26 protein-coding genes (1 of these 26 only partly in view) are annotated in these 57671 nt (G+C 67.6%); all 26 read right to left on the reverse strand.

The genetic code is table 11. The annotated features are described in order from the left end of the window. Nucleotides 1-663: the 5' portion of an AAA family ATPase gene (locus ACQR1L_RS09760; RefSeq protein ID WP_434857737.1), read on the reverse strand. 219 nt of this gene lie to the left of the window's left edge; 663 of the gene's 882 nt are visible here — the first part of the coding sequence; its start codon is at nt 661-663; the stop codon falls past the left edge of the window. 6 nt (nt 664-669) lie between these two features. Beyond that, on the reverse strand, nt 670-1692 hold the full coding sequence (locus ACQR1L_RS09765; protein WP_434857738.1) for a xanthine dehydrogenase family protein molybdopterin-binding subunit: 1023 nt from the start codon (nt 1690-1692) through the stop codon (nt 670-672). A 1-nt stretch (nt 1693) separates the two neighbouring features. Then, a complete protein-coding gene (locus tag ACQR1L_RS09770) occupies nt 1694-3265 on the reverse strand; it encodes a xanthine dehydrogenase family protein molybdopterin-binding subunit (RefSeq protein ID WP_434857739.1) in 1572 nt (523 codons plus the stop codon). A 12-nt stretch (nt 3266-3277) separates the two neighbouring features. Further along, a complete protein-coding gene (locus ACQR1L_RS09775; RefSeq protein ID WP_434857740.1) occupies nt 3278-3754 on the reverse strand; it encodes a (2Fe-2S)-binding protein in 477 nt (158 codons plus the stop codon). Between the two features lie 3 nt (nt 3755-3757). Next, nucleotides 3758-4579, reverse strand: a complete 822-nt coding sequence (locus tag ACQR1L_RS09780) for an FAD binding domain-containing protein (protein ID WP_434857741.1) — start codon at nt 4577-4579, stop codon at nt 3758-3760. Nucleotides 4580-4594: 15 nt separating this feature from the next. Further along, a complete protein-coding gene (locus tag ACQR1L_RS09785) occupies nt 4595-5038 on the reverse strand; it encodes an SRPBCC family protein (protein ID WP_434857742.1) in 444 nt (147 codons plus the stop codon). 3 nt (nt 5039-5041) lie between these two features. Continuing rightward, nucleotides 5042-5479, reverse strand: coding sequence for an SRPBCC family protein (locus tag ACQR1L_RS09790; protein ID WP_006609919.1), 438 nt, complete (start codon nt 5477-5479; stop codon nt 5042-5044). 6 nt (nt 5480-5485) lie between these two features. Beyond that, nucleotides 5486-8380, reverse strand: a complete 2895-nt coding sequence (locus ACQR1L_RS09795; RefSeq protein ID WP_434857743.1) for a flotillin domain-containing protein — start codon at nt 8378-8380, stop codon at nt 5486-5488. Nucleotides 8381-8455: 75 nt separating this feature from the next. After that, a complete protein-coding gene (locus ACQR1L_RS09800) occupies nt 8456-9301 on the reverse strand; it encodes a phosphoenolpyruvate hydrolase family protein (RefSeq protein WP_434857744.1) in 846 nt (281 codons plus the stop codon). 5 nt (nt 9302-9306) lie between these two features. Further along, complete coding sequence (locus ACQR1L_RS09805; protein ID WP_434857745.1) at nt 9307-11526, reverse strand: ABC transporter permease; 2220 nt, start codon at nt 11524-11526, stop codon at nt 9307-9309. Next, a complete protein-coding gene (locus ACQR1L_RS09810; RefSeq protein ID WP_434857746.1) occupies nt 11519-12301 on the reverse strand; it encodes an ABC transporter ATP-binding protein in 783 nt (260 codons plus the stop codon). Before ACQR1L_RS09810 ends, ACQR1L_RS09805 begins: the two co-directional genes overlap by 8 nt. Further along, nucleotides 12294-13376 carry a branched-chain amino acid ABC transporter permease gene (locus tag ACQR1L_RS09815; protein ID WP_434857747.1) on the reverse strand — a complete coding sequence of 361 codons (1083 nt, stop codon included), beginning with the start codon at nt 13374-13376 and terminating at the stop codon, nt 12294-12296. The genes ACQR1L_RS09810 and ACQR1L_RS09815 overlap by 8 nt, the downstream gene beginning before the upstream one ends. 1 nt (nt 13377) lies before the next feature. Then, nucleotides 13378-14388: a branched-chain amino acid ABC transporter permease gene (locus tag ACQR1L_RS09820; RefSeq protein WP_434857748.1), complete on the reverse strand. Its 1011-nt coding sequence runs from the start codon at nt 14386-14388 to the stop codon at nt 13378-13380. Nucleotides 14389-14587: 199 nt separating this feature from the next. Then, entirely contained in the window at nt 14588-15412 is an 825-nt protein-coding gene (locus ACQR1L_RS09825) for an AraC family transcriptional regulator (RefSeq protein ID WP_434857749.1), read from the reverse strand. A gap of 125 nt (nt 15413-15537) precedes the next feature. Further along, the gene (locus tag ACQR1L_RS09830) at nt 15538-16788 is read right to left on the reverse strand and encodes an ABC transporter substrate-binding protein (RefSeq protein WP_434857750.1); all 1251 of its coding nucleotides are present in this window, start codon (nt 16786-16788) and stop codon (nt 15538-15540) included. Between the two features lie 310 nt (nt 16789-17098). After that, on the reverse strand, nt 17099-17437 hold the full coding sequence (locus tag ACQR1L_RS09835; RefSeq protein WP_434857751.1) for a hypothetical protein: 339 nt from the start codon (nt 17435-17437) through the stop codon (nt 17099-17101). 178 nt (nt 17438-17615) lie between these two features. Then, entirely contained in the window at nt 17616-18947 is a 1332-nt protein-coding gene (locus tag ACQR1L_RS09840; RefSeq protein ID WP_434857752.1) for a lysine N(6)-hydroxylase/L-ornithine N(5)-oxygenase family protein, read from the reverse strand. Nucleotides 18948-18974: 27 nt separating this feature from the next. Then, nucleotides 18975-20018, reverse strand: a complete 1044-nt coding sequence (locus ACQR1L_RS09845) for a GNAT family N-acetyltransferase (RefSeq protein WP_434857753.1) — start codon at nt 20016-20018, stop codon at nt 18975-18977. Between the two features lie 117 nt (nt 20019-20135). Further along, nucleotides 20136-21881 (reverse strand): cyclic peptide export ABC transporter, encoded by a 1746-nt coding sequence (locus ACQR1L_RS09850; RefSeq protein ID WP_434857754.1) that lies wholly within the window; start codon nt 21879-21881, stop codon nt 20136-20138. Then, nucleotides 21878-22861, reverse strand: coding sequence for an alpha/beta hydrolase (locus ACQR1L_RS09855; RefSeq protein WP_434857755.1), 984 nt, complete (start codon nt 22859-22861; stop codon nt 21878-21880). Before ACQR1L_RS09855 ends, ACQR1L_RS09850 begins: the two co-directional genes overlap by 4 nt. Before the next feature lie 7 nt (nt 22862-22868). Then, nucleotides 22869-39263, reverse strand: coding sequence for a non-ribosomal peptide synthase/polyketide synthase (locus ACQR1L_RS09860; protein WP_434857756.1), 16395 nt, complete (start codon nt 39261-39263; stop codon nt 22869-22871). After that, entirely contained in the window at nt 39256-45834 is a 6579-nt protein-coding gene (locus ACQR1L_RS09865; protein ID WP_434857757.1) for an amino acid adenylation domain-containing protein, read from the reverse strand. Before ACQR1L_RS09865 ends, ACQR1L_RS09860 begins: the two co-directional genes overlap by 8 nt. Continuing rightward, nucleotides 45834-55526, reverse strand: a complete 9693-nt coding sequence (locus ACQR1L_RS09870) for an amino acid adenylation domain-containing protein (RefSeq protein ID WP_434857813.1) — start codon at nt 55524-55526, stop codon at nt 45834-45836. Before ACQR1L_RS09870 ends, ACQR1L_RS09865 begins: the two co-directional genes overlap by 1 nt. Before the next feature lie 39 nt (nt 55527-55565). Then, complete coding sequence (locus ACQR1L_RS09875; RefSeq protein WP_434857758.1) at nt 55566-56528, reverse strand: TauD/TfdA family dioxygenase; 963 nt, start codon at nt 56526-56528, stop codon at nt 55566-55568. 83 nt (nt 56529-56611) lie between these two features. Continuing rightward, a complete protein-coding gene (locus tag ACQR1L_RS09880; RefSeq protein ID WP_434857759.1) occupies nt 56612-57328 on the reverse strand; it encodes a thioesterase II family protein in 717 nt (238 codons plus the stop codon). Nucleotides 57329-57346: 18 nt separating this feature from the next. Next, nucleotides 57347-57577 carry an MbtH family protein gene (locus ACQR1L_RS09885; protein ID WP_434857760.1) on the reverse strand — a complete coding sequence of 77 codons (231 nt, stop codon included), beginning with the start codon at nt 57575-57577 and terminating at the stop codon, nt 57347-57349. Between the last annotated feature and the right edge of the window lie 94 nt (nt 57578-57671).

Below are 57671 nucleotides of genomic sequence, written 5' to 3' on the forward strand. Positions count from 1 at the left end.
CACGGCCCGCGCCGTCGCCTCTGCGACGCTGGACGCCCGCATCATCACGATCCGCGCTTCGCGCTCCGCATCGGGATAGTCGATCCAATGATACACACAGCGGCGACGCAACGCTTCATGCAGGTCACGTGTGCGGTTCGAGGTCAGCACCACGATCGGTCGTTCGGCCGCACGCACGGTGCCGCGCTCGGGAATCGAGATCTGGAAGTCGGACAGGAATTCGAGCAGGAAGGCTTCGAACTCCTGGTCGGCGCGATCAATTTCGTCGATCAGCAGCACCGTCGCGTCAGGCGCGCGCAGGCAGGCCAGCATCGGCCGTTCGATCAGGAAACTCTCGCCGTAGATGTCGATGCTCTCCTCGCCGGCCTGGCGGATCGCGAGCATCTGGCGCGGATAGTTCCACTCGTAGAGCGCAGCCGCCGCGTCGATGCCCTCGTAGCATTGCAGGCGGATCAGCTTGCGGCCGAGCACGGCGGCAATCGCCTTCGCGGCCTCGGTCTTGCCGACACCCGGCGCGCCCTCCAGCAGCAGCGGCTTGCCGAGCGCGAGCGCGAGATAGGCCGCGGTGGAGAGCCCGTCATCGGCGAGGTAATAGGCCGCGCGCAGCGCCTTCTCCAGCGCTTGCGGCGAGTCGATGCCGACGATGTTGCTGCGGACCACCATGCGCCGTCACCGCCGCGTCTGCGGCCGCGCGCCGCCCTGGGCCTTGATCGCGCGCAGCACCTTCTCCGGCGTGATCGGCAGCTCGTCGATGCGCACGCCGACGGCATTGAAGATCGCATTCGCAATCGCCGGCAGCACCGGATTGGCGCACATCTCGCCCGGTCCCTTGCCGCCGAACGGACCGTCAGGCGCGGGCCGCTCCAGCACCGCAATGTCGTGCGGACAGATGTCGCCCGGCCCCGGCATCAGATATTCGACGAAGTCGCGCGGACCTTGCTTCGGATCTGGATAGTACGGCTCCGTCGTCTCATACAGCGCGTGGCTCATGCCCATCCAGGCGCCGCCCACGAGCTGCTGTTCCACGAGCCGCGGATTGAGCGCACGGCCCAGCTCATAGGCCGAGTCCATCCTGATGACGCCGACCTCGCCGGTCTCGTCGTCGACGTCGACCTCGGCAACCAGACAGGCATGCGCGTAGCACGTCGCGGGCGACATCTCGCCGGTCTCCGGATCGACGTCCGACAGCGGCACCAGGAAGATGCCACGGCCGGAGATCGTCTTGCCCTGGCGGAACTGCGCGGCAATGGCGACGTCCTTGACCGAGATCGAGCGATGCGGCGCGCCCTTGACGTGAATGTTGCCGCGGCCGTCGGTCTCGAGGTCGCTGGCGTTCACTTCGAGCTCCTCGGCCGCCGCCTCCATCATGACACCGCGCGCCTCCTTCGCCGCCGCCATCACGGCATTGCCGACGCGGTGGGTGCCGCGCGAGGCGAACGAGCCCATGCAATGCGGCCCGGTGTCGGAGTCGGCGGTGTCGACATAGACGTCCTCAACGGGCACACCGAGCGTCTCGGCGCAGATCTGCCGCGTCACCGACTTCATGCCCTGCCCCAGATCGATCGACGACAGCGCCACCGTGAACTTGCCGCTGGGATTGGAGTGCACCAGCGCCTGGCTCGGATCGCCGCCGAGATTCATGCCGATGGGATAGTTGATCGCCGCCATGCCGCGGCCGCGGTGCCTCGCCATCTCAGCGCCTCCTCGTGCCGAACACGGATGAGAACCGCGTCGCGCCATGTCCCGGCGTTGGCGCGGAAGGCTGCGGAGGCGGTGGCGGTTCGGGCGGGGGCGAAATCGGGAGCCCGCGGTCGTAGCTGGTACGCTGCTGCGCCGCTGCAGCGCGCGGTGGCGCGGTCTCGCGTGGCGTGGACGGCACCGCGGCCCGTGCTCCGCCACCATCCTTGCGCGACGACATCCGGCGGAATTCCTCGCGGATCGGCCATTTGGCCTTCTCGGCCGCAACCTGCACGCATTCGATCAGCGCCGTGTTCTTGGCCTCGCGGCGATGCGCCTTCATGTCGCCGTCGCGATACGCATTCAGGATGCGGAACTCCATGGGGTCCATGCCGATGAGATGCGCGAGCTTGTCCATCTGGCATTCGAGCGCGAAATCCATGCCGGTGATGCCGAAGCCGCGCATCGCGGTCGCCGGCGTCCGGTTGGTGAAAACGCAGTAGATGTCGCCATGGACGTTCGGGATCGTGTAGGGCCCAGGCAGATGCGCAGCGCATTTCACCACCGCATAGCTCGACAGCCGGGTATAGGCTCCGGAGTCGAAATAGCCGCGGATCTGTCGCGCGACGATGCGGCCGTCGCGCATCACGCCGTCCTTGATGTAGATCCGCTCGGCGCCGCGCGGCGGCCCGAACTGCATCTCCTCCTCGCGCCCGAACACGTGGCGCACCGGCCGCCCGGTCAGCATCGCCGCGAGAATCGCGAGCGGCTCGGTCAAGGTGTCGACCTTACCGCCGAAGCCGCCCCCGACGGTGCCGCCGATGAAGTGCAACGTATTCGACGGAAGATCGAGGATCTTGGCGCAGGTGTCGAGCGAGAAGAACAAGGCCTGGGTCGAGGTATAGACGACATAGCGGCCATTGGTGTCGGGCGCCGCGATCGAGCCGTTGGTCTCCACTGGGGCGTGCTCGATCGGCGACATCTGGTAGCGCTGCTCAAGCACATGATCGGCGCCGGCAAAGCCGCGCTCGACGTCGCCGAAGCGCAGCTTCTGATGGTCGTAGCGGTCGTGATAGGTGAAGGTGTTCTTCGGATAGGTCTCATTGACCGTCGGCGCGCCGGGCTTCAGCGCCTCCTCGACATCGAACACCGCCGGCAAGATGTCGTAGTCCACGCGCACCTTGGCCGCCGCCTCGGCTGCGAGGCGCGGCGTCTCAGCGACGACAGCGACGATCGGCTCGCCGCGATAACGCACCTTGTCGACGGCCAATGTCGGCTCGTCGTCCTTGCCGAAATTGATCAGGCTAAGCAGCGTGTTCAGATTGCGCGGTACGTCGGCCCCGCGGATGACCCGGCGGACGCCCTCGCTTCGCTCGGCCTCGCTGGTGTCGACGCGGCGCAGCCTCGCATGCGGCTGCGTGGATCTCACGACACTCAGATGCAGCATGCCCTGCAGCTTGTGATCGTTGAAATAGGTCGAGGTACCCGTGACGTGGCCCAGCATGTCCTGGCGCTGCGTGCCCTTGCCGACCTCGTTGAGATTGTCGTCGCGCTCGTCGGCGAAGATGTCCTTGCGCAGTTCCAGCATGACGCTCTCCCCTCAGGCGCTCGCGCGCGATGCGGCCGCCGCCAGCACCGCATTGATGATCGGCTCGTAGCCGGTGCAGCGGCAGATGTTGCCGGAGATCGCTTCCACCACCTGCTCACGGCTCGGCTGCGGGTTGCGGTCGAGCAGCGCCTTGGCGGCCATCAGCATGCCCGGCGTGCAAAAGCCGCATTGCGCGGCAAACCCTTCGGCGAAGGCGCGCTGCAGCGGATGCAGGTTCGGACCCGCCTTGATGCCGTCGAGCGTCTCGATAGCGCGGCCCTCCACGGTTTCGGCAAGCGTCAGACAGGAGAGATGAGCTTCGCCGTCGATCAGCACGGTGCAGGCCCCGCAGCCGCCCTGCCCGCATCCGAACTTCGGCGTGACGTCGCCGAGCATCTCGCGCAGCACCACCAGCAAGCTGGTGCCGCCATCGACGAACAGCGCGACGTCGCGGCCGTTGTGGCGGAACTGAAGTGGAGTCTTGGCCATGCTCTAGCTCTCCTGTCCCGACAACAGCCGCCGCAGATGTACGCCGAGCACCTCGCGTCGGTACCACGCGCTCGCCAGCGAATTATCGGTCGGCGCCGTCCCCTCGCCTGCGGCGGCCGCCGCCGCACTGATCGCGCTGGCATCGAGCGGCCGGCCTTCGAGCGCGCGCTCGGCTCCCTTGGCGCGGATCGCGGTCGGCGCCATCGACCCCAGCGCGATGCGCGCGCCGGTGACGCGGCCACCGCTCTGCGGGAGATGTACGGCGAGCGTGATGACCGAGCCGCCCTTCGGCTTGATGCGCGCGATCTTGCGGTAGCGGAACGCATCGGCCGATGCCGGCCGGATACAGGAGACAGCGACCACCAGCGCGCCGGCCTGCCGGTCGCGCGATTGCAGAAATTCTTCGAGCGGCATGTCGCGCAGACCGAAGCCGCCCTGCAGCGAGATCATGCCGTCGAGCGCCAGCAGCGCCACCGTGAAGTCACCGAACGGCGCCGGTGCAAACAGATTGCCGCCGACGGTGCCCATGTTGCGCACGGCCGGGCCGCCGATCGAGCGTGCTGCCGGATGCAGGAAGGCGAGCTCGCGCTCGGCCAGCACGCGCGCGAAGGTGACGCCAGCTCCGATGCGCACACGGGCGCCGGCGGCCTCGATGCCCTGCAAGGCGCGGTCGGTGGCGCGCACGACGGTCGCGATCGAGACGCCGCCCTCGTTGAGCTCGCGCATCACCAAGGTGCCGCCACCGAGGTAGCGCGCGGCGCGGTCCGACGACAGCGCGGAGGCCGCCTCGCCCAGCGCCTGGAATGTCTTCACCGTCACCGGCATCGGTTCACCTCTCGCTCATGCCGCCTGCTTCAGATGCGAGCGGATCGCCTCGAAGCCGGCCTGGTAGATGTCTTCCGCCACCATGCGCGTCAGTTCCTCCGCCTGCTCCAGCCGCGTCGTGAACCGGCTCTCCCAATGCCAGAACGTGCGATCGCCATCGGTGACGGGGAGCAGCCGGACATGGGCGACGTAGTTGAACAAGGCGACCGGCGTATCGAGCAGGCAGTAGCTGAAGCTCTGTTCAAGGTCGGACAGCGCCAGCAATTGCTCGCGCAGCTCCGAGCCGTCCTGAAGCCGGAAGCGCCTGACGCAGCCGATCTTGTCGGAGGTCTGCGAGCGCTCGATCGCCGAGGTCGCCACCGCCGGATGCCAACGGTCATGGCCGTTGAAGTCGCGCAGCACCTCCCAAACCCGGTCGGTCGGCGCGTCGATGATGGTGCTCTTGACGATGTGCGGCACGGACTAGCCTCCGAACGCCCGCTTGAGCGCATCGAAGCCGCCCTGGAACACGCCGCCGCCGATCGAGCCGACCAGATCGGCCTCGCGCTCCGGCGCGCAGTCGAACTCGGCGGTCCATTCCAGGAAGGTCTTGTCGCCGTCCGTCACCGGCGTCAGGCGGAGCGTGGCGACGTAGTTCGACACGCCCATCGGCGATTCCAGGATCGAATAGGTGCAGAACATGTCGTAGTCGGACAGGCCGAGAAGCTTCTCGCGGATGCGGTCGCCGTTGCGCAGCCGGAAATCCCTGACGCAGCCGATCTTGTCCGCGGGTTCGCCGCCCTCGATGCGACTCTCGGCGATGGCGGGATGCCAGTTCGGCAAGCCGTTGAAGTCGCGGACGCGCGCCCACACCCGGTCGTTGCGGGCATTCACGACAGTGGAGACGTAGACCCTCGCCATCTCGCATCAACCCTTCTTGCGCGGGCCGCGATCGGCCGGCGGCTCGGATGGGCCGACATCACCGCCTCCACCTCCACCAGTATCCTTGCGCGCGGCGGTGTCCTTGCGAATGCCCTGCATGTCCCTGGCTTCGCGGATCAGGCCCGGCATCTTGGCCAAGCTGCCGCCCTCGACGCCGATGTCGGAGAGGATGGAGTCGATCAGCGGCGCCTGCACGCGATAGCGCAGCGCGGAATCGATCACCTCGTCGGTCGCGCTGCGGCCGCCATTGCCGTTGCCGCCATTGCCGTTCAGGCCGTCGACCTGGAGAATGCGGATGCCCTCGATCTTTTCCATCGGCTTGACGCTTTCGCGCACGATACCCTCGATGCGGTCGAGCAGCTTGCGGCGGAACAGCGAGTAGCGGGCCTGGTCGGTCAGCACGTTCTCGGCCTCGTTGAGCAGCCGCTGCGCTTCGGCTTCCACCGCCGCGCGCACGCGCTCGGCCTCGGCGGCGATGCGGGTCTCCTCCGCCTGCTTCTCGGCGAGCAGCACCTCGACCGTCTTGCGGCGGCGGGCGATCTCGCTCTCGCGTGCGGTGATCACCTTCTCCGCGGCTTCGGTCGCGCGCGTGCGCGCCTCCTCGGCCGACACCTTGGCGGCGGATTCCTCCAGCGACTTCTGGTACAGCGCGATCGCCTTTTCCATCAGCGCCGTCTCGACGTCCTTCTCGCGGTTGACTTCCAGCTTGCGCAACTCACGCTCGCGACCGATGCGCGCCTCGTCGAGGCCGCGATCGGAGGCAATGCGCGCGCGCTCGACCTCCTCGCGGGCGGCGATCTCGGCCTCCTGCAGCGACTGCACGCGGGCGACTTCGAGCTGCTCGATGGCCCGGCGACGCTCCAGCCGGACCGCCTCCAGCGCCTGCTCGCGCGACACATCGGCGGCCTCGACCTGTTTGCGCGCGACGATCTCGGCCTCCTTGACCTGGCGATCGGCATCGATGCGTTCGGCGCGCTTGGCGGCGAGCTCGATGACCCTGACCTCATCGGCCAGCTCGATCGCTTTCTTCTGGTCGATGTTGAGCACCTCCCGCGTCCGCGACGACGCAATGCGCTCAGCCTCCAGCGCGAGCTCGACCTCGATGCGGCGCCGCTCGACCGCCTCGCGCCGCTTGAGATCGGCCGCCTCGACGGCCTCGGTCCGCGAAATCTCCAGGCTGCGCGTTTCCTGCTCGGAGAGGATGCGCTTGGCGGCGACCGCCTGCTCCTGTGCAATGCGCGCCGCCTCGATCGCTTCACGCGATGCGATGTCGGCCTCCTCGATGGTCCTGACGCGGGCGATCTCGAGGGCGCGCACCCGCTCCTCCTGCGCGATGCGGCTGGCCTCCGTGGCCTCCCGCGCGACGATGCCGGCGATCTCGATGCCCTGATTGCGCTCGATCTCCAGCTTGCGCGTCGCATGCTCGGCAGCGATGCGCTCGGCCGACAGCGCCTGCTCGCGGGCGATGCGCGCGGCCTCGACCGCCTTCTGCGCCTCGATCTCCGCCTCCTGGATGGCGCGGACCTGCGCGATCTCGGTGGCGCGCGTACGCTCGTCGGAGCTGATGCGCTCCAGATTGACGATCATGGTCTGCGCGATCCGCGCCTTCTCTGTCGCCTCGCGTGCGGCGATCTCCGCCTGCTCGATGGCTCGGGTGCGCTCGATCTCGCGCCGCCGGGTCTCCTCGTCATTGGCGATCCGCGCATCGGAGACGACGCGATCCTGCTGGATGCGCGCCTTCTCCACCGCCTCGCGCGCAGCGATCTCGGCCTCCTCGATGGTTCGGGTCCGCTCGATGTCGCGCTGGCGCACCTCGCGCTCGGATTCGATGCGGGCGGCATCGATCGCGCGCTGGTTGGCAATCCGGGCCTTCTCAATGTCCTCGCGCGCCAGGAGCTCGCGCTCCTCGACCGCGCGGGTCCGCTCGATCTCGCGCTGCCGCGTGTCGCGCTCGGCCGCGATCCGCGCCTCGGCGATGGTGAGCTCGTTGGCGATGCGTGCCTTCTCGATCGCCTCACGCGCGGAAATCTGCGCCTGCTCGGCCTCGGTCTCGCGCAGCGCCCGCTCGCGTGCGACTTCCGTCCGCTGCAGGGCGCGGCGCATCTCGATGTCGCGCTCCTGTTCCAGCCGCGCCGTCTCGCTCTCGCGCTCGATCTCCAGCGCCTCACGCTCGGCTTCGAGGTTGCGGGTGCGGATCTTGATCATCGAGTCCTGCTCGATGTCGTTGCGCAGCTTGCGCTTGCTCTCGATGTCCTCCATCAGCCGGGTCAGGCCTTCGGCGTCGAACCGGTTCGACGGGTTGAAGAACTCCAGATCGGTCTGGTCGAGATCGGTGATCGCGACGGATTCGAGCTCGAGCCCGTTCTGTGCGAGTGCCTCGGAGGCGGCTGCCTTCACGCGGGAGACGTAGTCGCCGCGCTGCTCGTGCATCTGCTCCATCGTCATCTCCGCTGCCACCGAGCGCAGCGCGGAGATGAACTTGCCGGAGAGCAGCGCGTGCAGCTTTTCCGGTTCGAGCGTGCGCCGGCCGAGCGTCGCGGCGGCGATCGAGACCGCCTCGCGGGTCGGCTGCACCCGCACGTAGAAGTCGGCCTCGACGTCGACCCGCATGCGGTCGCGGGTGATCACCGCGTCCTGCTTCGCGCGCGTAATTCCCATCGGCAGCACGTTCATGTTGACCGGCGTATAGTCGTGGATGAACGGCATCACGAAGGCGCCGCCATTGATCACGACACGCTCGCCCATGAAGCCGGTGCGGACGAAGGAGACCTCCTTCGAGGAGCGGTGGTAGAGCCAGTTGACGATATAGACGGCGACCACGATGACGATGATCGCAACGATCAGCCACAGGATCAGCTCACCGATCAAAGCCCCGGACATCGCATTCCTCCCTCATTCTTCTGTCCGACGGGCGCGGCGCCAGGCGCCATCGCTGCCGGATCTCGTGTTGTCACCTCAGACGCGGCGCGGCCGCGAGCTGATCGCCTTGAAATGTCGCACCTGCTCGGTCAGCGCCCGCTCTACCGGCAGTCGCTCCATCGAGGAGGCGCCGTAGAAGCCGTGGCAGTTCTTGGTATGCTTCATGATGTAGTCGGCATCGGCGGGCTCGGCGATCGGACCGCCATGCGCCAGCACCAGGATCTCGGGATTGACGCTCAGCGCCGCCGACGCCCAGCTGTCGATCAGGCCGGGACAGTCCTCCAGCTTCGGCGCGGTCTGCGCGCCGATCGAGCCGCCGGTGGTCAGGCCGAGATGGCAGACGATGATGTCGGCCCCCGCAATCGCCATGCCCGTCGCCTGCGCCTCGTTGAACACGTAAGGCGTTGTCAGCAGGTCCTTGTCGTGGGCGCGCCCGATCATGTCGATCTCCAGCGCATAGGAAATGCCGGTCTCCTCCAGATTGGCACGGAAGGTGCCGTCGATTAGGCCAACGGTCGGAAAGTTCTGCACGCCGGAGAAACCGAGCGCCTTCAGTTCGTCGAGAAAGACATCCATGTCGCGGAACGGGTCGGTGCCGTTGACGCCCGCAAGCACCGGCGTGCTCTTGACGACAGGCAGCACCTCGGCGGCCATCTCGACCACGATCGCGTTGGCGTCGCCATAGGCCATCAGCCCGGCCAGCGAACCACGGCCGGCCATGCGATAGCGGCCGGAATTATAGATAACGATCAGATCGATGCCGCCGGCCTCCTCGCATTTCGCCGACAGGCCGGTGCCGGCGCCGCCGCCGATGATCGGGACGCCGCGACGGACCATGTCGCGAAACTTCTTCAGCAGCGGTGCACGCTCATATCTCGGCATGACCATCACCTCGCCTGTCTGCGCCGCGCCGGCAGCCGCCCGAGCATCGGCCTGATGGCGGCCACGATCGTGGCAACGAACTCGTTGTCGTTGATATGATGCGGCACGCGGATGATCCGCCGCGTCGAGGTTTGCCGCACGGTCTGTTCGAGGCTGCGGAACAGCGCCTCGTCCGCCTCGCGATCGAAGAACGGCTGGCCCTGCGCATCGAGCGCCGACACTCCCTTCTCGGGCAGGAAGAACCTGACCGGGCCATCCATGCGATTGAGCCGCTCGCCGATCCAGCGCCCCATCTCCGTGTTTTCGGCGGGTGTCGTGCGCATCAAGGTGACCTGCGGATTGTGGACATGAAACTTGCGGCCGCGATAGCGCTCCGGAATGGTCTCGGGCGCACCGAAATTGACCATGTCGAGCGCGCCGACCGAGCCGACATAGGGCACGCGCGAGCGAATGATGGCGCCGAAGCGGTCCTCGGTCGCCGGAAACACGCCACCCATCAGTAGATCGCAGACCTCGGTGGTGGTGAGGTCGATGATTCCGGCGAGCATCCCGGAGTCGACCAGCTTCTCCATCGAGCGGCCGCCGACGCCGGTGGCATGGAAGACGAGGCATTCGTAGTCGTCGCGCAGCTCGGCCGTGATCTTCTGCACCGCCGGCGTGGTCACGCCGAACATGGTGATGCCGAGCGCGGGACGCTGCGGCTTGGCGCCTCCAACGATGGTTTGTTGCTGCTGCCGCGCCGTCACCATGCCGGCCAGCGCATGCGCGCCGTTGCTGAGCACCGCGCGGGATATCGAATTCAGGCCTTGGACGTCGGTGACTGAATACATCATGGCGATGTCGGCAGGCCCGACATAGGCGCCGACGTCTCCCGAGGCGACAGTCGAGACGATCAGCTTGGGCACGCCGATCGGCAATTCGCGCATGCCAGGGGCCACGAGCGACGTGCCGCCCGAGCCGCCGGCCGAGATGATTCCGGCGACATTGTCCTGCCGCCGCAGCCAGCGCGCAAAGGCGTCGGCCATTGCGGTCACGGATTGCCCACGGTCGGAGCCGAACACGGCCGAGCCGCCACGCGGATGATTGAGCGCGATCTCCTGAGCCGAGACGTCGCAACTCGCATGCTTGCCACTGGTGGAGACATCGACAAGCCGTGTGCGCAGGCCATGGCCGGCAATGATGTCGCGGATGAAGCGCAGCTCCTCGCCCTTGGAGTCGAGCGTGCCGGCCACGATCACCGCCGGCGGACCGGACGAGACCGGTGCTGTGCGCTCGCGTCCGACGCGCGCCGCCTCGTCGAGACGGGTCACGCTGGTCGAGACCGTTCGCGCCTTGGCCTCGATCTGCGCGACCGGCACCGGCTGCGACCAGCGCGTCGGCAGCACTGGATTGGAGACGTAGACCCTGACCGGCGCGGCCTTCGGCGACGCCAACGTCGCTGCGCGGGCGACAGGCTCCTCCCTCGCCTGCTCCGTGCCGAGATCGGTCTCGTCTCCCGCATGCTGGCCGACGCCCAGCAGCCGCTGCTGCAGCTCGCGGTCGGCGGCCAGCCGCGCGGAGTCGATGATGCGGTTGATGCGGCCATTGACCATGATCGCGACGCGCGGCGAGATCGCGGTGGCGACGCCGATGTTCTGCTCGATCACCAGCACCGCGATGTCGCCATCCTGGCCGAGCCGGATCAGCATCTCCTCGACCTGGGCGACAATGACCGGCGCAAGCCCCTCGGTCGGCTCGTCCATGATCAGGAGCTGCGGATTGGTCAGCAGTGCGCGCGCGATCGCGAGCATCTGCTGCTCGCCGCCGGAGAGCTGCCCGCCGCCATTGTTGCGGCGCTCGGCAAGCCGCGGAAACGTCTCGTAGACGCGATCCACCGTCCAGGCTCCGCGGCGCAGCCCGGCCGCGAGCCGCAGATGCTCGTCGACACTCAGCGAGCGCCACAGACGCCGCCCCTGCGGGACATAGCCGACGCCGAGCCGCGCGATCCGCGCCGGATTGAGCCCGGTGATATCCTCGCCACGCAGCCGCACCGCGCCGCCGGACGGCCGCAGCAGGCCCATGATCGCCTTGCACAGCGTGGTCTTGCCCATGCCGTTGCGGCCGACCAGCGAGAACACGCCGGACTCGAGCCGGAGGTCGACGCCCTGCAGCGCATGCGAATGGCCATAATAGACGTCGAGGCCGCGGACATCGAGCGCGGGCACGGAGCGGCCGCGATCATTCATGGCCGCCTCCGAGATACAGCTCCTGCACCTCCGGATCGGATTCGATCTCGTGCGGCGCGCCCTCCTTGAAGATGCGGCCGTTGTGCATCATCGTCACGCTCTCGACGACGCGCAGCGCCACATCCATGTCGTGTTCGATGATGATGTAGCCGATATGCGGCGGCAGCGATGTCAGGATCTGGACCAACTCGCGCCGCTCCGTCGGCGACAGGCCCGCCGCCGGCTCGTCGAACAGGATGAAGCGCGGCGCGCCCGCCAGCGCCAGCGCGATCTCGAGCTGACGTTGCTGGCCATGGGCGAGCTCCGACACCAGCTGATCGCGCACCGATGTCAGATGCACCGCCTCGATCAGGCGTTCGGCCGCCTGCATCAGCGCGTCGTTGGCGCGCGGCCGCAGCATCGAGAAGCGCGCGCGCGAGACGCCTCGGCAGGCGAGATAGACGTTGTCGCGCACGGTCAGGCCGAGGAACAGCGCGGAGATCTGATAGGTCCGGCGCAGCCCGCGCCGGATGCGCTCGTAGGGCGGGAACGCGGTGACATCCTCGCCGAAGAACCGGATCGTGCCTGACGTCGGCAGGAAGTCACCGGTGACGCAGTTGAACAGCGTCGTCTTGCCAGCCCCGTTCGAGCCCAGCACCGCGCGTCGCTCGCCGGGGCGCACCGTGATGGTGATGTCCGTCAGCGCCGCCAGCGCGCCGAACATGCGCGTGACGCCACGCAACTCCAGCGCAGCCGTGGAGCCGAGAGCGGAGAGCCGGTCAGCCACCCTATCCATGGCCGTGCCCTCCCGGACGCGCCTCGGTGGTCTGCCTGCGCTTGCGCCAGCGCTCATACAGGCCGATGACGCCATCGGATGAGAAGAACACGATGGCGAGGAAGCCGAGCCCGATCAGCAGCCGGAAGCGGTTGCCGTCGAGGCCGACCTTGACCAGGAAATCCAGCGCAAAGGTGCGCAGGAGGACGAAGATGAAGGCGCCGATATAGGCGCCGACCGGCCGGGTGACGCCGCCGACCACAGCGACGATCAGAATGTCGATGCAGCGTTCGACCGCGACCGAGCCCGGCGAGATCTGGCGGTAGTTCCAGACCTGCAGCACGCCGCCAAGCCCGGCGATGAGCGCGGCAAAGGCATAGGCCGCGATGCGATGGGCATTGACGTTGAAACCGAGCGCGGCCATGCGCCTGGGATTGTCGCGAACGCCCTGCAACGCCAGCCCGAACGGCGCGCGCGACAAATAGACCACAGCGGAACAACACAGGGCGGCGACTGCGAGGATCAGGTAATAGAACGCAATGTCGCTACGCCAGTTGATGCCGAGGACATGCGGCGTCGCGACCGTGTTGATGCCGGTATGGCCGTTGAAGATCGCCCAGTTCTGGTTGGTGAAATAGTAGAACGCCGCGCCGATCGCGAGCGTGATCATGATCGTGTAGATACCTTCGGTGCGTACCGCCAGCGCGCCGCCGAGCGTGCCGAACGCCACCGCGAGCACCAGCGCCATCGGCGTCGCCAGCCACCACGGCCAGCCCAGGCTGATATTGGCGTTGCCGCTGACGCCGAACACCGCGACCATGTAGCCGGCAAAGCCCGCGATTGTCAGCTGCATCAGGCTGACCATGCCGCCATAGCCGGCGAGGAACATCAGGCTCAGCGCGATCGTGCCGAGGATCAGGGTCGTCCCGAAGATCTCGATCAGGAAGAAGCCGTTGGCGATAAGCGGCATGATCAGCAGCAGCGCCGCCAGCGCCCAGCCCCAGGGCTGCTCCGTGACGGACCAACTGGCCGGCTTTGCGGTCGTGCCCCGCGCCAGCATGCCGTCCCTTGTCCGCGCCTCCTGGAGCAGCGACATCTCAACGCCTCGCCAGCAGGCCCTGGGGCCGCAGCGCCAGCACCAGGACCATGATCAGGAAGGTCACGACGATCGCATAGGTCGGGATGTAGACCGAGCCGAGCTGCTCGGCGAGCCCGATAATGAGCGCGCCGAGCGCAGCTCCCGGGATCGATCCCATGCCGCCGACGATGACGACGACGAGCGAGGCCAGCAGGAACCTCGTATCCTCGCCGGGCGACAGCGATTGGAAGGTTCCGCCGACCACACCGGCAATGCCCGCAAGACCGGCGCCGAAGGCAAACACCAACACAAAGACGAGCTGGATCTGCACGCCGGTCGCGGCGAGGATCTCGCGGTCATCGACGCCGGCGCGCACGATCATCCCGACCCGGGTGCGGTTGAGCGCCAGCCACATCAGGATGCCGATCACGACCGAGCCGCAGAAGATCACCAGACGCACCAGCGGATATTGCAGGAACACCGCCTCGCCGGATGATTTCATCGCCGTCATCAGCGGCAGCTGCACGGGTCCGATCAGCCAGGCCGGCGTCTGGATCTGATAGAAATCGCCGCCGAACGCCCACAGCATGAGATCGGCGAACACGATCGACAGGCCGATCGTCACCATCGTCTGCCGCAGGTCCTGGCCCTCCATGCGACGAAACACGAAGAACTGCAGCAGGACGCCGACAATCGCGACGACAATGAACGCGGCAATGAAGGCCAGAATCCACGAGCCGGTCGCGGACGAAATGCCGTAGCCGACATAGCCGCCGAACAGATAGAGCGAGCCGTGCGCGAGGTTCACATTGCGCATCAGGCCGAAGATCAGGGTGAAGCCGCTTGCGACGAGGAAATAGAGCCCGCCGAGCGTGATGCCGTTGAAGACGGCGCTGAGGAACACCTTCTTGCGCCCGACCGCCTCTTCCAGAGCCGGTGGCCAGACGGCAACGATCAGCCAGACCAGCACTGCCACAGCCAGCAGGACAATGAGAGACCAGATCGGGTGGCGCTCGATGAAGCGACTCATCGATCCTCCCCCGCAATCAGGAGCATGGCTCCGTCATTGCGGCCGCAACGCACATCCAGCCAGAGATCGCCGGGTCTGCCGGCCATCGCGCTTTCTCCCTCGTCGGATCCGTTTTCGGATCACGTTGAGCGAAGTGTAGCGAGCGATGCGTGGATGGATTTGATCGACAGTCTCTTTTCGCGCGGTGCGCAGCAGCACGTCAGGCGCGCAGCACTTTTGCAGCGCGGCGATAGTCGGTCGGGGCCATCCCGACATTCGCAGCGAAGAAGCGCGTGAAGCCGCTCTGCGACGAGAAGCCGAGATCGAAGCCGATATCCGCGATCGGCGACTCCGTCGCCACCACCGCATCCAGGGCCCGCTCCATCAGCAGCGTGTTCAGATAGAGGTTCGGCGTCACGCCTGTCTGGCTGCGGAACAGGCGATAGAAATGCGGACGGGACAGGCCGGACTCGCGGGCGATGTCATCGAGTTCAATCTCGGCACACGGGCTGTCCGACATCAGCTTGATGCATTTGCGAACACGGAAATCGGTCACCTCGGCACACGGACGCTCGCGCATCCGCTCCGGGATGCACCAGCTCTGTTCGTAGCAGCTGTCGATGAGCTGTCGTAGTTCGCCGTCCAGGCAGCCGAGGGACGGAGCGCCGCAAACCAGTGCTGCGGTGCGGCGGATGCAGCGATCGAGCGCCGGTGTCCGACGAAACCAGGTCCGGCCGAACCGAAGACCCTGCTCGCGAGCAGCCGATGGGGCAAACCATTCCGCGTTGACGTATAGCACGAAGAAGATCGCGCCATTGTCGACGTCGTTGGGCAGGAAATTGTGCGGTTCCCAAGGATTGACTGCAACGATCCCCTCCTCACCGAGAATGTGACGCTGATCGCCGACGTCGATATGAGCTGGAGTTCCGCCGACATGAAAGATCAGATGCCCCTCACGATGGGCATGCACGTTGAATGGCCGATTGAGCTGATAAACCGTCGCGCGGCCGAAGCGAGCATGAAAGACGGCGAGCGCCCTACTCATCACTTCCTCACCGAAATGGCTTTTTGATTATGCATCAGCGTCGATGATTGCTGCACAGAAAGCAAGCGACGCGACGACGCGGCCGGAGCAGTCTCCGGCCGCGTTGAGTTGCAGAGCACAATTGGTCAGTATTTCTTACATTCAGGTACCGTCCGGCTCGGCAGCCCGATCTTGGCGAAGGTGGCGGCATCGTAGCCGAGCGTCTGGTTGACGTCCGGAATCACCTTCACGACCTTGCTGAACAGCGCACCCTTGCCGTCATCGACGACCTCGGTCACGAAGTTGGTGCCGATCGCCTGACGGTTGGAGTCGAGCTTGATCTTGCCGTTGGGCGCATCGATCTCGATCTTCGCCAGCGCCGCCTTCAGCTTTGACTGGTTGTCCGACAGATCGCCATTGACCTCGCGCAGCGCCAGGATCAGCGCCATGGTCGAGCCATAATAGTTGGTGGCGAGCAGCGACGGGCTGGGGAAGCGCTTCTCCGGCGGGAACGAGTCCTGATAGGCCTTCACGAACTTCTGCCAGCGCGGGTCTTCCCAGGTGTCCGCCTGGCCGGACGCGGCGATGGTTCCGATCAGCGCGTTCTTGGCATTGCCCTTGGACGACAGGATGGTCTGGTCGATCATGATCGAGCCGCCCATCAGGTGCGCCTTGCCGCCCGCCTGCTGATACTGATTGAGGAAGTTCACGGCGTCGGCGCCGCCGAGGCCGAGGTAGATCGCATCGACGTCGTCAGGCAGCGCCGCGATGACCGAGGCGAAGTCCTTGGTGCCGAGCGGTACCCATTGCCGGCTGGAAATCTTGCCGCCGAGGCCGCAGAATTCGAGCGCCAGACCGAATACCTGGGTGTAGATGAAGGAGTAATCCTCACCGACCGTCGCGATCTTGCGGTAGCCCTTGGTCTCATAGGCGTACTTGCCGAGGCCGACCTGCCACTGGGCGCCGTCCATGTTGAACCGGAAGAAATTCGGCGCCGGATCGACATAGGTCGTCTCCTGCGCACCGGACGCGGCGTTGACGAAGGTCAGCTCGGGGCGGGTCTTGGCGAAGTTCTTGACGGCGATCCCTTCGTCGCCCGACAGCGGCGACAACAGGATCTGCACCTTGTCCTGCTCGATCAGCTTGCGGACGGCGCGAACAGCCGAATCCGGCGTGGCGTCGGTCGAGGCGACGATGAATTCCAGTTCCTTGTCGCCGACCTTCTTGCCGAGCACGTTGAGCGCGGTGACATGCCCGCGCATGCCGTCCTCGCCGAGCACCGTATAAGTGCCTTCAAGGGTCGCCGTCACGCCGACCTTGATCTTCTCCTGCGCGTACGCCGTGCCTGACAGCAAAAGCGCCGTGACCACGGCGAACCCCACGCGTCGCATGTGCATCGAACTCCCTCCCTTGTCGCCCCTTGCTGGAGCACACGAATGTGCCGGCCAGTCGTTGCTGGCCCGGTGGCGGCGGGCGTCACGGGCATCCGTCGTCTTGTTGAGCCGTGAGCCGCCATCGGCGGGGAAGGCTAGCGGATGAGGTGCCGACGGGCGCACGTCATCCCGTCCGCACCTTGACGTCGAGTCTCATTTTGTATGATGCGATGCGAGAACGATTGCACTGCGGCCACCGGCATCGCAGGCGACAGGACGCGGCCGCGCCTTCTGAAACGTTTGGCATACCTGGGGCGCCTCGCGAAGCGCCGGGCTATTCGCCCGTCGGCGTCTTCGAGCTGGGAGCGCGGCGTCGTGCCACGACGCGCGACCGCCGTATCCGCCGCTTGCGAAATTCGAGGCTGCACATCGCACTGTCGATCGTCTCATTCGGACGCCGCAGACGCCGACCATGAAAACCGAGCCACTTTTCAACCTGTCGAGCGAGCACGCGGCCGAGATCCAGACGCCGCAGCAATTCGTCCCGCGTATGCAGCGAGGCGATATCGACGATGTAGTCGAGACGCTCGGACATCGTTCGGCCCACGAGCCGCGCATAGTCACTCGTTACCAACACGGTTACCACCCGCTCAGGCAAATGCGGCTCAGCCATTTCTCATTCCCAAAATCCGCCGTGCCCGCCGCTTGAAGGACGTCGTCCCTCAAACCGTGCCATCACGGCGACAACAGACGATCTGACGAGCGCGCCCAGTCCGGTCCGCTCGTCGAAATGCTTGCCGACCTCGGCTCCGCGTCGCACAGCGGTCGCCAGATCCGAGGTCGCGACGCTCCTAGGAATAGACGTCCTCGGCCAAATCCGGCTCGAGCCGCGTTGCCAGATCTCCTCCTGCGGCCGATACCAGCGCGCTGGTGATCTCCTGCGCACGCATCGGAAGAACCGACAGCAGGGTATCGCTCAGACCATGAGACATCTCGGAGCACCCCTGCAGATGCACTTGCGGCAGGAACGCGGGGCTCGTCCGAACGCGATAATCGCGGTCCAGGGATCCGGGCTCGATGAAGCGACGAATCGGCGCGAGAAACTCGGGAAGCAGCGGACGCTCGTATCCGGTCGCCAGCACGACGGCATCGTAGGTCTCCCGGCGTCGGACATCCTCATCCTTGTTCAGCAGCTCGAGCTCGATCCCTTCTGCGCGCGCCTCGACGGCAACGATCTCGCTGCACGGATGAAGGGCAAGCCGACGCTCGCCGTTGACGCGCTGCTGGTAGGTCGTCCGATAGAGCTGGTCGAGAAGTTCGGGATCAACGACGGCGTAATTGGTGTTGCGAAAATTCCGGACGATGGCGCTGCGACGACCATCGGGCTGCGCGTAGAAATAGTCCGTGAACTCCGGGTTGAAGATTTCATTGACGAACGGGCTGCTGTCGGACGGCTTGAGCGCATGTCCACGAAACACGAGGTCGATCCGGACATCCGGTCTGCGGTCGCACAGGTCCAGCGTCACTTCGGCCGCACTCTGGCCGCCGCCGATGATCGCGACCCGCGGCGCCTGCCCGCCGATTTCGTTGGCAAGAGCGGAGTCGAGATACGCGCTGGTGTGCACCACCCGCGGATCACCCGCACAAGGCCGAAAGATCGGCGGGATATGAGCATGCCCGCCCACCGCCACCACGAGGTTGCCGGCGCTTCTCGACCGTTCCTGCCCGTCCGGTGTCCGCGACACGACGCGGAGCGCGACCACTGATTGCCCGGCATGCACCGGCTCGACGGCGATGACGGTCTCGCCATAGGCGACTGAACGGTCGAACTGGCTGGCCGCCCAGCGCAGGTAGTCGTTGAACTCGACACGGCTCGGGTAGAACGTCTTGCAATTGGTGAAGTCCAGCAGCCGTCCCGACTTGTGCAGATAGTTGATGAAGGTGAACGGGCTGGTCGGATCACGCAGCGAGACAAGGTCCTTCAGAAATGAGATCTGCATGGTGCTGCCGGGCAGCAGCATTCCGCCGTGCCACTTGAACGCCGGCTGCCTTTCGATGAACAGCGAGCGGCACTTCAGGTGATGGCGCCGCGAGCAATCGTCGAGCGCGATCGCAAGCGCGATGTTCGACGGCCCGAAGCCGACGCCGACGACATCATAGTCTGGGGCGGGATGATATGACATGGGTGATGCTCCGTCCGCGTTGGGTCTTCAGCGTTGCACTTCGTCGGCCGCCGGCTGCCAGAGCCTGTCGCCGAAGAAGCGTTCACGAAGCAACATGACCAGGGTTGCTCGCTTGTGCGGGAAATCGAAGTTCTTGATCCGGGCAAATCCGGCTCGGTCGAGGTTGCGCAACTGCTGGACGTGCGCGGCCGCAGGCTCGCCGACGATGCGCTCGGTCCGGGCATCGTCCAGGAACATGTAGTGCATCAGCGAGGGGAGCCAGGCGGTGATGAAGCGGCGCCCACGGAAGGCGTCCTCGCCGACGATCACGTGCCAGCCGCGGTCGTAGTCGCCCGCATCGTAGAACGGAGCGATCCGGTTTTCCTTGGCCCAATAGAGCTCGAAATAGCCGAAAGGCCGGTCGCCAAAGCAGCCGACCAGCGGCAGCATGTGCGCATCAGCCAACAGACGCGCGAGATAGTGACGATGCTTGTCCAGATCGCCCGCTTCGCTCCAGAACGCGTCCACACGCGGATCGTTGAGCCATTTGTGTACCCAGGGCAGATCCTGCTCGATATCCACGACCCGGAAATTGATGGTCTCGGACAGCCAGGGGATGAAGCGAGAATAGACGCACCCTTGCGGCTTCGGCGGCCGCAGCGGATGACGTTTGCCGTCCGTCATCACATACGACAACGGAAATGCCGGCCGCGATGCATCCGTCAGCCATCCCGCACGTCGCTGCATCACCATGTCCGGCAGCAGTTCCAGCCTGCCATGTCGTGCAACCGCAAGCCCGTCCCGAAGAACGGCAGCGGCCGCCGCCGAGTCATCCAGCGCGACCGCGAGACAGTCGAGCGATGGACTCCAGGCGAACGCCGCCTCGGCCATCGCAGCAACCGCGCTCGACAGCCGGCCGTGATCGAGGCCGTCGCGGACAACCAGTTGCATGCTTTCGCCATGGGGCCGAAGCGACAGCAGTGCCGCCCCGTCCGCCATCACCCGCAGTCCGTCGTCGTCGCGTACGACCGTCATGCCGGCCGTTGCCGGAAACGTCTGAACTGTTCCCGCGAGGCTCGCCCTTGCATTCATCAGCACCCTCCCCTTGATCGAGCTGCGCGGGCGTTCACCACAGTTTACTCCCGCTCAGGATGTAGATTGTTCCGGACAGCCAAAACAAGAATGTCCGCAGCGCTGCGTTTAGATTAGTTACAAATCACCTGCGTTCGCCGGTGCGTGCGACATCGCCGCGCTGTGCAGAGACACCGCCCGCGGTCCTGTCCGCCTTGTTGCATCGTTGGGCTCTTCCATCGGTTCGACGTCGATCAGTCCGTTGCGCAGGCGCACGATCCGATCCGCGCAGTGGAAATAACGGTCATCATGCGAGATCACGACAATCGTCTTGCCGAGGCGCTTCAGATCGGCCAGCAACTCCGTGTAGAAGACATGACGAAATGCCGGATCCTGGTCGGCGGCCCATTCGTCGAAGACCAGCACCGGCCGTCCCTCGATCCAGGCATTGATCAGGGCGAGGCGCTTGCGTTGGCCGGTCGACAGATCCGTGGTCGAGAATGCACCGCCGTCGATCGAGACCTTGTGGGCGAGGTCCAGACGATCGAGATAGTGCTGCGCAAGGTCGGCGCGGGGATTGCCCTGCTGCTGGACAAGCGTATCGAACAGATAGTAGTCCGAGAACACCGTGGTGAAGAGCTGCCGGTAGTCATCGCGCGTGTCGCTGACCACGGGCTTGCCGTCGCGCAGCACCACGCCGCGATCGGGGACGTAAAGCCCGAGCAGAAGCTTGATCAGCGTCGTCTTGCCGCTGCCGTTCTCGCCGACGATGAAGACGATCTCGCCGCGCCGGATGCGCAGATCGAGCGGTCCGATCGTGAAGGGCTGTCCGGCCGAAGGCGTCTCGAACGCATAGGAGACGCCGCGCAGCTCGATGGACTCGATCTGCTCCGCAGGCCGTGGGGCGGGGTCCGCGAGCAGATCGGCCTCGGCCGTCGCGAACTTGTCAGACATGTCGGCGATGCGCCGCATCGCCACCTGCGCGCGGCCGAGCGAGGGCAGCATGCCGATCAGCTGGTCGATCGGCCCGCGCATGAACAGCAGCACCAGCACGAAGCCGCTGGAGACCGAGGCCGGACTGTCCGGCCACAGCAGCGGGCGCAGCACCAGCGCGGTCCCGATCACCAGGAACAGAAGCACGGTCCCGAGCGCACGCGCGGTGACGAGCAGATTGATGGCCTTGATCTGGACGTCGCTGATCCGGTCGACCGTCCGCTCGATCAGATCGACATGGACATGGCGGCGGCGCGGGCGGTGAAGACGCAACTCCTTGGCGCCTTCGGCAATGGCGCGGTAGTGTTTCTGCAGATCGTCCTCATATTGACGCGCGAGATTGAACCCCGTCATGCCCCGCCTGCGGGCGAGGAAATGCACGAACGATCCCAGCGCGATCAGGGCGGACGTGACGAGGAACAGCGGCCAGGACAGCACCGCCAGGTAGACGAGGCAGCCGGCGACGATCACGCCGGAGACGAAGAAGGCCGGAAAGAAGAAGGCGAAATCACTGATCGCGTCGACGTCCTTGGTCAGCACCGGAATCAGCCGATGCGACCGATAGGATTCGAGCTGATCGATCGGCGCCATCAGGATCTTGGCGGCGAGCGACTTGCGCAGCGAGGCGATGATCCGCTGCCCGACCAGATTGGCGCTGATGTCCGAACCGACCGAGCCGATCACGACGAGGACGCAGAGACCCGCAAAGGACGCGACCAGTCCGCCGACATCCCCTGCCCCGGCATAAAGACCGCGATTCACCACGGCGAGCAGGCCAGCGACGCTGGCGCCGCCGAGCAGCCCAAGAAGGATGGCCACGACGAGCAGCATCCAATACGGCCGCAACAGGACGCCGACATGAGTCACTCCGGGATTGGCTGAGGTCGTCATGGCTGGCCGGCTCCCGACTTCGTGGCGAATGCGGTCCTGAGGCTGGCGCCGATATTGGCGCGGGCCTGCAGCGCATCCGGCACGACATTACCCATGCGCAGGAACTCGTGGATCATGCCCGGATAGACCTTGAGATCGACGGCCACGCCGTCCGCGCGCAGCCGTCTGGCATAGTCGTGCCCCTCGTCCGCCAGTGGATCGAACTCGGGCAGCAGCAGCATCGCGGGCGCGACGCCCGCAAGATTGGTGGCGGCGAGCGGCGCGAAGCGCCAATCATGCCGGTCGGCATCACCGCGGAGATAGTGGTTGAAGAACCAGTCCACCGTCTCGCGCTCGAGCAGATAACCCGCACCGTACCTCTCATAGGACTCCGACACCTGCTGCGGGCTGAGCCCGGGATAGGCCAGCACCTGCAGCACCGGCTGCGGCAGACCGCGGTCGTCCCGCGCGGCGATCGCCAGCGCCGCCGCCAGCGTGCCGCCCGCGCTGTCGCCGCCGATGGCGACACGGCGCGGGTCGAGGCCTAGCGCGGGCCCTTCGCGTCCGATCCAGCCGAGTGCATCGACGCAATCCTCGAACGCCGTCGGAAACCGATGCTCGGGCGCGAGCCGATAGGCGATCGACAGCACGGCCGCTCCGCTGTCCTGCGCCAGGCCGCGGCACAGCGGTTGATGGGACTCGAGACTGCCGACGACGAAACCGCCGCCGTGCATGTAGAGCAGCACCGGCATCGGATCGGCCACGTCGGGGCGCCGGGGCGCATAAAGTCTTGCGTCGATCACCGCACCGTCGCGCGTCGGCAGCCGGAGCTCGCGCTCATGCGCGAGCGGCGGTGGATCGTCATCCAGCAGCGGCGACGAGGCATCGAAATCAGCTCGCGCCTGCGCCGGGGTCAGTTGCGGAAACGGGACGCGGACGCCGGACTCCGTCCCCAGCTGGATCATCTCGAGCAACGCCGCGATATCGGGATGAAGGCTCATGATCACCTCATTCGGCTGGTTCTGACTGCAGCGTGGGCAACGTCCGCGCCGGATCGCGCGTGTCGAGCCAGGAGCACATCGCGGACAGCAGGGCTTCGTGTCGAAGGATCGCGAAATGGTCGTCACCGGCCACGCCGAAATCCGCCGCGTGAGGGAAGCGCGCCGTCAGCCACTCGCGTTGCGCGGTCCGATGCGAGGTCCACCAGCAGCTTGGAACCGCGCCGAGGCGTTCTGGCCAGTCCGCGTCCTGCGCCAATCGTTTCAGGTGTCGTCCCGCACGGAATGCGCCGACGATGTCGTCCACGCCCGGAAGCCGCTCGCGAACCCATGACGACGCCCCGCCGATCGCGCCGCTGACCAGGCGCCTGATGGCCTCGTCGGTTTCGGGCGTGCCGACCAGGCGCATCTGCGCGGTCTCGCCCTCGATCATCGACGGCTGCAGGCTCGGCGCGGCAACGGACAGCAGTCCGAGCAGATCATCGGTCCAATGTGGCTCCGACGTCCGCTGCCGGCCTGGCCGCGCGACAAAGCTGTCGACGAGCCCGAGGCGGGCGACGGTTGCGCCCCGCCGCTCGAGCTCGGCCGCGACCAGGCAGGCGATCAAGCCGCCGAGCGACCAGCCGATCAGGTGATACGGCCCTGCCGCCTGCGTCCGCACGATCTCGTCGACATAGTCGACCGCCATGGCCTGGAGCGAGCGATCGGCGAAGTCCGGCGCGATCAGCGTCCGGCACTGCAGCCCGATCAATTGCCGCCGCCCCTCGAAACGGCGCGCCAGCGGCGCATAGTCGAACACGGTCCCGAAGCCGCCGTGCAGGCAGAACAGCGGCGGCACGCCGGCCACCGGCCCATTCAGCGGCAGCAGGGCCGACGGCGTCGCCGCGGCCACGGGCTGCTCGCCGAGCAGCGCGCGGATGGTCGGCTTCTGCAGCAGATCGCGCAGCTTGATCTCGCCACCAAGGACGGGGTCACGGCGCACCCGGGCGACGACCTTCAGGCTCAGCATCGAGTTGCCGCCGAGCTCGAAGAAATTGTCGGTGACGCCGACGCGCGCGACACCGAGGACTTCGGCCCAGAGCTTCGCCATCGCGATTTCCGCGGCAGTCTCCGGCGCGACGAAGGCGCTGGCCGCCGCGGCATCCGGCGCAGGCAGCGCGCGCCGGTCGACCTTGCCGCTCGACAGCGTCGGCAGGCGCTCGAGCACGATGATCCTGGCCGGCACCATGTAGGCCGGCAACGTCCGGCGCAGCGCGTCGACCAGCGCCGTGGCCAGCCGCTCGGGTGCCGCGGCATCGCGCATGTCGCGCGGCGACACATAGGCCACGAGCTGGCTTCCTGCAGCGCCGGGGACCGCAATCACCGCCGCCTGTGCGACGGTCGGCTCGCGCAGCAGCGCCGACTGGATTTCGCCGAGCTCGATCCTGAAGCCGCTGATCTTCACCTGGTCGTCGCTGCGTCCGAGATACTCGATCGTGCCGCTCTCATCCCAGCGCGCCAGATCGCCAGTGCGATACAGCCTTGCGCCGTCATCAGAAGAGAATGGATCGGGGACGAAACGCTCGGCCGTCATGCCGGGCTTGCCGTGGTAGCCACGCGCGAGTCCGAGGCCGCCGATATAGAGCTCGCCGGCGGCGCCAGCCGGAACGAGGTTGAGCGAGCCGTCGAGGATGTAGGCCGTGCGGCGGCCGACGGGAACGCCGATCGGCGCATAGGCTTTCGTGCACTCCGTGTCGCCGTCGACCTTCCAGACCAGCGGCGTCACGACGGTCTCGGTCGGCCCATAGCCATTGATCAGGATCTGCGGCTTCAGCGCGCGCTTCACCTTGTCGAAGCCAGCCTTCGGCATCGCCTCGCCGCCGAACGAATACAGCTTCACCGGCGGCGGATGGCCGCCCTGCTCCACCCATTCCGCGACCTGCTGCAGATAGGCCGGCGGCAGGCCGATATGGGTGACGCGCTCGGCGTGCAGCACGCCGACGGTCTGCTCGGGCGTCCAGAGCTCCGCATCGCGCATGACCAGCCGCGCGCCTTGCGACAGCACGGTGAGCCAGCGCTCATGCGCGCCATCGAACGCCAGCGACAGGAAATGCAGCTCGCTGCAGCTGTCATCGATCTCGTAGAGCGCGGCCGTCGCGCGGCAATGCATCGCGAGCGGGCCGTGCGTCACCGCGACACCCTTCGGACGTCCGGTCGAGCCCGACGTGTAGATCAGGTAAGCGAGATTGTCGGCATGCAGACGGATGCGAGGCGCATCGTCCGGCCCGGTGCCGACTACATCCGGGTCAATGCGGCGGACGCCATCGATTTCGGCAATCCCCGAGCCCGCCAGCAGCATCGTCATGCCGGAGTCCTGCATGACATAGGCAAGACGGTCCGGCGGAAGCTCCGGATCGAGCGGAACATAGGCTCCCCCCGCCTTCAGGACAGCCAGCAGCGCCACCATCGTCGAGGCTCTGCGCTCGACGAGCACGCCGACGCGCTGGTCGGGCGCAAGGCCCGCGGCCACCAGCTGGTGAGCCAGCCGGTTGGCGCGGCGATCGAGCTCGCCGAAACTGACGTCCGTGCCGCCGATCGTCAGCGCGATCCTTTCGGGGCTGCGCTGCGCCTGGGCGGCGATGGCCTCATGGACGAAGGGCGATGATGCGGCCGCCACGGCCTGATCGTTGCAGACACGCGCGCGCTCCACGTCCGCAGCCGACGCCATGCCGATCGCACCCAGCGGGCGCTCCGGCGTCTGAACCAGCACGGTCAGAAGATGCTCGAACTGCGCGCGGATCTGCTCCGCCTCGTCAGCCGCGAAGTGGCTCGGCATATAGGTGAACTCGACCTGCAGCGTGTCCTCGACCACCACCGACAGGTCCATCGGATAATTGGTGACGTCGACATTGCGCAGGCCGCCGAACTGCAGCCCGTGGTCGCCCTGCAGCAGGCCGCGCTCGACCGGATAGTTCTCGAACACGATGATGCTGTCGAACATCGTCTCGCCGGCCCGCCCGGCCCAGCTCTGGATGTCGTAGAGCGGCGTCTGCTCGAAGTCGCGGATCGCCACGTTGCGGCTCTGGATCGCCCGCAGCCAGTCGCCGGCCGCGGTGGCCGCAGGCGGCGTCTCGATCACGGGCAAGGTGTTGATGAACAGGCCGATCATCTGCTCGGCGCCGTCGAGTGCCGCGGGACGACCAGAGACCGTGACGCCGAAGGTCACCGTCTGCTGGCCGGTGTAGCGTTGCAGCAGCAGCGCCCAGACGCCCTGGATGACCGTGTTGACAGTAATGCGCTCGCGACGGGCGAACGCCTTCAATGCCGCGGTGGCGCGCTCGTCGAGCCGCGTGTAGCAGCGCTGGTGACCACCGGCATCGCGGTGGCGCGCGCCGAATGCGCCGGCCAATTGCGTCGGCTGATCGAACGCAGCCAATTGTCCGCGCCAGAAGCGCTCGGCGGCAGCGGCATCCTGCGCCACGAGCCAGCCGATATAATCGCGGTAGTGCGTCGCGCGCGATGCGAGCGGCTGTCCTGCGTAGCACTGCAAGATCTCGCCGATGAAGCGCGCCGAACTCCAGCCGTCCATCAGGATGTGATGGTAGGTCCAGATCAGGCGATGACGATCCCCGTCCAGTCGCAACAGGCGGACACGCTGCAGCGGCGGCACGGCCAGGTCGAATTCCGCGTCACGTTCCGCCGCCAATGCCGCGGACAGACGGGCCTCGTCGACGACCTCGCCCCGCCAGTCGTCGATGACGAACGGCACCGAGATCTCGCGATGGACGACCTGCAGCGGCGCGCCCGCCAGCTCGCGCCAGAGGAATCCGGTGCGCAGCATCGGATGGCGTGCGGAGACCACCTGCCATGCCTCGCGAAGCCGTTCGCCATCGAGCCCGCCAATCTCGACGCTGATCTGGTTGACATAAACGCCGCTGCCGGCGTCGCGCAGGCTATGGAACAGCATGCCCTGCTGCATCGGCGACAGCGGATAGACGTCCTCGATCCCGTCGCCGTCGAGGCCATGCCGCGCGAGCTGCTCGGGCGTCAACCCCGACAGCACTGCACGCGTCGGCGCGGCTGCCCTCTCCTCCTCGCTTTGGTCCTGGCAGACCGGTGCGAGCAGTTCGATCGTCTGCAGCCGGAACACGTCCCTGGGCTCCAGCGCGAGACCGGCACGGCGCGCGCGGCTGACCATCTGCAGCGAGATGATCGAGTCACCGCCGAGCTCGAAGAAATTGTCGGTGACGCCGATGTCGGGCTGTTGCAGCAGCTCGGACCAGATCGCCGCGAGCGCGGCCTCCGTGGGGTTACGCGGCGCGACGCGCTGCACATCGGCAGGCCGCGTATCCGGCTGCGGCAGCGCCTTGCGATCGATCTTGCCGTTCGGTGTCATCGGCAGCCGCGGCAGCACCATCACGCGCGCCGGCACCATGTAGTCGGGCAGCATCGCGGCCAGAGCCGCACGCAGGTCCGCACCATCGAGCGCGTCTTCGCTGCTGACATAGCCGATCAGCTGCCGGCCGCCCCCGAGCGCCTGGGCCACCACCACGCTGTCGCGCACGCCCGGCAGCGTCCGCAGCCGCGTTTCGATCTCGCCAAGCTCGATGCGGTGGCCACGGATCTTCACCTGATGATCGGCGCGGCCGACATAGTCGAGCACGCCGTCGGCACGCCAGCGGGCGAGGTCGCCGGTCCGGTACAGCCGTGCACCGGGAGCACCGAACGGATCGGCAATGAAGCGCTCCGCGCTCAGCGCCGCGCGATTCCAATAGCCGCGCGCCAGACCTTGGCCGCCGATGAAGAGCTCGCCGGCCACGCCGACCGGAGCGTGGTTGAGATCGCCATCGAGCACATGCAGCGTCGTGTTGCCGATCGGGCCACCGAGCACAGGCAGGGGATCGACGGCATCGAGCCGATGGCGCGCCGACCACACCGTGGTCTCGGTCGGTCCAAACAGATTCCAGACCTCTCCGGCCAGCACGACCAGCCGAAGCGCCAGATCAGGTGCGAGCGCCTCGCCGCCGCTCAACAGCCTGCAGCGGTGCGGCAGCCAATCGGATGCCTGGTCATGATCGAGCAGCATGCGCCAGGTCGATGGCGTGGCCTGCATCATGCTCACGCCATGGCGGGACACGATCGACTTCAGCCTGGCCGGATCATGCGCCGCGTCCCGATCGGCCAGCACGATCTGTGCGCCGTGAGTCAGCGGCAGCCACAGCTCGAGCACGGCGATGTCGAACGACAGCGACGTCAGCCCCAGCACGCGATCTTCGCTGGTCACGCCGGGCTGCTCGGCCATCGTCGCCAGGAAGTTCGTGACCGCGCCATGGCGCACCATCACGCCCTTCGGCAGTCCGGTCGAGCCGGACGTGTAGATGACGTAAGCGAGGCTCTCGGGGTGAATGGCGATATCCAGATTGCCTGAATCACCCGCTTCTCCGCCTCCGGTCTCGTCGAGCAGCCACGCCTCGGTGCCACCATCAACCAGCACGGCAGCGAAGCGGTCGTTCAATCGAGCTTCCGTCAGCAGCAGCCTGGCGCCGCTATCACGCAACATGTGAGACAAGCGATCCGCAGGATAATCCGGATCGAGCGGCAGATAAGCGGCGCCCGATTTGAGGATCGCGAGCAGCGCCACCAGCATCGTCGCGCTCCGGTCAAGCGCGACGCCGACCACCACATCCGGGCCGACACCGTGCACCACGAGGCGCCGGGCTAGCCGGTTCGCGCGTGCATTGAGTTCAGCGTAGCTGATTGCGACCTCGCCCTGCGCGAGCGCGACCGCCGCGGGGACGCGTGCCGCCTGGCGCTCGATCTGTGCCAAGAAGCCGACCGCGTCGAGCGGAGTAGACGTCTCGTTGACCCGCGCCAGCAACGCGGCATCGGCGGGATCGGCCGCAGCGAGACATCCCACGGCCTGCGCCGTGTCACGGCTGATCGCTGCGAGCAACCGCACGAAGGCGCTCTGCAGCCGGCCGATCTCCACCTCGTCGAAATGGCGATGCTGATAATTGAAGACGAGACGTAGCCCGCCATCGAGGGCGACGCTGAGGAACAGCGGATAGTTGCTGGACTCGAGAATGCGGGTACGGCTGGCGCTCACCGCTCCGCCATTCGTCTTCAGCGCGTCGTCGACCGGATAGTTCTCGAACACCAGGATGCTGTCGAACAGCGGACGGCCGGCCCGGCCGGCGATGCGCTGGATGTCGGCGAGCGGCATCCAGCCGTGATCCCGAAGCGCGAGATTGCGATCCTGCAGGTCGCGGAGCCAGGCGCCGACGGGCTGCTCCGGCTTGGCGTGATCGACGATCGGCAAGGTGTTGATGAAGAGCCCGACCATCTCCTCGGCACCGGCCAGTCCGGCCGGCCGGTCGGACACCGTCACGCCGAAACAGATCGTGGCCTGGCCGGTGTAACGGCGGAGCAGTTGCGCCCAGGCGGCCTGCACCACGGTGTTGAGCGTCACCCGCTCGCGCGTCGCAAACCGCTGCAGCCGCTGGCTGAGCCCGGCATCGACGGTCATCGCGAGCGAGCCGTGTCCGGTGCGCGGCTTCGCGGCCGACGGCGCCAGCAGGCTCGGCTCCTCGAGCGCGGCCAAGGCCGCGCGCCAGAATGCCGCCGACGCGGCGTGGTCCTGCGCCTGCAGCCATGCGATGTACTCGCGGTAGCGTGGCGGCCGGGCCGGCAGCGATCCGCTGCCGTGATGCCGCATCACCTCGGCGATGAAGCGGGCCGAGCTCCAGCCGTCCATCAGGATGTGATGGTGCGTCCAGATCAGCCAATGCCGCCCGTCGCCGATCCGGATGAGCCTGACGCGCTGCAAGGGCGGCCGCGCGAGATCGAATCCCTCCGCACGTTCGCGCTCGGCCGCGGCATTCAGCGCATCATCGAGCACCGAGGGGGCGAGCACTGCGGCGCGGGCCCGCCAATCCTCTTCGATGAACGCGACGTCAGCGCTCCGATAGACGACCTGCTGCGGCGGCCCTGAGAGTTCGAGCCACACGAAACCGCTGCGCAGAACGTCATGACGATCACTGACCGCCTGCCACGCCTGCCGCAACCTGCCCGAGTCGAGACCGGTGACCTCGGCGGTGACCTGGTTGACGTAGACGCCCGTCCCATCGTCATGCGACGCGTGGAACAGCATGCCCTGCTGCATCGGCGACAGCGGATAAATGTCTTCGACCTCGCGCCAATCCAGCGCGAGCCCGTCGAGCTCGGCCTGCCCCAGCCGCGACAGCGGAACATCCGAGGGCGTCAGCCCGCGAGCGTCACCTATGCAGTGATCGACCAACTCGCGAAGCGCGGCCTCGAAACAGCCGGCTAGGCGGTCAATGGTCGCGCGGCGATACCGCGTTCTGCTGAAGCCGAACGAGAGCTGCAGACAAGCGTCGCGCACCGCCGCATTGATGGCGATATCATGTCGCAACAAGCTCGAAGCCGCCCGCGACGGGCCCGCATTCTCGATCGCCATCGTGAACAGCCCGGCCTCGCGCGCCGCGTCGTCGAGCTGGCCGAGATAGTTGAACCCAATCCGCGGCGGCGTGCCTGCTGCCAGCAGACCGCGTTGCGCCTCGGAGCCGAGATAGCGCAGCACGCCATAGCCGAGGCCATGCCTCGGAATCGACCGCAGCATCTCCTTGGTGGTCTTGATCAGCGACGCCGGGTCTTGCGATCCAACGGGCAACGCCACCGGAAACGCCGTCGTGAACCAGCCGATCGTGCGCGACAGGTCGAGCCCGCGGCCGAGCTCCTCGCGGCCATGACCTTCGAGCTCGATGGCCACGGTCTCGACGCTGGACCACTGCCACAGCGCGCGCGCCAGTGCCGACAGCAGGAGGTCGTTGACCTGAGTTCTGTAGGCGATGTGGACAGGACCGAGCAGCCGCGACGTCAGCTCCGCCTCGATCGATAGCGACACCTCTTCCGCATCGGCCATCGTGGCAGGTTCGGCGCGGTCATCATCGCATGGCAGGGCGCCGCCGTGCTGCTGGATGGCGGACCAGTGATCCAGCTCGGCCGCGACCTCGTTGGACGCCGCAAAGGTCCGCAACGCAGCGCCCCATTGCGCATAGGCATTCGTCTTGGGCGGCAGCGCCGGCCGTGTTCCGCTGCCGAGCTGCGCATAGGCGGACGTAAGATCCTCCAGCAGGACGCGCCACGAGACGCCGTCGATCACGAGGTGATGGATCACGATCAGCAGGCGCTGCTCACCCCCGGGGAGATCCATGCCGACCATGCGCACCAAGCGCCCATGCGCGAGCGAGAGGCTTGCCTGAACCTGCGTGGCGCGGATGGTCACCGCCAAGGGATCGTCAAGCGCGCAGGTCTGGAACAGGTCGGAGACGTCAAGCGCGGGCCCATGCTTGGCCTGCCACGCGCCGCCGATCCGTTCGAAGCGCAACCTCAGCGCATCATGATGCGCGACGACGGCCACGGCCGCATCCCGCATCACATCCCAGTCGAGCCGCTGCCGCGGCCGCAGCAGCAGCGCCTGGTTCCAATGATCCGGCTGCTCCGGCTCCTGCTCGAAGAAGCGCAGCTGGATCGGCAGCAAGGGATGTTCGCCGGCAACGGCGCCCTGCTCCGCCGTCGTCTCGATATCAGCAACAAGGCGCGCCGCACGCGCGAGGTGTTCGAGGGTCTGGTGCTTGAACACGTCGCGCGGCTCGATCAGAAGGCCCGCGCGGCGGGCCCGGCTGACCATCTGCAGCGAAATGATGGAGTCGCCGCCGAGCTCGAAGAAGTTGTCGGTGATCCCGACGTCGGGCTGATGCAGCAGCTCAGCCCAGATCGACGCCAGAGCGGTTTCGGCAGGCGTACGCGGCGCCACGCGCAGGCGCGCGTCCGGCGCTTCGGGCGCCGGAAGCGCATGGCGATCGACCTTGCCGTTCAGCATCAGCGGCAGACGATCGAGCCTGACGATCCGCGCCGGAACCATGTAGTCCGGCAACACGGCCGAGAGCGCAGCGCGCAAATCGGCTTCCTCGCCGACACCTTCGCCGCAGACATATCCGACGAGTTGCCGGCCGGCGCCGATCTCGCGTGCGATCACCGCCGCCGAACGTACCGATGGCTGCTGCAACAGGCGCGCCTCGATCTCGCCGAGTTCGATGCGGAAGCCGCGCACTTTCACCTGGTGGTCGGCCCGGCCGACATAGTCGATCGCGCCGTCGTCGCGCCATCGCGCCAGATCACCGCTGCGATAGAGCCGCGCGCCCGCAGGCCCGAACGGATCGGGAATGAAGCGCTCCGCCGTCAGCGCCGCGCGACCGAGATAGCCCCGCGCCAGCCCGTCGCCGCCGATATACAGCTCCCCCAGCGTTCCCTGATCGACGAGATTGAGGCCGGTATCCAGGATGCGCAGCACCGTGCCGGGGATCGGAAAACCGATCGGCACGCCCGGTCCAGGCTCTCCCCGGACACGCCAGAAGCTGGCGTTGATGAGCGTTTCCGTCGGCCCGTAGCGGTTGTCGAAGCGGATCGCTGGAAACAGGGCCTGGACCTGCTGCATCAGCGGGATCGACAGCGCCTCGCCGCCGGAGAACAATCGCTTCAACGTGACGCAACGCGAAGCATCCGGCTCCGCGACGAACTGCGCAAGCATCTGCGGCACGAAGTGCAGCGTCGTCACCTCATGCCGAGTGATCGCGTCGATCAGGCGCTTCGGCTCGCGGTGCGCGCCGGGCTCTGCGATCGCAAGCCGCGCGCCCACAGCCAGCGGCCACAGGATTTCCCACACGGCGACATCGAAGCTGAACGGCGTCTTCTGCAGCAGCGTCTCGGTCTGCTCGAGCTGATATTCCCGCTGCATCCACGACAACCGCGCCGCCAGCGCGCCGCGTGTGCAGGCGACGCCTTTCGGCGTGCCGGTCGATCCCGACGTATAGATCACATAAGCGAGACCCTCGGCATGCACGGGAAGCCGGAGATCGCTGCCGTCTCCTGGAGCTTCGTCGTCATCACGTTCGGAACCATCGACCGCAAGCAGATCGATGCCGGACGCTCTCGCGACCGGACCGAGCTGGTCGAGCAATTCGGTCTGCGTCGCGACGAGCCGTGCACCGCTATCGCGCAGCATCGCAGCGAGCCGTTCGGTAGGATAGTCGGGATCGAGCGGCAGATAGCCACAGCCCGCCTTCAACACCGCCAGCACAGCCACGACCAGATCGATGCTACGCTCCAAGGCGAGCCCAATGGGCGCATCGGGAGTTGCACCGCATTGACGGATCTGTCGTGCCAAGCCGTTGGCGCGAGCGTTCAGCTCCGCATAGCTCAGCACCTCGTGTCCGAAAATCAAGGCGGTGGCATCGGGACGAAGCGCCGCCTGCCGTTCGATCTGGGCCACGACGTCGACGAAGTCAGCAGACGCGATCGATGCGGCCCGTCCCGCGCTCCAGCCAAGCACGCGTTGCGCCGCATCCATGTCCAGCCCATGCAGCTGGGCGAGCGGCCGATCGCCTTGCGAGGTGATATGCGCGAGCAGGACTTTGAAGGCGGATTGGATCCGCGCGATCTGCACCTGATCGAAACGGCTGCGATCGTAACGGAATCCGAGCCGGATGCCGGTCTCCGTGACGAACACGGCGACCGTCAGTGCATAGTTGGTGATCGAGATCTGCTCGGCGCGATCCGCGCGCAGTCCATCGCCTGTTTGGTCGCGCAAGGCCTCGTCGACCGGATAGTTTTCGAACACGAAGATGGTGTCGAACAGCGCGCGCCCCGCGCGGCCGGCGAGCCTCTGGATCTCGAACAGCGGCATCCAGCCGTGATCACGCAGCTCCGCATTGCGCGCCTGCAGGCCGCGCAGCCAGTCGCCAACCGAAGTCTGCGGGTGCGCATCGTCGAGCACCGGCAGGGTGTTGATGAACAGGCCGACCATCGCTTCGACGCCGGCGATCTCCGCCGGCCGCCCGGAGGTCGTGGCTCCGAAACAGACGATGTCCTGGTTGGTCAGCCGCCGCAGCAACTGGCCCCAGGCGCCCTGCAGCACCGTGTTCAAGGTCACGCGCTCGCGGCGCGCCACGACCTGAAGCGCCTCGGCCTGTGCGGCGTCGAGGACGAGATCCACCGAGGCATGGCCGGTGGCGGGTTCACGCGGTCCGCCCAGGGCGTCGCCCAGCAAGGTCGGCTCATTCAGGCCAGACAGCAGCTTCGACCAGAACGCACTCGCCGCCGCAGCATCCTGGCGCTGAAGCCATGCGATGTAGTCGCGATACACGCCGCGTGGTGCCGGCATCGCAGCACCACGATGATGCTGCATGATCTCGGCGATCAGCCGGGCCGCGCTCCAGCCGTCGAGCAGAATGTGGTGATGGGTCCAGATCAGGCGATGGACACCACCGCCGAGGTCGATGAGACGGACCCGCTGCAGCGGCGGCCGGGAGAGATCGAACCCGGTGGTCCAATCGGCCTTCGCCGCTTCGGCCAGTGCGGCGTCGCGCGCCGCCCGATCCATGCCGCTGACCCGGTCGCTCCAGTCGTCCTCGACGAACGGAGCGGGCGCATGCCGATACACCGCCTGCTGCGGCGCGCCGGATAGTTCGCGCCAGACGAAGGCGGTCCGCAGCACGGCGTGCCGGGCCGTTACCGCCTCCCACGCCGAGCGCAGGCGCGCCGGATCGGCGCCGCTGAGATCGACCGCAATCTGGCTGAGATAATTGCCGCTGTCGCCATCACGCACGGCGTGGAACAGCATGCCCTGCTGCATCGGCGACAGCGGATAGAGGTCCTCGATCTCGCGCCAGTCGATGGTGGCACCGAGCGCGTCCAGCTCGGCCTGGCCGAGGCGCGAGAGCGGCAGATCGGACGGAGTGAGGCCGCGAACGCCGCTCCGGCAATGCGCGACCAGCTCACGCAGCGCTGCGTCATAACATGCAGCCAGCCGCTCGATCGTCGCACGACGATAGCGCCTGCGACCGAAGCTGAAGGTCAGCCGCAGCTCGCGATCGAGCACCTGGCCGTTGATGCTGAGCCAGCGGCCGAGCGGCGCGGTGGCGCTGCGCGACGGCCCCGCACTTTCGGTCGCCAGCGCGAAGGCTTGGCCCGCCCCCAGACTCGCGCCGAACTGACCGAGATAGTTGAAGACGATCCGCGGCTCCGTGACATCCGCCAACGCCGCGCGCTGGTCGGGACTCCCCAAGTAGCGCAGCACCCCGTAGCCGAGCCCGCGGTCGGGAATCGCGCGCAGCTCCTCCTTGACCGACTTGATCAGCGCGGCATCGTCGCGCGCCGCGCCCAAGAGCCGCAAGGGAAAAGCGGTCGTGAACCACCCGACGGTCCGTGACAGCTCGACGCCCTCGAACAGATCCTCGCGGCCATGCCCTTCCAGCTCGACCAGGCATTCCTCGCGCCCGCTCCAGCGATGGACCGCACGCGCCAGTGCCGCCAGCAGCAGATCGTTGACCTGGGTCCGATAAGCCGCGGGCGTCTCTTTAAGAAGCTGCGTGGTGAGATCGGCATCGAAGACGACGGCGACATCCTCGCCGTCGGCGACGCGATCGACATCCTCATGCGCGTCGTCGCATGGCAGGTCGGCCTCGACGGTGCGCGTCGTCCAATAGTCGAGCTGGCCGGCCAGATCGGCGCCGGCCGCATAGGCTTCGAGCTGCATGCCCCAGGAGGCGGCCGACAGGCTCTTGGGCGGCAGCGCGATCGCCACGGTCCCGCGCGCGGCCTGTTCATAGGCGGACGCGATGTCTTCGAGCAAGATCCGCCAGGACACGCCGTCGACCACGAGATGATGGACGACGATGAGGAGCCGCTGGCTGCCATCCGCGACATTCATCCCGACCAGGCGCAGCAGCGGTCCCTGGAGGCGAAGGCTGGTCTGGGCCTCGGTCGCAACCGCCGTGATTTCGGCGGCATCCGCGACGTCGCGGGTCCAGAGCAGATCGGCGCCCGGCAGCGCAGGCGCATAGCTCGCCTGCCAAACGCCCTCGCTTTCATGGAATTGCAGCCGCAGGGCGTCGTGATGCGCCACGACCGCGTCGATCGCGCGCGCCATCGCGCGCCAGTCGAGCCGTGTCGAGGGCACGAGCAGCACGGCCTGGTTCCAATGCTGCCGCTCGCCGGCCTCCTCCGCGAAGAAGCGGCGCTGGATCGGCAGCAGCGGCACGGGATCGCCGTCCTGCAGTTCCTGCTCCACCGAGACGGCGCTGGCCTGCGCGCGACGCGCGATCCGCGCCAGCTCCTGCAGCGTCTGATGCCGGAACAGATCGCGCGGCTCGATCACCAGGCCGCGCTGACGGGCGCGGCCAACCGCCTGCAGCGAGATGATGGAGTCGCCGCCGAGCTCGAAGAAATTGTCGCTGAGACCGACGCGCTCGCGGCCGAGCAGTTCGGCCCAGACCGCCGCCAACTCGATCTCGGCCGGCGATTGCGGCGCGAAATAGTCCGTATCCGCAGACGAGATGGCCGGAAGCGGCAAGGCATCGCGATCGATCTTGCCGTGCGCCGTCAGCGGCAGATCGTTCATCACGACGATACGCGCCGGAACCATGTAGTCCGGCAACTCCTCCGACAGCGCAGCCCGCAGCGTCGTCTCGTCCAGATCTCCCTCACCGGAGACATGGCCCACGAGCTGCATTCGTCCGGCGATGTCGCGGCCAGTCACCACCGCTGAGCGCACACCGGGCTGGCGCATCAGGCGGGCTTCGATCTCGCCGGGCTCGATGCGGAAGCCGCGGATCTTCAGCTGATGGTCGGATCGACCGACATAGTCGATCACCCCATCGCCACGCCAGCGCGCGAGATCGCCGGTGCGATAGAGCCGCGCGCCAGGAGCACCGAACGGGTCCGGCACGAAGCGTTCGGCCGTCAGCGCCGGCCTGTGCCAATATCCGCTCGCGAGTCCCTCGCCACCGACATGAAGCTCGCCGGTGACACCGACCGGGACGATGTTCAGATCGCCGTCGAGGACATAGGCCGATCGCCGGCCGACGGGCCGGCCGATCGGCGCATAGGCGCAGTCGATCTCGACATCGGCCTCCACCTTCCAGACCAGCGGCGTGACCACCGTCTCCGTCGGGCCATAACCGTTGATCAGCTTGCGCGGCCGCAGCGCGGACCTCACCTTGTCGAAGCCCGATTTCGGCATCGCCTCGCCGCCAAAGGAATAGAGCGACACCGGCGGCGGATCGCCGCACCAGGCCGCGAAGCCGGCGAGCTGCTGCAGATAGGCCGGCGGAAAGCCGGCATTGGTGACGCTGCGCGCGCGCATCACCTCGAGCGTCTGCTCCGCCGACCACAGCTCGGCGTCACGCATCACCAAAGCGGCGCCGCAGCTCAGCGCGGTCCACAGCCGCTCATGGGCGCCGTCGAACGTGAAGGACAAAAAGTGCAGCTCGCGCGAACGCGCGTCCATCTCGTAGAGCTCGGCCGTGGCGCGGCAATGCATCGCGAACGGCTCATGCGCGACGGCGACGCCCTTGGGCATCCCGGTCGAGCCGGACGTATAGATCACATAAGCGACGCTCTGCGGATGAACCTCGACCGCGGGATCGCTGCCGCCTGCGTCCGCCGGAAGCAGCGCAAGATCGACGACGCGGGCCGCGGCCATGGCCGGCATGTCCGCATCACCTCGAACCACCACGACGGCCACCCCGGCGTCACGGACCGTGGCCGCGCGCCGCGCCGGCGGATGATCGGGATCGAGCGGCAGATAGGCCGCGCCACATTTCAGCACCGCGAGAAGGGCGGCGATGAGATCCGGCGAGCGCGGCATCGCGATGCCGACGAGGTCGCCCGGACGCACGCCGTGCGCCATCAGATGCCGGGCGATGGCATTGGCGCGCCGGTCGAGCTGTTCGTAGCTGATCGTCTCGTCGCCAAAGACCAATGCCGTGGCCTCGGGCGCGTCCTTCGCATGCCGCGCGAACATGCGATGCACGGGTACGAATGGTTCAGGTCCCCAGGCAGATGCATTCCACTTTCTGACGTCGTCGCGCTCTTGAACCGACAACAGCTCCAGCCTTGCGATCGTGCACGCCGCATCGGCGGCCATCGCTTCGAGCGCCGCGCGCCAGCGGGCCGCGAGGCGCGCGATGGTCGAGCGGTCGAACAGCGCGGTGGCGAAGGAGAATTGCGCCGCGATCTCGCCCGAGGCCAGTTCCTCGGTATCGACGGCAAGATCGAACTTCACCGTGTCGACGGTGGCCGCGATCGTCTCGATCTGCAGGCCACCCTCGTCCGGCGCGGCGACCGGCTCCGGCCGGCGCTGGTGATTGTAGAGCACCTGGAACAGCGGATTCTGGCTCAGGCTGCGCTGCGGCTGCAGCACCTCCAGCACGCGCTCGAACGGCAGGTCCTGATGCGCCTGGGCCTCGATCGACGTTTCGTGCAGCGCGGTGATGAGGTCGGCGAAGGTGCGCCGGCTGTCGAGCTTCGTCCGCAGCACCTGCGTGTTCACGAGCAGGCCGATCAGCCGCCGGGTCTCCGGCCGGTCGCGGCTGGCGAGCGGCACGCCGACGCAGATGTCCGTCTGGCCGCTGTAGCGATGCAGCACCAGCTTCAGCGCGGCGAGTAGAACGACGAACAGCGTCGTCCGCTGCTGCTGCGCCAGGCCGCGCAGGCGATCGCGGAGATCCGTACCGAGCAAGAGGCGCACGGCATCGCCGGATGCATGCGCCTCGGCAGAGCGGGGGCGGTCGAGCGGCAGTTGCAGCATTACCGTGTCGCGCAGGCGCTCGGTCCAGTAGTCGAGCTGACGCTCTCCCTCCCCCGCGCCGATCCACATCCTTTGCCAGCTCGCGACATCGCCGCAGTCGATCTCGGGGGCTGGCAGCGCCGCAGCATCGCCGCGGACAGCCGCGCGATAGAGCTGCCAGAATTCGTCGGTGAGAACCTGCAACGACCAGCCGTCGGCGATGATGTGGTGCAGCGTCACCGTGAGGATGTGATCCTGCGCGCCGAGCGAAAGCAGCGCGGCCCGCACCAGCGGCCCGTTCTCGAGATCGAACGGCCTCGCCGCTTCGTCTCTCAGCAATCGATTCGCCTGCTGCTCGCGATCATCGCCGTCGACCGCGATCCGGCGCAGCGCCAGCGGCGCCGCTGCCTGCACGATCTGCTCCGGCGCAGCGCCGTCCTGGCGGAACACCGTACGCAGTGCGGCATGACGCACGACCAGCGCATCGAGCGCAGCCTTGAGTGCGGCGAGATCGAGGTTGCCGCGCAGACGCAGCGCGACCGGCATGTTGTAGGCCGGGCTCGCCGGATCCATCCGCCACAGGAACCACAGTCTTGCCTGCGCGAACGACAGCGGCGCGCGGTCGAGACGCTGGCGTGGAATCGGCAGGATCGACAGATCGATTCCCTTGGCGGCCAGTTGCGCCAGGAAGGCGCGCTGCTTGCCGGCATCGAGCCGCGCCAGCCGGCGGGCGATCTCGCTGAGCTGCTGGGCCTGCAATCCGGATTGATCATTCATGGGTGAACTCGACTTCTTCCAGCAGATCGAACATGGCGGCGATGTCGTCGCTGCGCGGGCTCGTCGGCGGGGCCGACGTCAGCGCCGCCGCCATGGCCTCGATGGTGGTCAGTTCGAACAGCCGCTTCAGCGGCAGGTCCTGCCCCATGTCGCGCCTGATGCGGCTGACGAGTTGGACCGCGACCAGCGAGTCGCCGCCGAGCTCGAAGAAATTGTCGGTGATGCCGACGTCGGGCCGGCGCAGCAATTCGGCCCAGATCGACGCCAGCGCGGCCTCGATCGGATTTCGCGGCGCGACCCGTTCGCGCGCGACGAGGCCGGCATCGGCGCGCGGCAGCGCCTTGCGATCGATCTTGCCGTTCGGCGTCAGCGGCAGTTGCGCCAGCACCATCACGCGCGACGGCACCATGTAGTCCGGCAGCTCCGCCGAAAGCGCCGCCCGCAACGCAGCCGCGTCACAGGCCTCGCCCGCGACATAACCGACCAGTTGCTGACCGCCTGCGAGTTCCTGCGCCACGACGACACTGTCGCGCACGCCGGGCTGGGCGCGCAGGCGCGCCTCGATCTCGCCGAGCTCGATCCGGTGGCCGCGGACCTTCACCTGGTGATCGGCCCGGCCGACATAGTCGAGCACGCCGTCATCGCGCCAGCGCGCGAGATCCCCGGTGCGATACAGCCGCGCACCCGCGACGCCGAACGGATCGGGAATGAACCGCTCCGCGCTGAGCGCCGCCCGAGTCCAATAGCCGCGCGCCAATCCCGCGCCGCCGATGAAGAGCTCGCCCGCAACTCCGATCGGTGCGGAATCGAGATTGCGATCGAGCACGTAGAGCGTGGTGTTGCCGATCGGGCGGCCGAGCAGCGGCAACGCAGCGTTCGCATCCAGCCGATGCCGCGCCGACCACACCGTCGTCTCGGTCGGCCCATAGAGATTCCAGACCTCATGTCCATGCGCCACCAGCCGGCGCGCCAGATCCGGCGCGAGCGCCTCACCGCCGCTCAGGATGCGACATTGCGCGGGCAGCCATGTCTCCATCCCACCGTGATCGAGCAGCATGCGCCAGCTCGACGGCGTCGCCTGCATCATGGTGACGCCCTGCGCGGCGACGAGAGCCTGCAGCGCCGCCGGATCGGTCGCCGCGGTACGGTCGGCCAGGATGATCCGCGCGCCTGTCGCCAGCGGCAGCCACAGCTCCAGCACCGCGATGTCGAACGACAGCGAGGTGAGCGCGAGCACGCGATCCGTCGGGGTCATCCCGGGCTGCTCGGCCATGGCCGCGAGGAAGTTCGTCAGCGCGCCATGCCGCACCATCACGCCCTTGGGCTGCCCGGTCGAGCCGGAGGTGTAGATAACGTAAGCCAGGCTCTCGGCGTGAACGGCGACACCGAGATCGCCCGCGTCGCCGGCACCATCGCCGACGGCCGCATCGAGCAGCCAGGCGTCCGCTTCACTCTCGGCCAACACCGGCGCAAACCGGGCCTGCAGCGCCTCCTGCGTCAGCAGCAGGGTCGCACCGCTGTCGGTCAGCATGTGGGCGAGCCGCGCGGCGGGATAGTCCGGATCGAGCGGCAGATAGGCCGCGCCCGCCTTGAGCACCGCGAGCAGCGCCACCATCATCGTCACGCCGCGCTCCAGCGCCAGCCCGACCACCGCATCCGTGCCGACGCCGCGCGCCCTGAGCCGCCGCGCCAGCCGGTTCGCCCGTGCGTTCAGTTCGCCGTAACTGATCGTCTCCTCGCCATGGACGAGCGCAATCGCATCAGGCCTGCGCGCGGCATTGCGCTCGAACTGGCGATGTACGCAGAGCGCATCCGCGCAGCTCAGCGCGGTCGCGTTCCAGTCATTCAGCAGTCGCGCGCGATCATCGGGCGGAACGACGTCCAGCCTGCACATGGGAGTCTGCGGTGCGGTATCGAGCGCCCGAACCATTTGCTCCAGCGAGGTCTGCATCATCGCGCAGATCCGCTCTGGTGCGACGGCGGCAACGACCTGCGCCGTGAGGCGCAGTCCGTCGCCGTCATCATCCACCGCCAGCATCAGCGGGTAGTTGGTGCGTTCCTCCGCGCCGAGCCACTCGACGCCGTCGAGGACCTGCGCCGCCGCCTCGCCTTGCCGCGCCTGTCCATTGTTATGCCGATAGTTCAGGATCGCCGAGAACAGCGGCGTCGCCGGCGACACGCCGCTGCAGCGCTGCGCCATCGCCAGCGAAGCGTGCTCGTGCGCCATCAGATCGGCCAGCCGGGCATGGGCGATGCGGACGCTGTCGGCCACGGGCGTGAGGTCGAGGTCGAGCCGCAAGGGCAGCGTGTTGATGAACAGGCCGAGGCTGCGGCCGGTATCGTGTCCCGCCTGCATGCGGCCGAGCAGCACGGTGCCGAACACGACCTGCTCGCGCCCGCTGCTGCGCGCCAGCACCTGCCCCCAGGCGAGATGGCAAAGGCTGGCAAGGCTCACACCGAGCCGCCGCGCCTGCGCGCGCAGCCGTGCGTCGAGCGCGGCAGGCAGGGCCAGCTTGGCCTCGTTGACGCCCTGTCCGTCGCTGCGCGCCTCGGTCAGGCCGAACGGCGCATTGGGCGCGTCGATATCGCCCAGCATGTCGCGGAAGAACCGTTGCTGCGCATCGTGGCCGGCCGGATCCCGCGTCCGGGCGACGAGATTCCGGAACGGCACCGGTGCCGGCAGGTCGTGACGGCGATCGGCCAGGATGGCCTGCACCTCCTGATGCATCGCCTGCAAGGTCGAATGATCGCCGATCAGATGATGCAGCAGGATCAAGACCAGCACGCGATCGGTCTCTCCATCGCGCGCGACGACGAACCGCAGCAATGGCGCCTTCGAGACATCCAGCCGGTTCGATCGCGGATCAAAGCGCCGTGCCAGTTCAAGCTGCGCCGGCTCATGGCCCGCGAGCTGAACCTCGGTGACATCGAGCGGCGCGTTGCGCCAGACCACCTGCGCCGGCACGGACAAGCCATCCCAGACGATCGCGGTCCGCATCACGTCGTGACGCGCGATCACCTCGCGGACAGCGGCGAGATAGCGATCCAGCAGATCGCGCCCGGCAAACGCCATCTGTGCGACCAGGACGTAAGGATCGCCCTCGGTCGCCAGCAGATGATGGAACAGAATGCCCTCCTGCAGCGGCGACAGCGCGTAGATGTCCTCGATGTTCGCGACACCGCCCGGCACCTGACTGACGACCCGGTCGATCTCCGACCGATCCAGCGAAATCAGCGGCAGCATGTCCGGCGTGATGACAGCCGTCTCTGCCGTGATCAGGTTGGCGGGAATTGTGCTCTCCTCAACCTGCCGCAGGCTCGCTGCAAGATCGCGCAGCACCGGCTTGGCGAAGACGCTCTGCGCGTCCGCCGCCAGCCCGTGACGCTTCAAGCGGTCCAGCAGACGCACGACCAGAAGCGAATGGCCGCCGAGCTCGAAGAAATGATCAGCGCGACCGACGCGTTCGATGCCGAGCAGTTCGCTCCAGATCGCCGCAAGCGTCCGCTCGGTGTCCCCCTGCGGAGGATCGTAGACGCCGCGCGCGATCGCCTGCTCGTCCGGCGCCGGCAGCGCCTGGCGGTCGACCTTGCCATTCGGCGTCAAAGGCAGCGCTTCGAGGCGCACGATCGCCGCGGGCACCATGTAGTCCGGCAGGCAGGACTGCAGCTGTGCCCGCAGTTGCGCCGACCACGCGGCGCCGTCGCTGTCGATCTCCGCCGGCACGACATAAGCCACGAGCCTAAGGTCGTCATGCGCGTCGCGCCGCGCCAGCACGGCGCAATCGCGCACGCCCGCCAAGGCATTCAGGCGGCATTCGATCTCGCCAAGCTCGATGCGGAAGCCGCGGATCTTGACCTGGTGATCGTTGCGGCCGAGGAACTCGATGTTGCCATCCGCCAGATAGCGGCCGAGATCACCGGTCCGGTACATCCGGCCGTTAGATGCAGGATCGAACGGGTCGGCCGCAAAGCGCTGTTCGGAGAGATCGATACGGTGGAGATAGCCGCGCGCCACCCCTGCCCCGCCGATCCAGATCTCCCCCACCGCGCCGCGCGGCACCGGAAGGCCGTCGGGATCCAGCAGGTAGATGCGTGTGTTGGCGATCGGACGTCCGATCGGAACCACGCTGCCGGCGAACCCATCCGGCCGGCGCCAGGCGGTGGCGCAGACCGTTGCCTCGGTCGGTCCGTAGGCGTTGTAGACGGCGCTCTCTGCCGGCAGAGCTTGGATCAGCTCGGCGCGCGGCAACTCGCCGGCGAGAACGAGCACCTTGAGACCTGCGAGCTGCGCAAGATCGGCGCGCCCCTGAAGCATCGCCGGAGGCAGCGTCGCGTGCGTGATCCCGCGCGCGGACAGATAACGCATCAGCTCCGACGCATCCTGATGCTCGCGCCTTCCAAGCAGGTGCAGCTCGGCGCCGGCGCACAGCGCCATGACGATGTCCCACACGCTGGCGTCGAAGCTGAAGGAGGCAAACTGGACGATCCGGCTGTCCGGACCGGTATCGAACAGAGCGATCTGCGCGCGCGCGAGATTGACCAGGCCGCGGTGCTCGACCATCACGCCTTTCGGACGGCCGGTGGAGCCCGACGTATAGATGACGTAGGCGAGATGCCGCGGTGACAATCGGAGCGCCGCAAGATCCGGCGCACTGTCGGGCCGTTCGGCCCAGGCGGGCGCATCCCGTTGCACGTCGACGACAGGACACGAGACGTCGCCGAGCGTTGCGGCGCTGTCGTCGTCGGCGAGCAGCAGCATCGGTCCGGCATCGGCGACGATATCGCGCAGCCGCTGTGCCGGATAGGCCGGATCCAGCGGCAGATAGGCCGCGCCCGCCTTGAGCACCGCGAGCACGCTGACGATGGCAGCAATGCCGCGCTGCTGGCAGATCGCGACCAGGCGATCCGGCCCCGCCCCCAGCGCCTGCAGGTGATGCGCGAGACGATTGGCTCGGACGTCGAGTTCGCGATAGGTCAGCCGATCCTCGCCGTGGACCAGCGCGACAGCGGATGGGCGCTGTCGAACCTGCTCCGCGATCAGCTCCTGGATGCACTGCCCTGATGCGGCGACGGCTGGCGTCCGGTTCCAGGTGTCCAGGAGTAGCGTGCGCTCCTCTGAGGACAGCAGGTCGATCTGATGGACGGGCGCCTGGATGTCGGCGACCATCGCCCGCAGCGCGGCGACGAGATATCCGGCGTACCGCCGGACGGTCTCGTCCTCGAACAGCGCCGTGGCGTAGTTCAGCTTTCCTGCGATATGTCCGCCGCCATCGCTGAGATCGAGTTCGAGATCGAACTTGACTTCGCGCTGCTCGGTCGGGACGCGCTCGACCACGAGGCCAGGCAGCGCGACCGCGCCGGCTGCGTCGCTCTGCCACGCACACACAACCTGAAAAACCGGACTATACTCCGCATGACGGATCGGCTGGAGAGCTTCGACGAGGCGCTCGAACGGCAGATCCTGATGCGCCTGCGCATCCAGAACGGTCTTGCCGACGCGCGCGATCAGTTCGGCCGCGGTCGGCCGATTGGACAGATCGACGCGCAGCGCCAGCATGTTGACGAAGAAGCCGGCGAGCCCCTCGATCTCGGGACGCGCGCGGTTTGCCGTGGGCGATCCGATCACGACCTCAGTTTGACCAGCGAGCCGCGACAGCACGAGCGTCCAGGCCGCAAGCACGACGACATAGGGCGTTGTGCCGAGCGTCAGGCTCGATTTCCGGATGTCTGCGGACACGACGTCATCGAACACGATCGGCACCGCCGCGCCCGCGGTCGACCTCGGCGCGATCCTCGGCCGGTCGGTCGGCAAGGTCAGCACGGACGGCGCATCCCCCAGCACGGCGGTCCAATGCGCGATCTCCTGCTGCAGCCGCTGCGCCGAGAGCGATCGGCGCTGCCAGGCCGCGTAATCCGGATATTGGACGACGAGCGGCGGCAGCGGATCATCTCTCCCGGCCACGAAGGCTCCATACAGGGCCGAGAGTTCGTGCATGAGCACGCCCATCGACCATCCGTCGGAGATGATGTGATGCTGGCTGAGCAGAATGACGTGATCGTCATCCGCCATGCGGATGAGATGACCGCGGATCAGCGGTCCCGTGGCGAAATCGAACGGCGCGCGCGCGCAGACGTTCAAGAGGTCGCGCAGTTGGGTCTCGGGATCGGTGCGCCCACCGAGGTCATGCATCTGCAGCGTCAGACCAGCGTCCGGCGGCAGCAGCACGACATGCGGCTCGCCCTCCTCAGCAGCAAACACCGTCCGCAGCGCCTCATGGCGCGCGAACAACGCATGGAAGCTGCGCTGCAAGGCCGCCACGTCGAGCCGCCCCCGCAGCCGCAGCACGGCGTCGAGATGATAGTTCGTGCTGCTGCCGTCGAGCTGGGCCAACAGCCACAGCTGTTGCTGCGCGAACGACAGCGGCAGCTTGCCGCCGCGATCGATCACCGGGATCGTATCGGCGGTCGGGCCGCCGGCCTTGCGGCGGCGTTGCCGCGCCAGCGTTGCGAGATCGCGGAGCGCGTCCGGGTCGAGGTCGCGCAGCATCGGCCGTCCTGATTGTCCGCTCATCACTGCTCCGCCATCATCAGTTCGTCGAGCTCGCCCTCGCCGAATTCCGTCTCGATCAGATGGATCGAGAGGATGCGCGCGAACTCCGCCAGTTCGGGATGAGCAAACAGCTCGGTCAATTGCATCGACGTACCGAATTCCTGGGCCACGCGGCTGAGCAGACGCACGGCCAGCAGCGAGTGGCCGCCGAGCTGGAAGAAATGATCGCCGCGCCCGACCCGGTCGATGCCGAGCAGCTCGGCCCAGATCCGCGCCAGGGTGGTCTCGATTTCGCCCACCGGCGCGACATAGTCGTGCGGCGCAGCCGCGCCGGACGACGCCTGCGGCAACGCGTTGCGATCGATCTTGCCGTTCGGCGTCAAGGGCAGCTCGGGCAGCACCATCACCCGCGACGGCACCATGTAGTCCGGCAACGACGCGGCCAGCATCGCGCGCAGGCCGGCACCATCCAGCGTCTCGTCACCGCTGACATAAGCGAGCAGTTGCGGGCTCCCGCCGGCGTCCCGGGCAACGACGACACTGTCGCAAACCCCTCGCTCCGCGCGCAGACGCGCTTCGATCTCGCCGAGTTCGATCCGATGACCACGGATCTTCACCTGATGATCAGCGCGGCCGACATAGTCGAGCACGCCATCCTCGCGCCATCGCACCAGATCGCCGGTTCGATAGAGCCGCGCGCCGGTCGCGCCGAACGGATCGGGAATGAAGCGCTCCGCGCTGAGCGCCGCGCGCTTCCAATAGCCGCGTGCGAGGCCGACGCCGCCGATGAAGAGTTCGCCAGGGACGCCGGGAGGCGCGAGATTGAGATTGGCATCGAGCACATGCAGCGTCGTGTGGCCGATCGGGCGGCCCAGCACTGGCGAGGGATCATTCGCCGTCAGCCGATGGCGCGCCGACCATACCGTGGTCTCGGTCGGCCCATAGAGGTTCCAGACCTCATGGCTCAGGTCGAGCAGGCGTTGCGCCAGGTCAGGCGCGAGCGCCTCGCCGCCGCTCAGCACGCGGCAGCCTTGCGGCAGCCACGCGTCGGTCCCTTCATAGTCCAGCAGCATGCGCCAGCTCGACGGCGTCGCCTGGATCATTGTCACGCCATGCTTCACCGCGATCGCCTTCAACGCCGCCGGATCATGCGCGGCGGCCCGGTCGGCGAGCACGATCCGGGCGCCCTTCGTCAGGGGCAGCCACAACTCCAGCACCGCGATGTCGAACGACAGCGACGTCAGCGCGAGCACGCGGTCGTCCTGCGCGAGGCCGGGCTGCTCCGCCATGGTCGCCAGGAAGTTCGTCACCGCCCCGTGCCGGACCATGACGCCCTTGGGCAGGCCGGTGGAGCCAGAGGTGTAGATGACGTAAGCAAGGGTCTCGGGATGGATGCGGATGTCGAGGTTGCTTCTGTCTTCAGCCGCATCGAGGCGATCGAGCAGCCAGGCCTCGGCATCACTGTCGGCCAGCGCCAGCGCGAAGCGGTCCCGCAGTCTCTCCTCGGTCAGCAGCAGCTTCGCCCCGCTGTCGCGCATCATGTGCGCGAGGCGCTCGGACGGATAGTCCGGATCGAGCGGCAAATAGGCGGCGCCAGCCTTCAGCACCGCGAGCAACGCGATGACCATGTCGACGTTGCGATCGAGCGCGATGCCGATCACCTGATCCGAACCGCTGATGCTTGCGCTCAGACGACGCGCCAGGGCATTGGCGCGCGCGTTCAGCTCGCGATAGCTGATCCGGCGCGCGCCGCTGACGATCGCGATCGCGCGCGGCCGCCGTCTGGCCTGCGCCTCGATCTGCGCGACGATGCCGAGGGATTGCGGCGATTCCGGCTCCGACGTCGCGCTGGCGGCCAGTCCGCCCCAGCGCAACAGCCGGTCGGCGAAATCGCCGGTGAGCGCCTGAAGACGTCCCGTCGCACGGTTCGCATCGTCCGAAAGCATCGCGAGACCGTCTCGGAGCGCCGCGCCGATCCGCTGCACCGCTGCCTCGTCGAGCTGCGCCCGGTCATAATTGAGATCAAGCCGCAGGCCATCCGTCCCCTCGAACACGGCCACGGCGATCGCGTAGTTGGTCGGCGTGACGTGCTCGACCCGCCCGATGGATGGTCCGCCGTCCTTTCGATCCGCCAAGCCGCGATCGATCGGATAGTTCTCGAACACCATCAGGCTGTCGAACAGCGGCTGACCGCCTTGGCCGGCAAGACGCTGGATCTCGTGCAGCGGCATCCACTCATAGTCACGTGCCGCGATGTTCTGCGCCTGCAGGCCGCGCAGCCAGTCGCCGACCGCGGCCTGCGGATGCGCGCGATCGACCAGCGGCAGCGTATTGATGAAGAGACCGACGACGTCTTCCGCCCCGGCCAAGTCGGCCGGACGCCCGGCGACGGTGACGCCGAAGCAGACCGCGTCCTGCCCGGTGTACTGGCGGAGCAGCTGCACCCAGGCGCCCTGCAGCAGCGTATTCATGGTGATCCGCTGCCGCGTCGCGAAGCGCCGCAGATGCGCGGTGAGATCGCCGTCGATCAGCAAGGTGAGCCGGCCAGGTCCCGTTGCGGCCGGACGCGCTGTACGGCCACGTAACGCGTCGGCAAGCAGCGTCGGCTGTTCGAAGCCGCGCAGGCTGTCGCGCCAGAACTCGCTCGCGGCGGCGGGGTCGCGCGATTGCAGCCAGGCGATGTAGTCACGGTACCGCCCCTGCACGGTTCCAACGACCGTTCCGCCGACCTGCTGCAGCACCTCGGTGAGCAACCGCGCCGAACTCCAGCCGTCCAGCACGATGTGATGATGTGTCCAGACCAGCCAGACCCGGTCGTCCCCGAGCCGGATCAACCTGAGACGCTGCAGCGGCGGCCGGCCGATGTCGAAGCCGCGCTCGCGCTCGGCGCGCGCCGCATCGGCGAGTGCGTCGTCGAGGTCCGCATCGGTCGCGCGGCCGCGCCAATCGTCTTCGACCACGGGCATGTCGAGCTGGCGATAGACGACCTGCTGAGCCGGTCCCGGCAGGTCCTGCCAGAGGAATCCCGTTCGCAGCACCGCATGCCGCAGGCTGGCCGACTGCCATGCCGCACACAGTTGCGCCGATGTGACGCCGCGCAGCTCGACGGCGAGCTGGTTGACATAGACGTCGGCCTTGCCGTCGCGGAGCGCATGGAACAGCATGCCCTGCTGCATCGGGGAGAGCGGATAGATGTCTTCGATCTCGCGCGCATCGATCGTCGTACAGATCCGGTCGAGCGTCGCCTGATCGAGCCCCGACAGCGGGACGTCGGACGGCGTGAGGCCGCCCGCGCCGCTGAGGCAATGATCGACCACGTTTTCCAGCGCGGCCCGGTAAAGCTCGGCGAGCCGCTGCACGCTGGCGCGGCGATAGCGCCGCCGGCCATAGCGGAAGCCAAGCCGCAACTGCCCGTCGCGGACATCGCCATTGATGGTCAGCCAAGCCCGCAGCGGCGTATCGGCGGCCCGCATCGGTCCGGGATGTTCCGGCGCGATCCGGTACGGCGCGCCTTCACCGGACAGGCCCTCGAAGCGCCCGAGATAGTTGAACACGATGCGCGGCGCCGGGAGTTGCGCAAGCGCCTCGCGATGCTTGGGTGAACCGAGCTGGCGCAGAACCCCATAGCCGAGACCACGACCCGGCACCGCTCGCAACATCTCCTTCACGCCTTGGATGAGCGGACCAGCCTCCGCGCTGCCGCCGCGCAGCCGCACCGGAAATGCGGTCGTGAACCAGCCCACGCTCCGCGTCAGGTCGACATCGGCAAAGAGGTCCTCGCGGCCGTGACCTTCGAGCTCGATCGTCACATCGTCCCGACCGCTCCACGACCAGATCGCGCGCGCCAGCGCGGCGAGCAGGAGATCATTGACCTGGGTGCGATAGGCCGCCGGCGCGGTATCGAGAAGCCGCGTCGTCAGCTCGGCATCGATGCTGAGCACCACCTCTTCGGCCTCGCCTTCGAGATCGGCGGCGCCATGGTCCGCGTCGCACGGCAGATCGCTGCCGCCTGACGATGCGAGCCAGAACGGCAGCTCCGCCGCCATCTCGTCGGAGGCCGCATGCGCACGCAAACGCTCGGCCCAGAGCCACGGCGACGTGCTCGAGGCCGGCAGGCTGGCGACAGCGGCGCCGCCGGCCAGTTGCGCGCAGGCCGACGCAATGTCGTCCAGCAGGATTCGCCATGACACGCCATCCACGGCGAGGTGATGGATCGCGATCAGTAGACGCTGGCTGCCGTCGGCGAGGTCGAAGCCGACCGCGCGCAACAATTCGCCCTTCTCCAGCGACAGGCTCGCCTGCGCGTCCGAAGCGACCGCTGCGATGTCATCGGGACCAACGCCGCTGCGACGCCAGAGCAGATCGGACGCCGGCTGCTCGGCTGGCGCCGCGCGCCATTCACCGTCGCTGCGGCGATAGGACATCCGCAGCGCCTCGTGCTGCATAACGACGGCCGTGAGCGCACGCTCCAGCACATCCCATCCGATCCGATCGCGCGGGATGAGCAGCACGGCCTGATTGAAGTGATCGCGGTTCGGGATGGCGTCGGCGAAGAACCGCAATTGGATCGGCAGCAGCTCCGCAGAGAGGGCGTTCGACCCGCTGCGGGCTGCTGCCGGCGGTGTCCTGGACGGTGCGGAGGTGGTCACGACCACACCGGCCAGGGCCGCTATCGTCTGCTGCGCGAACATCTGCTTCGGCGTCAGCACCAGCCCGCGCCGGCGCAGCCGCGCGATGATCTGCAGGCTGAGAATGGAGTCGCCGCCGAGCTCGAAGAAATTGTCGTCGCGGCCGATGCTCTCGCGGCCGAGCACCTCCTGCCAGACCGCGGCGATCGCCTGCTCGACCTCGCCGATGGGCGCTGCATGGGACACGGCCGGTGTCTCGTCGGGCCGAGGCAGGGCCGCGCGGTCGAGCTTGCCGTTGGCGGTGAGCGGCAGGCGCTCGAGCAGCACGATGCGCGACGGCACCATGTAGTCCGGCAGCATCACTGCAAGCCGCTGCCGCAATGCCTCCGGCTGCAGCGGCGCTGCGGCCGGCACGCAATAGGCCACGAGCTCCAGACGGTCCTGCCCTTCGTCGATCGCGCGTGCGACCACCGCGGCGTCGGCGACGCCGTCGAGTCTCGCCAGCGTCCGCGCGATCTCGGCCGGCTCGACGCGATAGCCGCGCAGCTTCACCTGGTCGTCGCGGCGGCCGAGGAACACGATGCGGCCCGCCTGATCGCAGCGCACGCGGTCGCCGGTGCGATAGAGACGCTCGCCCGGCGCGCCGAACGGATCCGGAATGAAGCGCTCCGCCGTCTGCCCCGGCGCCGCGCGATAGCCGCGCGCCAGTCCCGCACCACCGATAAACAGCTCGCCCGCGACGCCGGCCGGCACCACGTTCAACGCATCATCCAGGATGACGGCGCGCAGGTTGGCGAGCGGCAGCCCGACCGGGACGGTCCCGCCGAGATCGCTGTCGCTCCAGGCGTGGGTCGTGACGCCCACGGTCGTCTCGGTCGGACCATAATGGTTGACGATCCGGCACTGCGGCCGCAGCCGGCGGATGTCGGCGATCAGGCCGGGATCGGCGGCTTCGCCGCCGAGGATCAGCACGTCGCGCGGCAGCATGTCGGCCGACGCCCGGGCCTGCAGCAGGCCGCGCAGATGGCTCGGCACGATCTTGAGCACGTCGACGCCGCGCATGCCCTCGGCGAAGGCGTCCGCGTCGAAGGCGGCGTCGGGGGCGAGCAGGTTCAGCGTCGCGCCGCTGGCGAGCGCGCCGAACAGCACGGTGTGGCCAAGATCGGCGGCGACGGTCGAGACCATCGCCATGGTCGCATCCGCCGGCAATGGCAGCCGCGACAGCAGCGCCTGGACGTAGTTCGCGAGCGCGCCGTGGCTGACCGCGACGCCCTTTGGCGCGCCGGTCGAGCCCGAAGTGTAGATGATGTAGGCGGTCTGGGCCGGATGCGGCCGTCGCGCGACGAACGTCGCGCCGGGACCGGCGCTGCTGCCCGCGTCGAGCACGCGGCAATCCAATGCGGCAGCGGCCGCGAGACGGTCGCCTGTGGCCACCAGCGTGCCGATGCCACCATCACGCAGGATCCGCTGCACGCGCTCGGCCGGCCAGGCCGGATCGAGCGGCACATAGGCGCCGCCGGCCTTGAGCACACCGAGCAGCGCCGCGACGAAGGCCGGCGAGCGTTCGATCCACAGTGCGACCGGCGTCTCCGGCCCGACGCCGGCCTGCGCCAAGGTCGAGGCGATCCGGTCCGACCAGCGCGCGAGTTCGGCGGCCGTGACCGCGACCGCATTCTGACGCAGCGCGATCCGGTCGCCACGACCGGCGGACGCGGCGTCGTACAGGCCGAGAATATCCGTGGCCGGAAAGCGCACTTCCTCCTGCGCGACCGCCTGCACATTCTCCGGCGCGATCGAGAAGTCGCGCAGCGGCGTGTCGGTGCGCGACGCGATCTGCCGCAGGAGATCGACGAGCTGGTGGCCGATGCGCGCGATGGTCGGCGCGTCGAACAGGTCCGTGGCGTAGTTGAGGCTCGCGGTCATGCCCTCGGCGCCATCGACGATGTCGAGCGCCAGATCGAAATGCGAGCCGGCGAGATCGATGATCCCGGCCTCGCCGCGCAGACCGTCCGTGGTTGCGAAGCCGCGCGGCGCGGTCATGTAGTTGAACTTGACCTGGAACAGCGGATTGTACGCCCCCGACCGGGCCGGCCTCAGCGCGTCGACCAGGCGATCGAACGGCAGGTCCTGATGCGCAAGCGCGGAGATGACCTCTTCCCTCGCTTGCGCCAGCAGGTCGGCGAAGCGCATATCGCCGGTCACATCGGCGCGCAGCACCAGCGTGTTGACGAAGCAGCCGATCAGCGAGGCCAGCTCGGCCTGCCGCCGCCCTGCTACGGGCACGCCGATGCGCAGGTCGGACTGGCCGGAATACCGGAACAGCAGCAACTGATAGGACGCGAGCAGCAGCATGAACATGCTGACGCGCTGTTGTCCCGCGATCGTACGCAGCCTCGCGGCGAGCGCCGCGTCGATCCCGACTTGAAGCGTCTCGCCGCGATAGCTCTGCACCGCCGGACGCGGCCGGTCGAGCGGCAGCGCGAGCGGCTCATGCGTCTCGCCGAGCCGTCCGCGCCAGTAAGCGAGCTGCTGCTCGGCCTCGGGACCCGCCAGCCACGCGCGCTGCCCGGCCGCAACATCGGCATATTGGATGGCGCTCGGCGGCGGCATGCCTTCCCCGTCACGCAGCCGCTGATAGGATGCGGCGATTTCGCCGAGCAGCACGTCGAGCGACAGGCCATCGGCGACGATGTGATGCGCCGTGAGCAGCAGCTCGTGGCGATCATCCGCGAGCTGGATCAGCACGGCGCGCAGCAAGGGGCCGTTGACCAGATCGAATGGCTGTGCCAGTTCGTCGCGCACGCGCGCCGCCGCCTGCTGCGCGCGCTCGCCCTTCGGACGGCGCCGCAGATCCTCGATGGCGACGGCGATGTCCGCCGTCGGATGGATCACCTGCCGCGCGCGGCCGTCCTTGGCCACGAAGGTCGTGCGCAGCGGCTCGTGGCGGGCGACGATCCCGGCCAGCGCCTGCACCAGCAGCGCCTGATCGAGCGGTCCGTCGAGCTTGACGACGCTGGCGATGGTGTAGGCGGTGCTCGCCGGGTCCATGCTCCACAGGAACCACAGCCGCTCCTGGGCCGGCGACAGCAGCGCGCGCTCGCCGGCGGGCGCCGGCTGCAATGGCGGCCACGACGCGGCGCCCTGCTGCGCGGCGTCGATGCGGGCGGCGAGCGCCGCGAGCGTCGGCGCCTCGAAGAAGTTGCGGAGATCGAGCTCCACCGCGAAGCCATCGCGCACCGCCGCCGCGATCTGCGCGGCCGCGATGGAGTTGCCACCGAGCATGAAGAAATCGGCATCGCGGCCGATCGTCGTCGCCCGCAGCGCATCCTGCCAGATCGTGGCGAGGCGGCGCTCGGTCTCGGTCGTGAGCCCGGCGTCAGCGCGGACAGCCGCGTCGCGACTGCGCTCATACACCATGAAACTGTCCAGCGTGCCCTGCTCCCATCCGGCGCGGCAGGCCGAGCGCTGCAGCTTGCCGCTCGTCGTCAGCGGCATGGCTCGCGGATTGAGCAGCACGACGACGGCCGGAAACTCCTGCGCCTGCCCCATGACCGCATCGCCGATCGCCTTGATCAGCGCGTCCACAGGCGCACGACGCGACACGGCCCGGCCGAACTCGGCGGCGATGCCGATGCCTTCGCGGCCTTCGATCACGACCGGGAACGCCGCCACGCGCCCCTTGCGGACCGACGCGACCTCGGTCTCGACCGCCTGCTCGATATCGAACGGATAGATGTTCTGGCCGCGTACGATCAGCAGGTCCTTGAGCCGGCCGGTGACGACGAGCACGCCGTCACGCATGAAGCCGAGATCGCCGGTGCGCAGCCAGCGCGCGCCGTCGCGCTCCACGAAGGTCTGCTGCGTCGCCTCCGGGTTGTTCCAATAGCCCTGCGCGATGCTCGGTCCCGCGACCCAGATCTCGCCGATCTCATCGGCATCGGCCGCGGCCGCGCCGTCCGTCCGCATGATGCGCACGGCATGGCCATCGGGCACGGTGCCGCACGCCATCAGGTCGGTGCCGTCGTCCGCGTTCGCCGCGCGGCCGGCGGCGAGCGCCGCGGAATCGAGCGTGACGGCCACCGCCTCGCTCGCGCGATCGGCCGCCGTCACCAGCAAGGTCGCCTCGGCCAGTCCGTAGCACGGCGTCAGCACGCGCGGATCGAGACCCGCCGGCTTGAACCGCGCGGCAAACCGCTCGAGCGTCGTGCGGCGCACGAATTCCGACCCGGAAAACGCCAGCCGCCACCGGCTGAGATCGAGCCGCGCGATGGCTTCATCCGACACCCTGTCGGCGCACAGCGCGAACGCGAAGTCCGGGCCGCCGCTGCAGGTGCCGCCATGGCGATGAATGGCCTCGAGCCAGCGCCGCGGCTGTTCGAGGAAGTTGCGCGGCGTCATCAGCACCGTCGTGTAGCCGGTGAACAGCGGATTCAGCAGCCCGCCCATCAGCCCCATGTCGTGATAGAGCGGCAGCCAGCTGACGAACACGTCGTCGCCATGGCCCTCGAGCACCGCCTCCATCGCGATCTCGTTGGCGACGAGATTTCCGTGCGTGACGCAGACACCCTTCGGCTGCGACGTCGAGCCCGACGTGTACTGGAGAAACGCGATCGCATCCGCCATCAGCTCGGTCTCGCGCCAGGACGCGGCGGCGTCGACCGCGACCTCGTCCACCGCCAGGATGTGAGCTCCCGTCTCTCCGAACGCCGCCGTGATGCCGTCGCGCAGCCGCGCCTGGGTCAGGATGAGACGCGGCGCCGAATCGTGCAGGATACCGTCGAGCCGGCTGGCGTAGCGCGCCTTGCCCGTCTCCGGCGGATAGGCCGGCACCGCGATCACGCCCGCATAGAGACAGGCATAGAACGCAACAGCATAGTCCGCTCCGTTGGGCAGCAGGATCAGCGCGCGCTCGCCTGTTCCGGCGAGATCCTGCAGATGCGCAGCCAGCGCGCGGATGCGGCGGTCCAGCGCGGCGAAGCTCAGCTCGTCGACGACCTCGTCGCCTTCGATGTAGCGGACCGCCGGATGATCGGCACGCAGGACGGCATGCTGGCGGAGTCGGTCGACGAGGTTTCGTGTCGGCATCATCAGAAGATCCGGTGGCGGCGGTGAACGGTCGCGGGTTCAGTTGACGCGATGGGCTTGGGCCATCGCGACGATCACCCGGCGCGGTCCCTTGAACGGCTCGCGCGCATGCGCGGTCAGCATGTTGTCGAGCATGACGACGTCGCCGGTCTTCCAGGGAAAGACGATCTTGTGCCGGTCGAGCACGCCACGCACCGTCGCCAGCGTGTCGTCCTCGATCGGCGATCCGTCGCCATAGAAGGCATTGCGCGGCAGCTCCAAGGGATCACCGACGATCTCGATCAGGCTGTCACGCAGCTCCGGCGCGAGGCTGGAGACATGGAAGAGATGCGCCTGGTTGAACCAGACCATGTCCCCGGTGACGGGATGCACGGCCGTTCCCTGGCAGACCTGCCGGGTCCTCAGCTCGTCGCCGTCCTTCCATTCGCAGACGATGTCGTGCGCGGCGCAATAGGCCTCGACCTCCGCCTTCGACTCCGTGCCGAACACCTGCCGCCAGTCGACATCGAGCCCGCTGCCATAGTTGCGGACATACATCACGCCCCGCTCGGCGAAGCGGTTGCGGATCGCGGCCGGCATGTCGCGGTAGATCAGCCGGCTGTCGGCAATCGGCGTCTCGCCGCCCTGCTCGGCCGCGCGCTCGCAATAGAACCAGATCTTCATCGGCCAGTCGCGCGTATAGGCCTGCTCGTTGTGCAGCGGAATGTGCTGGTGCGGCGGGTACTCCGTCGACGTATAGACGCCGGAACTGACCTGCGAGCGCGGCGTCGACCCGAACTCATAGGACAGCAAAGGATGCCCGAAGCTCGCGGCGAAACGCCGGAAACCCTCGGCGCCGTCGAGCTGGAAGTCGCGAAACAGAATGCCGCCTGACGAGGTGAGCTGGCGTTCGATCATGTCGCGGACATCCGCGATGGCCTCGATCAGCGGCTCCTGCTTGCGGCTCGCGCGCAGAACGAAGGGAAGCTCATTCTCATCTATCTTAAGTTGTCTTGCGAACATGATCTCTCCCCGTCTTCGTCATCTCGGCATCGAAGTCTGGTCGACCGGCCGGTGGGCCGGTCGAGGTGGTCGAAGCGGACGGCTCAGGCGCCCGCGAGCTGCGGCTGGGCCTGGCGCGCCAGCAGCGCGGCGAGGCGCTTCAGGACATCGGCCGGCTCGTCGTGCAGGAAGAAATGACCTCCCGGCAGCATGTCCATCGCGAAGGACGCTTCCGTCTCGGCGCGCCAGCCGGCGAGAGCATCCGGGCGCGTCTCGTCGCGATCGCCACCGAACACGTGGATCGGACATGGCAGCTGATGCCGCCGCTGGTAGACGTAGGTCCCGCACATCAGGAAATCGGCGCGCAGCACCGGCAAGGCGCCCTGCATGATCTCCCTGCTCGCGAACACCTCGCGCGGCGTGCCGTCCAGGCGCAGCAGCTCGCTGCGCAATTCATCGTCACCGAGCGGCTCGCGCCAGCGGCTGTCGTCGCGCATCGCCGGAGCCTCGGTCCCCGACACGATCAGCAGCCGCGGTCTCGGCGCGCCGAGCGCGAGCAGCCGGTGTGCGAGTTCGAAGCCGATCAGGCCGCCGAGACTGTGCCCGAACAGCACGTAAGGCGATGCGAGCTTCGCGCCGATCAGTTCGGCCGCAAGCTGGTCGGCCAGAGCCGAAAGATCCGTGTGCAATGGCTCGTCCATCCGCGCGCCGCGCCCGGGCAGCTCCAGCGGGACGACGTCGATCCAGGACGGAAGCGACCGCTTCCACCGTGCATAGACCGTGGCGCTGCCGCCGGCGTGAGGCAAACAGAAGAGTCGCATCGCAACAACTCCGTGGAATCAGGATTCGGCGGCGACGGAGGCGTTCTCCTGCATGAATTTGCGCAGCGACAGCGGCCGCATGTCGGTCCAGACCTGTTCGATGTGATCGAGACATTCCTTCTTGCTGCCTGTCACCCCGACTGCGGTCCAACCGTTCGGGATCTCCTTGAAGGTTGGCCAGATCGAGTATTGCTCTTCGTGATTCACGACGACGGTGAAAGTGACGTCATCCCGGTCGAAGACCATCATGTCCGACTACTCCTACTTATTCAGCGACGGCGATGAACTACGAGTAATGTAGTTGCGAATGACAGTCAAAGTGATACCGCCGATCCAAGTTTTT

Source organism: Bradyrhizobium sp. HKCCYLR20261, assembly GCF_051168435.1.
GTDB lineage: Bacteria > Pseudomonadota > Alphaproteobacteria > Rhizobiales > Xanthobacteraceae > Bradyrhizobium.

Excerpts from the sequence above, each read along its gene's own strand:
- ACQR1L_RS09885 (WP_434857760.1), bottom strand. The coding sequence starts at position 57,577 with ATGATGGTCTTCGACCGGGATGACGTCACTTTCACCGTCGTCGTGAAT.
- ACQR1L_RS09775 (WP_434857740.1), bottom strand. The coding sequence starts at position 3,754 with ATGGCCAAGACTCCACTTCAGTTCCGCCACAACGGCCGCGACGTCGCG.
- ACQR1L_RS09800 (WP_434857744.1), bottom strand. The coding sequence starts at position 9,301 with ATGCCGAGATATGAGCGTGCACCGCTGCTGAAGAAGTTTCGCGACATG.
- ACQR1L_RS09830 (WP_434857750.1), bottom strand. The coding sequence starts at position 16,788 with ATGCACATGCGACGCGTGGGGTTCGCCGTGGTCACGGCGCTTTTGCTG.
- ACQR1L_RS09765 (WP_434857738.1), bottom strand. The coding sequence starts at position 1,692 with ATGGCGAGGCACCGCGGCCGCGGCATGGCGGCGATCAACTATCCCATC.
- ACQR1L_RS09840 (WP_434857752.1), bottom strand. The coding sequence starts at position 18,947 with ATGTCATATCATCCCGCCCCAGACTATGATGTCGTCGGCGTCGGCTTC.
- ACQR1L_RS09860 (WP_434857756.1), bottom strand. The coding sequence starts at position 39,263 with ATGAATGATCAATCCGGATTGCAGGCCCAGCAGCTCAGCGAGATCGCC.
- ACQR1L_RS09845 (WP_434857753.1), bottom strand. The coding sequence starts at position 20,018 with ATGAATGCAAGGGCGAGCCTCGCGGGAACAGTTCAGACGTTTCCGGCA.
- ACQR1L_RS09820 (WP_434857748.1), bottom strand. The coding sequence starts at position 14,388 with ATGAGTCGCTTCATCGAGCGCCACCCGATCTGGTCTCTCATTGTCCTG.
- ACQR1L_RS09855 (WP_434857755.1), bottom strand. The coding sequence starts at position 22,861 with ATGAGCCTTCATCCCGATATCGCGGCGTTGCTCGAGATGATCCAGCTG.
- ACQR1L_RS09870 (WP_434857813.1), bottom strand. The coding sequence starts at position 55,526 with ATGCCGACACGAAACCTCGTCGACCGACTCCGCCAGCATGCCGTCCTG.
- ACQR1L_RS09815 (WP_434857747.1), bottom strand. The coding sequence starts at position 13,376 with ATGTCGCTGCTCCAGGAGGCGCGGACAAGGGACGGCATGCTGGCGCGG.
- ACQR1L_RS09835 (WP_434857751.1), bottom strand. The coding sequence starts at position 17,437 with ATGGCTGAGCCGCATTTGCCTGAGCGGGTGGTAACCGTGTTGGTAACG.
- ACQR1L_RS09865 (WP_434857757.1), bottom strand. The coding sequence starts at position 45,834 with ATGAGCGGACAATCAGGACGGCCGATGCTGCGCGACCTCGACCCGGAC.
- ACQR1L_RS09880 (WP_434857759.1), bottom strand. The coding sequence starts at position 57,328 with ATGCGACTCTTCTGTTTGCCTCACGCCGGCGGCAGCGCCACGGTCTAT.
- ACQR1L_RS09825 (WP_434857749.1), bottom strand. The coding sequence starts at position 15,412 with ATGAGTAGGGCGCTCGCCGTCTTTCATGCTCGCTTCGGCCGCGCGACG.
- ACQR1L_RS09850 (WP_434857754.1), bottom strand. The coding sequence starts at position 21,881 with ATGACGACCTCAGCCAATCCCGGAGTGACTCATGTCGGCGTCCTGTTG.
- ACQR1L_RS09875 (WP_434857758.1), bottom strand. The coding sequence starts at position 56,528 with ATGTTCGCAAGACAACTTAAGATAGATGAGAATGAGCTTCCCTTCGTT.
- ACQR1L_RS09790 (WP_006609919.1), bottom strand. The coding sequence starts at position 5,479 with ATGGCGAGGGTCTACGTCTCCACTGTCGTGAATGCCCGCAACGACCGG.
- ACQR1L_RS09770 (WP_434857739.1), bottom strand. The coding sequence starts at position 3,265 with ATGCTGGAACTGCGCAAGGACATCTTCGCCGACGAGCGCGACGACAAT.
- ACQR1L_RS09795 (WP_434857743.1), bottom strand. The coding sequence starts at position 8,380 with ATGTCCGGGGCTTTGATCGGTGAGCTGATCCTGTGGCTGATCGTTGCG.
- ACQR1L_RS09780 (WP_434857741.1), bottom strand. The coding sequence starts at position 4,579 with ATGCCGGTGACGGTGAAGACATTCCAGGCGCTGGGCGAGGCGGCCTCC.
- ACQR1L_RS09805 (WP_434857745.1), bottom strand. The coding sequence starts at position 11,526 with ATGAATGATCGCGGCCGCTCCGTGCCCGCGCTCGATGTCCGCGGCCTC.
- ACQR1L_RS09810 (WP_434857746.1), bottom strand. The coding sequence starts at position 12,301 with ATGGATAGGGTGGCTGACCGGCTCTCCGCTCTCGGCTCCACGGCTGCG.